Origin of the sequence: Candidatus Rhodobacter oscarellae (genome assembly GCF_001078595.1) — a bacterium.
Lineage (GTDB): Bacteria > Pseudomonadota > Alphaproteobacteria > Rhodobacterales > Rhodobacteraceae > Rhodobacter_B > Rhodobacter_B oscarellae.
The window spans coordinates 1,951,930-2,008,246 of record NZ_LFTY01000002.1 but is presented as its reverse complement, the minus strand read 5'-3'; the positions used below and the strand labels follow the sequence as shown (position 1 = coordinate 2,008,246).

Genomic DNA, 56,317 nt, shown 5'->3' with positions numbered 1-56,317 from the left:
GGAGCCCGGCGAGACCCAGGCGGTCACGACCCGCCTGTTCGCGGGCGCCAAGGAATGGGAGACCATCCGCGACTACCAGGATAATGACGGCATCCACGAGTTCGTGGACAGCATCGACTGGGGCTGGTTCTTTTACCTGACCAAGCCGATCTTCTTCCTGCTGCATTGGGTGAACCAGATCATCGGCAATATGGGCTGGTCGATCATCGCGCTGACGCTGATCATCAAGGCGGTGCTGTTCCCGCTGGCCTATCGCTCTTACGTGTCGATGGCCAAGATGAAGGAGCTGCAGCCAGAGATGGAGAAGCTGCGCGAGAAGGCGGGCGACGACCGCCAGAAGCTGCAGCAAGAGATGATGGCGCTCTACAAGAAGGAAAAGGTGAACCCCGCCGGGGGCTGCCTGCCGATCCTTCTGCAGATCCCGATCTTCTTCAGCCTCTACAAGGTGATCTTTGTCACGATCGAGCTGCGGCACGCGCCCTGGTTCGGCTGGATCACGGACCTCTCGGCGCCGGACCCGTCCTCGATCTTCAACCTGTTTGGCATCTTGCCCTTCGCGATCCCCGAGCTTGGCCTGTTCGAGTTCCTGTCGCTGGGCATCCTGCCGATCCTGCTGGGGATCTCGATGTGGCTGCAGCAAAAGCTGAACCCGGCCCCGGCGGACCCCACGCAGCAGATGATCTTTGCCTGGATGCCTTGGGTGTTCATGTTCATGCTGGGGGTCTTTGCCAGCGGCCTGCTGGTCTACTGGATCGCCAACAACACGATCACCTTCGCGCAGCAGTACCTGATCATGCGCAGCCAGGGCTACAAGCCGGATGTGTTCGGCAATATCCGGTCGAGCTTTAAGCGCAAGGACAAGCCGCCCGAGGAACCCACCAAGAAGGCCAAGAAGTGACCGGCGCCCGCGTCACCGAGCTTTGGCGGCACCCCATCAAGGGCCATGGCCGCGAGCGAATAGAAGCGGTGACGCTGACCGCTGGTCAGACCATGCCCTGGGATCGGGTCTGGGCGGTGGCGAACGAGCGCAGCAAGGCGGATGGCTCAAAATGGGTGCCCTGCGGGCATTTCTCGCGCACCTCCAAGGCGCCGGCGCTTATGGCGATCACGGCAGAGCTGGACGAAGCGACCGAGCGGCTGACATTGCGCCACCCCGATCTGCCGGATCTGGCGTTCTCGCCGGACGCAGAGCCCGAGGCGCTGGTGGAATGGTCGCGCGGCCTGATCCCCGAGGACGCCCTGGCCTCTAGCCGAATCGTGCGGGCGCAGGCGGTGGGGTTCACGGATAGCGATTTCCCCAGCGTGACGCTCTGCAACATGGCCTCGCATCGCGCGGTCGAGCAGCATCTGGGGCAGCCGTTGTCGATCCACCGCTGGCGCGGCAACATCTGGCTGGACGGGCTGGCGCCCTGGCAGGAATGGGAGTGGCTGGACCGCGAGATACGCATCGGTGGGGCGGTGCTGCGCGGGCGCGAGCGCACCGACCGCTGCATTGCGACCACCGCGAACCCCGACACCGGGCGCCGCGACGCCGACACGCTGGGCGCGCTGGAGCATTGGGGCCACCAGGATTTCAGCCTACGCGCTGAGGTGATCGAGGCCGGCGATATCCGTCCGGGCGACGGGGTGGAGCTGCTTTGATCACCTTCCCGCTTGCCCCCGAGCCCGACGACGCGTCCCGCGAACGCGGGCGCATGCTGTTTGCGCAGACGGCGGAGTTCCTCAAAGGCGTGGTGGCGATGGACGGCCTGCCGCCCGCGGACCGGGTCGAGGTCTGCTTTGCCGGGCGCTCGAATGTGGGCAAGTCCAGCCTGATCAACGCGCTGACCGGCCGCAAGGGCCTGGCGCGGGCGTCGAACACGCCGGGGCGCACGCAAGAGATCAACTTTTTCACCCTGACCGAGGCGCTCTATCTGGTCGACCTGCCGGGCTATGGCTACGCCCAGGCGCCGCTTCCGGTCGTCGAGAAGTGGCAGCGCCTGCTCAAGGCCTATCTGGCCGGGCGCGCCACCCTGCGCCGCGCCTTCGTGCTGATCGACGCGCGGCACGGGGTGAAGGCCCCGGACGAAGAGATCATGGCGCTGCTGGATAGCTCCGCGGTGACGTTCCAGGCGGTGCTGACCAAGACCGACAAGGTGAAGGGCAAGGATCTGGACCGAGTGCTGAACCAGGTGCGCGCGGCGCTGTCCAAGCACCCCGCCGCCTTTCCCGAGCTGGTGCTGACGAGCTCTGAGAAGGGCGACGGGATCGCGACCCTGCGGTCGCTGATCTCTGGGATTGGCTAGGCTGGCGCGCCAAAGCCGCCGCCAGCCGGCGATTGTCGCCCACGCAGCGCCATTTTCCGGCCACGATCTTGCCACCTGACCGCCCGCTGGATTACGCAAGAGCGTAACAGCCAGCACCTAGAACGGGGACGTGATGCTGAGGTCAATCTGGAGCCATACGGCGCGCGCGGCGCGCCTGGCAATGTTCATCTTCATCGGGGTCCTGCTGGCCACGTTGGTCCGGGCCGAACCGATGCGCGTGTTGGCGATTGGCGATTCGCTGATGGCGAGCCATGCGATCTCTGGCCGATCCGTTGCGGGCTACCTAGAGCGAGAGCTGGGCGTGCCGGTCAAGGACCGCTCGGTCCTGGGCGCGCATATGGTCTATAGGCTGCCGATAAGCGGTGCTATGGGGCTGTCGATCCCGGCGCAGTTCCGGGGGGAGGACTGGGATTGGGTGGTGATGACCGGCGGCGGCAACGACCTGTGGCTGGGGTGCGGATGCGGGCGCTGCGACCGGCGCATGAACAAGCTGATCAGCAAGGACGGCACCCGCGGGAAGATCCCGCAACTGATGGCCAAGATACTCAAGAGCGGCGCCCGGGTGATCTATGTGGGCTACCTGCGCAGCCCCGGCATCAACACACCGATTGAGCATTGCAAGGACGAGGGCGACGCGCTGGAGGCGCGGGTGGCGGACCTGGCCGCGCGGGTGGACGGGGTGTATTACCTGTCGCTGCAGGACCTGGTGCCCAGCGGCGACCGCAGCTATTTCGCGATCGATCTGATCCACCCGTCCAAGAAGGCCAGCGCCCGGATCGCGGCGCGCGTGGCGGCGCTGATCAAGCCGTCCAGCTAGGCCGGCGCCCGCCTAAAGCCCCAGCCAGTCGCGCAGCACGCCGGTGACGTGGTCGGGCCGCTCCAGCATCGGGTAATGCGCGGTCTCGCCCACGACCTCCAGTTGGGCGTTCGGCATCAGATGGGCCATGAACTCGTGCCGGCGCACCGGGTACACAATGTCATGCTCGCCGCAGATCACCAGGGTCGGCGTCTTGGCGCGCCGCAGGGTGCTTTGCTGGTCGGGGCGCCGCTGCATCATGCGGGACTGCCGGATGAACACCTCGGTCCCCAGGGTGAAGGCCATTTGCTTGGCCAGCGCGACCAGCTCTTGCTGGTCAGGGCCCGGCGCGGCGGCGGCGCAGGTAAGCTCTGGCTCGATGGCCTGCGCGAGCCGCCCGGCGCGCGCCTTGGCGATCAGCGGCTCGCGCGATGCGGCCAGGTTGGGCAGCTCCTGCTGGCAGGTCGTGCTGATCAGCACCAGCTTGGTGATCCGCGCGGGGTCTTGCCGCAGGACCTCCATCGCGACGATGGCCCCCAGCCCGTGACCGGCCAGGGCGAATCGCGCGGGCGCCTGCTCGAGCACCGTTCGGGCGACCGCGTCGACGGTTTCTTGGTGGAAGACCGGCGCGATCTGCACCGAGGTCTCCATCGACAGGGCGATGATCTGCGGCCAAAAGACCCGCGCATCCGCCATCATGCCGGGCAAAAGTACGAGGGGGTCAGGCATTTAGCTACTCATGTGGCGCGACTGTTTACAAGCTTGGACGTTACCCTGTCTTGGGCCAAGGCTTACCTGATTTTCACCGCGCGAACAGCGCAAAATTGCCCGGGCGCCGCCGCGTCACACCGCCCCATAAACAAAGAGAGGCGCCGTTGCCCGGCGCCCCCCAAACTCTTGTTCCGCAGGCGCTTAGGCCAGGCTGCCGTCGATGGCCTTGCAAGCGTCGACGAGCCCCTTCACGGCGCTCACGGAGCTGTCGAACATCTCCTGCTCTTCCTTGGTCAGCTTGATGTCCACGATCTTCTCGATCCCGCCGGCGCCGATCACAGTCGGCACGCCGACATACATGCCCTTCACGCCCAGCTCGCCAGCGCAATAGGCGGCGCAGGGCAGGACGCGCTTTTGGTCCTTCAGATAGCTCTCGGCCATCTCGATCGCCGAGGTGGCGGGCGCGTAATAGGCGGACCCGGTCTTGAGCAGGCCGACGATCTCCGCGCCGCCATCGCGGGTGCGCTGGACGATGCCGTCCAGTTTCTCCTGCGTGGTCCAGCCCATGCTGACCAGATCCGGCAGCGGGATGCCCGCGACGGTCGAATAGCGCACCGACGGCACCATCGTGTCGCCATGCCCGCCCAGCACAAAGGCGGTCACGTCCTTCATCGAGACGCCGAATTCCAGCGACAGGAAGTGGCGGAAGCGCGCGCTGTCCAGCACGCCGGCCATGCCGCAGACCTTGTTGGCGGGCAGGCCCGAGAATTTCTGCAGCGCCCAGACCATGGCGTCCAGCGGGTTGGTGATGCAGATCACGAAGGCGTTCGGCGCGTGGGCCGCGATGCCCTCGCCGACGGATTTCATGACCTTCAGGTTGATGCCCAACAGATCGTCCCGGCTCATCCCCGGCTTGCGCGCAACACCGGCGGTCACGATGCAGACATCGGCGCCCGCGATATCGGCATAGTCGGTGGTACCGGACATCGCCGCGTCAAAGCCCTCCGACGGGCCGCTCTCGGCGATATCAAGCGCCTTGCCCTGGGGGACGCCGTCTGCGATGTCAAACAGCACGACATCGCCGAGCTCCTTCATCGCGGCAAGATGGGCAAGCGTGCCCCCGATCTGTCCCGAGCCAATAAGGGCGATTTTGGGTCTGGCCATGTGAGCTTTCCTCAATCCAGTTTGCAGTTGCGGCATTGCGTAATCCGTCGCGGCGGGGGGCGCAAGAGCACGCCACAGCCGCACCGGCCGCCGGTTGGGTCGGGGCGACTGGTGCGCGCTTCATAAACGACTATGGTTAATGCACTCTTTTGGACAGGCGGGGCCATGGCACTCGATTTCACGTTTTTTGCGGTGGCGATCCCCTGCGTGTTGTTTCTGGGCATCGACAAGGCGGGTTTCGGCTCGGCCTCGGCCATCGCCGTGGTGCCGGTGCTGACACTGATTCTCGAGCCGGCCGAGACCGTGGCGCTGATGCTGCCGCTGCTCCTGGCGATGGATTTCGTGGCGCTGCGCGCCTATTGGGGCAAGTGGGAGCCGGTCACCACCCGCGTGCTGATCGCGGGGAGCGTGCCGGGGGCGTTCCTGGGCGCGGCGGTGATCGCCTATGTCAGCGTCGATGTCTTCCGGCTGCTGATCGGCGCGCTGGCGCTGGGGTTTGTGGCCTTCCGGCTGGCGCAGCAAAGCGGGGCGCTGCGGCTGGGAACCCGCGAGATGTCGGACCCGGCGGGCTTTGCCTTCGCGCTGGGCGCCGGGGCCACGAGTTTTATCGCCCATGCGGGCGGGCCCGTGGCGTCAGTCTATTTGCTCTCGAAGAAACTGACGAAACTGGAGTACCAGGCGACGACGATCATCGCATTCTGGGTCAACAATCTCGTGAAGATCGTGCTGTACCTCTGGCTGGGCTTTCTCAGTTGGCAGACGGCGCTTGCCGATCTGTACCTGCTGCCTTTTGCCGTACTTGGTACGCTACTTGGGGTCCGTGTGCATCGCGTCGTGCCCGAGAAACTGTATTTTACGCTGATCTACTTATTTTTAACGATCGCGGGCACGAAGCTTGTTTTTGATGCGCTCGCCTGAGCGCGGTTTTGCTCCTCCGTCACTGTCTGATGTCTCCCTTAAAGCGCGGTGCCTTTGGCGGGGGTCAGATCGCCGTTTGTGGCTTCGAATGCCTGGCCAGAGGCCACAAGGCAGGTCATGCCAGACGGGTTGGTGACGGTGATGGTCCATGTGCCGGTCTCGAGCGAGGCGAACACCTCTACCACAGAGTTGTTCGGCGCCAGGCCAATCGACTGCCGGCTTTCGCCATAGGTCTCTGACAGGCGCTCGACCACGCGTTCGCGGTCGGCACAATTGTTAGTCTGCTGAGCAAAGGCGTGCTGGGTCGCAAGGATCAAAGCGCCAAAGCCCAGGGAGAGTGCTAGAAACTTTTGTTTCATGGGTCTTTCCCTATTCGAGGGCTGATCCCGTCCGGGCCATCCGGTTTCACCGGCGGTCGGGTTTCGCCCAGTTTCAACTGGCGTCGGATCTGTCGCACCGCTTATTTTCAAGGGCCACTTGAGCGGATTTCCCTCATCCAACGTGCCAAGCAGAGTGCGCCTTGGGAAAGAAGATTCGGTTAATCGCGCGCGCGTCCAGATGATTAAAACTTTACGCAACAGCTAGGGCGCTGAATTCACGCAATTTCTGCGGCGCGGCATATCGAGGCTTGCGCTCGCCAAAGCAGCAATTAGGTTGCCGCGCAATAATCTTGCGAGGGGAATCATGGATCACGCAACAAAACCTTACCGCTCGGTGCTCTACATCCCCGGATCAAAGGAGCGCGCCCTAGAGAAGGCCAAGGGCCTGCCCGTGGACGCGATCATCTTTGACCTCGAAGACGCGGTGGCCCCGGACGAGAAGGCCAACGCGCGCGCGCTGCTGGCCCAGACCCTTGCGGGCGGCGGATATGGCGACCGCGTCAAGCTGGTGCGGGTCAACGGGCTCGACACAGCCTGGGGCGCCGAGGACATCGCCGCCTTTGCGGCCTCCTCTGCGGATGCGCTCTTGATCCCCAAGGTCGCCTCGGCGGCGGATCTGGACACGGTGGCGGCCATCGCGCCGGACAAGGACCTCTGGGCGATGATCGAGAGCCCCGCCGGCATCCTGCACGCCGAGCAGATCGCCGCCCATCCCAAGATGAAGGGCTTCGTGCTGGGCACCAACGACCTGGCCAAGGATCTCGGCGCGCGGTTCCGCGCCGACCGGCTGCCGCTGATGACGGCGCTGCAGGTGGCGCTGCTGGCCGCCCGCGCCCATGGCGTGATCTGCATCGACGGCGTCTATAACGCCTTCAAGGACGAGGACGGGCTGCGCGCGGAATGCGAGCAGGGCCGCGACCTAGGCTATGACGGCAAGTCGCTGATCCACCCGGCTCAGGTTGCGATCACCAACGCCGCTTTCGCGCCCACCCAGGACGAGATCGCGCTGGCCGAGCGGCAGATCGAGGCCTTCAACCAGGCCAAGGCGGCGGGGCAGGGCGTGGCGGTCGTGGACGGCAAGATCGTGGAGAACTTGCATGTTGCCACCGCAGAGGCCACGCTGGCGAAGGCCGCCGCGATCGCGCGGCTCGAGGGGTAGCCATCCGAAAGGAGAGCCAAGATGCTGTTTTTGATGATCCTAGGGGGCGCGCTTTGGGCGGGCGCGCATGCCTTCAAGAGGCTCGCGCCAGAGCAGCGCCTGGCGATGGGCGCGCGCGGCAAGGGGCCCGTGGCCCTTGCGATCCTGGCGTCGATCGTGCTGATGGTCGTGGGCTACTGGAACGCCGACTACACCATCGTCTACGACCTGCCTGGGGCGGGCCACCTGGTGCTGCTCTTGATGCTCCCGGCGATTGCGTTGCTGGGGCTGGGGTCGTCCAAGAGCCGGCTCTGGCCCGAGATGCGCCACCCGATGCTGACTGGGTTCGCGTTGTGGTGCGGGCTGCACCTGCTGGCGAACGGGGACAGCTCGTCCATCCTGCTCTTCGGCGGGCTGGGCGCCTGGGCCGTGGCGCAGATGTGGCTGATCAACCGGGGCACGGGCTGGGCGCTCGCCAGCGGGCGCAAGCCGGGATCGCAGGCCGGGGACATTCGCCTCGCTGTGATCACCTTGGTGGTCTACGCGGTGCTGATCGTGCTGCACATCTTCCTAATCAAGAACCCATTCACGGGGTGACCCTATGAAGGCCTACCGACTGCTGACCGAGGAGGACAATTCCGCCTTCTGCCACAAGGTGACCGAGGCGCTGAGCAAGGGCTGGGCGCTTTACGGCGACCCTGCCTATGCCTTCGACGCCGCCAGCGGCAAGATGCGCTGCGCGCAGGCCGTGGTGAAGGACGCCGAGGGCGACTATGCACAAGGGGTCAAGCTTGGAGAATTGTGACCGGGAGCGCGCAGACCCTTGCAAGGGTCTGGCCATTTCTTTGAAAAGAAAAAGAAATGGTGCCCGGCCGCATCTGGCACGGAACCTAAAACCTTCGCGGCACCAGAGCCTTTCAAGGCTCTGACAAATTCCTTCCAAGGAATTTGCGTCGCTCTGAACACAGGACGAATAGCATGACCAAGACCAATGCGGGTCGCTTCTTTGAGGATTATGCCGTCGGGCAGGTGATCCGGCACGCGGTGCCGCGCACGATCTCTGGTGGCGAGCGCGCTTTGTACCACGCGCTCTACCCGGCGCGCGGGGCGCTCTATTCCTCCGACGCATTCGCCGGCGCCTCAGGGCTGCCAGCAGCACCGATTGATGACCTGGCGGCCTTCCATGTGGTCTTTGGCAAGACCGTGCCGGATGTCTCGCTGAACGCCGTGGCGAATCTGGGCTACGCCGAGGGGCGCTGGCTGCAGCCGGTCTATGCGGGCGACACGCTGCGCTCTGAGAGCGAGGTGATCGGGGTCAAGCAGAACTCCAACGGCAAGTCCGGGGTGGTCTGGGTGCGCACGCGCGGGCTGAACCAGCGCGATGAGACTGTGATGGAATACGTGCGCTGGGTGATGGTGCGCAAGCGCGACCTGGACGCGCCCGCGCCCGCGACGGTGATCCCTGAGCTCGCCCCCGCCGTGCCGGCGGAGATGCTGGTGGTGCCTGAGGGGCTCAACTTCTCCAGCTACGATTTCGATTTGGCCGGGGAGCCCCATCGCTGGGGCGACTACGCGGTGGGCGAGCAGATCGACCACGTGGACGGTGTCACCATCGAGGAGGCCGAGCACATGCTCGCCACCCGGCTCTGGCAGAACACCGCCAAGGTGCATTTCGACGCCACCTTCCGCCCGGATGGGAAGCGCCTGATCTATGGCGGGCATGTGATCTCTATGGCGCGGGCGCTCAGCTTCAACGGGCTGGCTAACGCGCAGGTGATCGCGGGGCTGAACGGGGGCGCGCATGCCAACCCCTGCTTTGCGGGCGACACGGTGCGGGCCTGGTCAGAGGTGCTGGACCGCGCCGAGACCGGCGCGCCGGGGGTGGGCGCGCTGCGGCTGCGGCTGGTGGCCACGACCGGTGAGGCGTTCGCGCTGCGCGGCGAGGACGGGAAGTACCTGCCTGAGGTGCTGTTGGACCTCGACTACTGGGCGCTGGTGCCGATGTAGCTTGCCGGTGGTGAACCTAGCGGAGGCGGCGGTGTTTGGCCTGAAGGGGGTGCTGACCAAAACACACGACACCCTAGCAGCGCTTGCCGACACCAGAAGTTACGGGACCCACACGGAGCGACCGCCTAGCTTGCCTGGGCTGCGGCCATTCGGCCATTCGCTCGAACCGGTGGCGCTGAATGACCTCATTCCCCCAGGAGGCCGCATTTGAAACGTGGCAACTCATTGGAACGCGGGCGTTTTCAGACATCTCTCGCAAGACAGAACCGCTGCGCAAGCGACCTCCAGGTCGGCCGCAGCCCAGGTTGCGTATGCCTCTATTGAGAGGTCCCGGGTCAAGCCCGGGACGCCGGTACGCACGATGTCCGCTCCAGATGAAAATCACCCTGCCCAACTCGGATCACCCGGCATCCGAATGAACGCCGCCCAGGTGCGGGGCTGTCTCAGCGCGCCTCTAGTTGTGCGGCGGCCTCGGGGTCGCTGCGCGCTGCCGCGCGCAGCGCCGCAAGCTCGGCGATGGCGGCCATGCGTTGCGCGTCGGCCTGGGCGGCCACCTTGCGGTCCTGCCCCGAGGGCTCTGCGGGGGCCAGCGCCGCTGCCTTGACGACCTCCATCTTCTGGATCGTCGCCTCGGGGTCCCCGGGCACCGGGGCGGCGTCAATCGCCACCTCACCGCCGATGGCGTATTGCTGGCCATCCGGGCCGGTCTGGTAGCTGTAGGTCGGTTGCCCGGCATATTCGCCGCCCACGGCCGCGTGGGCCTGCTCATGGGCGCGGACCTCGCGGTCGCGGGCCTTGAGCTTTTGCACGACCTGCTGCTCTTGCTCGGTGAGACCGGCGGCGTTGCTGGCGCTTTTTTCGGCCCTTGTGCTGGCATCGGCGCGGGCGAGCAGCAGATTGCGGCTTGCCTTGGAGCTTTCGCCGCGCGGGGCAAGCTCGGTGGTGCCGCCGAGGCGGTCGCTTGCGCTGAGCGCCGCTTGGGACGCGGCCCGGGGCGCGTCCTGGGATGCGGCTGGGGATGCGGCTGGGGATGCGGCGGCCGAACGGGCCGCCCGCTCTGCAAAACGTGCCGACATGATCGAATACACCGAGGCCTGCGGTGCGGCTGCCGCGGCGGTGGGATCAACCTGCTCCATGCCTTTCCCCTCTCCCATAGCGTGTGGATCCTAGCAGTCGCCGGTCACCAAAGGGTTACCCTCGGCGCGATTGCCGCGCGTTTGTGGTTCACACCGCCGCGAGGCCGGACTAAGTTCAACGCCGGAAGGAATGAAGCATGCTTGCAGGCAAACGCGTCCTCTTGATCATCGGCGGCGGGATCGCGGCGTTCAAATCGCTCGACCTCATACGGCGGCTGCGTGAGCGCGGCGCGACCGTGGTGCCGGTGCTGACCCGCGCGGCGGAGCAGTTCGTCACGCCGCTCTCGGCGTCGGCGCTGGCCGCCGAGAAGGTCTATCGCGACCTCTTCGATCTCACCGATGAGGCCGAGATGGGCCATATCGAGCTCTCCCGCGATGCTGACCTTCTGGTGGTGGCACCCGCCACGGCGGATCTGATGGCGAAGATGGCGGGCGGGCATGCCAACGACCTGGCCTCGACGGTCCTGATGGCCACGGATAAGCGCGTGCTGATCGCGCCCGCGATGAATCTGCGCATGTGGCAGAACCCGGCCACGCAGCGCAACCTGTCCGCGCTGCGAGGCGACGGCGTGCTTGTGGTCGGCCCCAACGAGGGCGACATGGCCTGCGGGGAATACGGGCCCGGGCGCATGGCGGAGCCGCTAGAGATCGTCGCCGCGGTCGAGGCCGCCCTGATGGACGGGCCGTTGAAGGGCAAGCATGTGTTGGTCACCTCTGGCCCGACCCATGAGCCGATTGACCCGGTGCGCTATATCGCCAACCGCTCCAGCGGGGCGCAGGGCACGGCGATTGCGCGCGCGCTGGCAGGCCTGGGCGCGCAGGTCACATTCGTCACCGGACCCGCAAGCGTGCCGCCGCCCGAGGGCGTCGCGGTGATCGCGGTGCAGACGGCGCAGCAGATGCTGGAGGCCGTGCAATCGGCGCTTCCGGCCGATGCGGCCATCTTCGCCGCCGCGGTCGCCGACTGGCGCATGGCGGAGGGCGCCGTGCAGAAGATCAAAAAAGAGGTGGGCAAATTGCCCACCCTACGCTTCACCGAGAACCCAGATATCCTCGCCACGGTCAGCCAGATGCAGGCGGGCCGCCCCGGCCTGGTCATTGGCTTCGCCGCCGAGACCGAGAACGTCATCGAGCACGCCACCGCGAAGCGGGCGCGCAAGGGCTGCGACTGGATCGTGGCCAATGACGTCTCGCCCGAGACCGGGATCATGGGCGGGGATGAGAACGCCGTGACCGTGATCGGCGCGGAGGGCGCGGAGGCCTGGCCCCGCATGGGCAAGGACGAGGTGGCGCGCAAGCTGGCCGCGCGGGTGGCCGAGGCCCTGGGTGATGGTTGAACGCGGGCCGCTCCGGGCGGGGGCGGGCTCCGGATTTGCGTATTTGGAACAAGGTGAAGGGGTGGAGCGGTGAGCCAGCCTGTCCTGCGGTTTTGCTATCTAGACGGGGCCGACCGCTCTGTGGCGCTGCCCAGCTACGAGACCGCCGGGGCGGCGGGGGCGGATCTGCGGGCGAATTTCGCAGAGGGCGAGCGCGGCGGGCTGGCCCTGGCGCCGGGCGCCCGCGCGCTGGTGCCCACGGGGCTGCGCATGGAGATCCCGGCGGGGTTTGAGGTTCAGGTCCGCCCGCGCTCGGGGCTGGCGTTAAAGCACGGCATCGCCCTGGTGAACGCGCCCGGCACGATCGACGCCGATTATCGCGGGCCGGTGGGGGTGATCCTGATCAACCACGGCGCCGAGCCCTTTCGCGTCGAGCATGGCGCGCGCATCGCGCAGCTCGTGGTGGCGCCGGTCGTGCAGGCGCGGATCGAGCTGGCCGACGCGGTGTCGCAAACCGCGCGCGGCGAGGGCGGTTTCGGCTCCACGGGGACGGCATGATCTATGTGCTGATCCTGGCGGCGGGGCTGTGGTTCCTGGGCCGCGAGATGAACGTGCCCGCCAAGGCGCGCTGGCTGATGATCGGGCTGCTATACGTCGCGGTCCTGGGGCTGCTGGTGCTGCGCCCGGCGCTGGCCGAGCCGCTGGGCGGCAGCCTTGGGGAGTGGCTGTTGCTGGGCGCGCTGGTGGCGGTTGTCTTGGGCTACCGGCGCGGGCTGGGCGGGCTGCGGGCCCGCGCGCAGGCCAGGGAGGCCGCCGAGGCGCCGCCGCAGACCACCGGCGCCTTCCAAAGCGCCGAGCTGGAGCGCTACGCCCGCCATATCATGCTGCGCGAGATCGGCGGCCCCGGCCAGAAGCGGCTCAAGCAGGCCAAGGTCCTGGTGATCGGGGCAGGGGGGCTGGGCTCGCCGGCCTGCCTCTACCTGGCCGCCGCAGGGGTCGGCACGATCGGCGTGATCGACGACGACGCGGTCGAGAGCACCAACCTGCAGCGCCAGATCGCCCATACCGACGCGCGCATCGGCGTGCCAAAGGTGTTCTCGGCAGAGAGTGCCATGCGGGACGTGAACCCCTTTATCGAGGTGCGGCCCTATCACCGCCGCCTGACAGAAGAGATCGCCGCGGGCCTGGTGGCCGAGTACGATCTTGTGCTGGACGGCACCGACAATTTCGACACGCGATACCTGGCGAACCGGGCCTGCCTAGCGGCGGGCGTGCCGCTGATCTCGGGCGCGCTGACGCAATGGGAGGGGCAGATCAGCGTGTTTGGCGGCGACGGGCCCTGCTATCGCTGCGTCTTCCCTGAAGCGCCCGCGCCGGGGCTGGCGCCGTCCTGCGCCGAGGCGGGGGTGCTGGGGCCGCTGACCGGCGTGGTCGGCTCGATGATGGCGGTCGAGGCCGTGAAGCTCATCGCGGAGGCGGGCGAGCCCTTGCGGGGCCGGATGCTGATCTATGACGCGCTTTACGGCGAGGTTCGGGTGATCAAGCTGTCCAAACGCGCCGATTGCCCGGATTGCGGAGAGGCCTGAGGTGACCGTGCGCCGCGCCGTGGCTGAGGAGACTGACGCCATCGCCGATCTCTGGCACGCAGGATGGCACGACGCCCATGGCGGTCTGGCGCCGCCGGACCAGCTGGCGCAACGGACGCGGGCGTCTTTCCTCCCCCGCATTCCGCCACGGCTTGCCCAAATGCGGGTGACCGGCGCGGTGGGTCGGCCAACGGGTCTGTGCGTTGTCAAAGGCGCCGAGCTGGAGCAGCTTTACGTGGATGCGCGCGCGCGGCGCCAGGGCGTTGCCCGGGAGCTTTGCAAGGATGCTGAGGCACGGATCCGGGAGGCCGGGCACGCCTTGGCCTTTCTCGCTTGCGCGATTGGCAATAGCCGGGCCCGTGCTTTCTACGAGGCGCAAGGCTGGGCGTTGGCAGGCAATAAAGAAGTTCTACTGGAGACTGCGGAGGTGCCGTTTCCGCTCACGGTCTGGCGCTTTGAGAAGCCGCTTTAGGCAGCGCAAAGGATCGCGGATGCGCGCACGCCCTAGGCCCCCAGCGCCAGTTGCACATCCTTAAGGTTCGACCGGCTCACCGGCACATGCGGCAGGTCATCGGCCTCAAAGGTGCAGCGCCCGCTGTCCTTCTTGCGCTCGAACGCGGCCACCTTGGCGGGGTTGATCAGGTAGCTGCGATGCACCTTCAGGAAGCCCTGCGGCAAGAGCCGCTTGGTCGCCTCGGTGATCGGCCAGACGCAGAACAGCCGCTCGCCATCGGTGTAGACCTGCGTGTAATGCCCGTCGGCGCGCACAAAGGCGACATCCGCCGCCGCGATGAACAGCTTGCCGCCGTCGCGCTCGCAGGGGATGCGCATCGGCGGGGTGGCGGGCGCAGCAAGAGGCGGGTCCGCCGCCGCCTCGGCGCCCGCGGCGGGGCCGGTTGCGGGTCGTGGCATCAGATAGGTCACCCCGACCCAGAGGAACGCCCCAAAGAGCACAAAGCTGGACAGGATCACCCCCAGCGCCAGCACCTCGTTGCTCATGATCGGCCCGAACTCGGTAAAGCCCGGCACCTTAACAAAGCGTGTGCCCGCGACGGCGGCGAAATGCACGGCGGCCACGGCCAAGCCGAAGCAGAGCGTGCCCAGCAGGATGTTGCGGTCGCTGCGCTGGCCATAGGCCACGCCGAAGGCCGCCACGCAGAGCCCCATGGCCAGCACGCCAGCCGAGATAAGCCCGCTGGGTGTGTAGACCGCGCGGCACAGCTCCAGCCCGGCCATGCCGATGTAATGCATCGCCAGGATGCCCGCCCCGACCAGCGCCCCCGCCGCCACGATGGTGGCGCGGGTGCGCTCGGTGAAGTGCAGCAGGATAAGCGCCACGCCGACGATCAGAATGCAGACCAGCGCCGAGGCCAGGGTGATCGCGGCGTCATAGTAGAACAGGATCGGCAGCTGCAGCCCCAGCATGGCCACGAAATGCATCGACCAGATGCCGCCGCCAAGGGCGACCGAGGCCAGGGCCACCGCCATCTTGCGCTGGCGCACGGATTTCGACGACAGGTCCTTGGTCAGGTTCAGCCCGGTGAACCCCGCCAGCAGCGCGACGATGACCGACGCGGCTACGAGCCCGGGGTTATGACTAAACTCAAGGAAATCCATGGCGCAAGGATGCGCGACAGGCCCGCGCTTGGCAAGCGCCGTGCAGCGCGCGGCGTGTGGCGCGCGCCCTTGGGTCAAGCGTTGTTGCTTACCCCTGCTGCGGGTCGGCGACCAACGCCTCTGCGAGGTTGCGGATCGCGGTGACCGTGCCCGGCCCTGCGATGCCGTCCGCGCCGCCGCGATAGACGCCCTCCTCGCGCAGCTTTAGCTGGATCAGGCGGATCACGTCGCGGTTCCGGTTGGAGAGCTGCGTGGTCAGGCGATCCGCGGCGGTCTCGTCGCCGCTCTTGAGGGCGGACCAGTAGAGCTCGGCGGCCTTCTCGGGCTCCGGCACCCCGGTGGGGCCGTTCTCGTAGACCTCGGCCAGAAACGACATCGCATGGGTGTAGCCCTGGTTGACCGACTTGGTCAGCCAGGACTCGGCCTGAGCGGAGTTGCTGACCACGCCGGTGCCGGTCAGGTAGTAGTAGCCCACAAAGAACTCGGCCATGGCGTTGCCCTGGTCGGCGATGTTCTGCGCGATCTCAAAGGCCTCCTCTTGGGTGCGCCCAGGCACGAGGCCCTTGGAGTAGAGCACGGTCAGGATCTCTTGGCTCAGCCAGTCGCCCTTGTCGGCGCCGATGGTGGCCAGCTTCTCGGCCTCCAGCAGGTCGATCTCGGTGCCCTCGGGCGGCGCGTAATGGGTGTAGGCGGCCAGGCCGTAGGCGGCGGGCACATCCGCGTTCATGCCGACCTGATAGGCTTGGGTCGCGGCCTCGTAATCGCCCGCGGCCTGCGCGATGCGCCCCAGAACCGTCCGCAGCGCGGGGTCGTCGGGAAAGCTTGCGGCGGCGGTGGTGCAGATCGCCAGGGCCCTTGCCTGGTCGATCTCTTCCAGTTGGCGCGGCCCGCCAAGCTGCGGGACCGCGGCCAGCGCCAGGCAGGGCTGGGCCAGCTCGGCGCGCCTGGTCTCTTCCTCCAGCATGGTCGCGGCGGCGGATTTGCCCTCGCAGATCTCGCAGGTCTCCAGATAGGCGGACAGCAGCTGTATCTCGCGCGCCTCCATGGCGGCGGCGAAGGCGGCGGTCTCGCGCTTATAGGCCTCGTCGGCCTCAATGGAGGCGATCAGCGCGCCCGCCTGGTCGGTATAGGCGCAGTCGACGCAGGTCTCGGTGTAGCTGCGCAGCGCCACCAGGTTGCGGGCCTCGGAGGCCTCGGTAAAGGCCGACGCCTCGGCGTCGCGGGCGCGGGCCTTGGCGTCCAGCACGGCGATGCGCTCCTTGACCTCGGCCTCATAGCTGCACAGCGCGCAGTTCTCCAGATAGATGGCCAGGCGGGCGGGCTCGGCATCGTCCTTGATGCGCTGCCAGATCTCGTCCTCCAGCTTGCTGGAGCGCGCGAACTCCTCCATCTCGCGCAGCCGGTCGGTCAGGGCCTCCTCATTGGGGCAGTAGAGGCAGGAGGCCAGGAATTCCTGCACGCCGTCGCGGTTGTTCGACTTCAGCAGGAACATCGCCTCGAAGGTCTCGTTGTAAAGCTGCGTCTCGACATCGGTGAAGACCGAGCGGCCCTCATAGGCGACGAGCTCCTGCGTGGGGTCGTTGGAGTTCTTCAACAGCACGCTGTAGCGCGGCCCGCAGGCGGCGTCGCGCTGGGTCTGGCGGTTCAGCGCGTTGCTCAGATAGTTCTCGACCTCCTGCGCGGTGGAGATCCCGTTGCCGTCGCCAAAGGGCGCGCGGTCGGCGAGTCCGCTGACCAGGCTGTAATGCAGCGCTTCCTGGGCGCCGCAGGAGGCGCCGCCGTCGCCGCCGATCATCACCACCAGCATGTCAAAGCCAAGGCCGTTCAGCGCCGTTTGCACCTCGCCAATGGCCATGGGAAAGACGTCGTCGGGGTCGGTCACGCGCAGCAGCCCCACGCGGCGATGCTTGGGTTTGAACGCGTCCACAAGCGAGGACACGCGGGTGGCGAAATCGCCAAGCGCGAAGGCCTCTCCGGCCAGCTTCATGGCATAGCCGCCCTCGGCGCTGGCAAGCCCCACATGCGCGACCAGGTAGAACTGCTCGAACTGCGCGTGGGCCTCGCTGGGCTCGGCCACGAAGGTCGAAACCGGGTTGGCGCGCAGGCGCGCGGCGAAGACCGCCTGCTGCGCGGCGTCGGCGGCGGGCAGGCTGTCGACCTCGATCACCGGCAGGTTCTCAGGCAGCGGACCCGGCGCGCCATCCTCGGGGGAGGCGCCGATGAACAGCATCTGCATCTTGGGATCGGCGCGCTCGGCAAGGGCCGGGTGCAGTGTTGAAAATAGGCAGGTGAATACAATCAAAATAAGGCGCGATAGCACGGCAATCTCTCCTGGCGGGCGGGCGCCGCCGTTACTTAAGTTTTCCCCAGGAGCTAGGCTAGCCAAGCGGTCCTGTGGAAATAAACAAAAAAACGCTGCAATTCCGGATTCTTACGGGATTCGTGACCTAACGGTCAAAGATCACGGGGAACCAATCCTCGCGCAGTCGGTCGCCGGACTGCATATTGTGCCCGGGGAAGGGCGGCGACGTAGGGCCGGGCCGCTCGACATAGCGCGCGTCGTCGCCAACGAATCGCACCGAGAAGGCGCGGCGGCGGCTGTCAGAGGTGTTCCCGCGCGCCCCGTGCAGGATGTCATAGCTAAAGGCGACGGCGTCGCCCGGCGCCATCTCCCACTCGCGGATCACCATCCCCTCGGCATCCGGGTCCGGCACCGGCATGTAGGCCTCCGGGTCTGGGTAAAAGTCGTCCTCGTTCAGCCAGCGCGTCGGCAGCACCGGCTTTGGCCAAAGATGCGAGCCCGACACGCAGCGCAGCGTCGCCTGGGTCACCGGGTCCACCGGCGACCAGAAGCTGACCGTCTGCCGCCCGGATACGAAGTAGTATGGCCCGTCCTGGTGCCAGGGCGTGGGCTTGGACGTGCCGGGCTCTTTCACCAGCACATGGTCGTGGAAGATCTGCGACCTGCTGGAGCGCATCAGATCCGCGGCCACCTCTGCGGCGGGCGAACGCCGGATCACGTCCTCGAACTCCGGGATGCGCGTCCAGTTGCAGTAGTCGTCAAAGAAGCGGCCCGCCTGGCCGGGCTTGAGGTTCTCGGCGGCATAGGGCCCGGGCTCGGCCATGTTGCGCTCGATCCCGGCGGCGAGCTGGTCCACATGGGCCGCAAAGAGCCCCTTGATCAGGACCACGCCCTCGGCCTGGAAGGTGTCGATATGGTCTTGGGTGATAAGCGCGTGCGTCATGGCGCGAGTGTTGGGCGATTCTCGCGGTGAGGTCAAAGGGCGGGGCGAAGAAAGGCGGCAATTGGTTTGGAGCGGTCATTAGAAACCCGTCCCGGGCTTGACCCGGGGCCTCCGCCTTGAACCAAGCGCAACCTGGGCAGCGGCCGACCTGGAGGTCGCCTGCGCGGCGGTACTGTGTTGCGAGCGATTTCTGAAAGCGCCTGCGTTCCAATGAGTTGCAACGTTGCAAAAGCGGCCTCCTGGGGGAGGTCGGCCGCTGCCCGAGGCAAGCTCGGGCGGTTGCGCCGCTTGGGTTCCGTGGCATCTGGTGCCGGCATATGTTGCCAGGGCGGTGCGCTTGATGTTCAACGCTCACACCAGCCCAAGACCGAGCTCTCCGATGTACCAAATTCATGTTGCATCCGGGTGCCATCCGGACAGACTGTCCGCCATGATTGACCCCACCAAGAAGGCCCTCTTGGCCGAGCTCTTCGATGCTGCGGTTGCCGCGGCCGATCCCATGGCGATTCTCCCGCAGCACCTGCCGCCGGCCCCAAAGGGGCGGACGGTTGTGATCGGTGCGGGCAAGGGCGCGGCGCAGATGGCGCAGGCGTTCGAGGCGCATTGGCCGGGGGCTTATTCCGGCCTGGTGGTCACCCGCTACGGTTACGGCGCGGCGTGCAAGGAGATCGAGGTGTTGGAGGCCGCGCATCCGGTCCCGGACGCGGCGGGGTTGGCCGCGGCGGAGCGGCTCTTGCAAACGGTCTCAGGCCTTGGCCCGGAGGACCTAGTCGTCGCGCTGATCTGCGGCGGCGGCTCGGCGCTGCTGCCAGCGCCGCCGGACGGGCTGGGGCTGGCGGATGAGGCCGCCTTGAACCAGGCGCTGCTGGCCTCGGGCGCGCCGATCTCGGTGATGAACGCGATCCGCAAGCAGGTGAGCCGGATCAAGGGCGGGCGGCTGGCCGCGGCGGCGTATCCTGCGCAGGTCGTCAGCCTGGTGGTCTCGGACGTGCCGGGCGATGACCCGGCGCAGGTGGCGTCCGGGCCCACGGTGCCGGATGCGGTCACGCCGCAGGAGGCGCTGGCGCTGATCGAGACCTATCGCATCGCGCTGCCCGCGCCGGTCATGACGGCGATCCAGGCCGCCGCGCCGCCGCATCCGCAGGACCCGGTGTTCGCGCGGCTGCAGACGCGGGTGATCGCCTCGGCCAGCCTGTCGCTGGAGGCCGCCTCCACCGCCGCTGAGGCCAAGGGCATCCCGTCGGTGATCCTATCGGACGCGATCGAGGGCGAGGCGCGCGAGATAGGCAAGATGCACGGCGCCATTGCGCGCCAGATCGCCACGCGCGGGCGGCCCTTCAAGGCGCCGATCCTCCTGCTCTCGGGCGGCGAGACAACGGTCAGCCTGGGCCGCGAAGGCGGGCGCGGCGGGCGCAACACCGAGTTCCTTTTGTCCTTCGCGCAGGCCATCGAGGGCGCGGCGGGGATCACCGCGCTGGCGGCGGATAGCGACGGGATCGACGGCTCCGAGGACAATGCGGGCGCGTTTGCCGATGGCGGCAGCGCGGCGCGGCTGCGCAGCACGGGCCGGGATCCGGCGGCGCTCTTGGCGCGGCACGACGCCTGGGGCGCGTTTGACGCCCTGGGGGACCTCTTTGTGCCGGGGCCGACGGGCACGAATGTTAATGACTTCCGAGCGATTTGGATCGAGGGCTAGGGCAGGCAGGCAGGCGTGCGCGCTTGGCGCGCCGATGCTGGTTTGATTGCGGCAAGCGGCTGCGGCGGATTGACCCGGCGGGTAAAATTTTAACGCAAAATTAGAGAGTTGCGAGGAACCTAAAAATGGGTGGGCGCCGGCACGGCGCAACCACGGCGCAACCAGGGCGAAACGCGCAACCCAAATCAGATCCCGCGCGCCCGGGCGCAAAATTACTGGCCAAAGCCGCACGCGGTGATAACCTGGGCGCAGGGATATTATTCTGGATGAAATTGGGAGGCTGGCCAGGCTTCATTGCAGCGCCGCCAGAACTGCGGCGGACCCATGCAAAGAAGCGCACTGGCTTGGAGATAGGGATGGATCTTTTAAGACGTGAATTTCTGTTGGGTTCGGGCGCTGCTGCTCTGCTGCTACCGAACATGGGACGGGCGCTGGATGCCAAGGGCCATGGCATTGGTTACCTTGAGGGCCTGGCCAAGCCCGGCGCGCTCAACCCCAAAGTGGCCTATATCGCGCCCAGCCAGATCGATCCGGCCTATAGCCATGCGGTCTATGTGAATACGTCGACGCGCTCATCGGGCGGGCAGAAGATGTGGGTGCTAGAGCGGCGGGGCGATGGCTGGGGCGTCGCAATCTGGGACGAGAAATACTGGGAGAAGAAGGGCGTGACCGGCGCGCCTGACTATTCCTGGCCGGTGTCAACGGGGCGCCACTATAAGGGCGATAGGCGTTCGGGGCCGACGCCCCTGGGCATCTTCAATGTGGACGAGCGCAAGACGCGGCACCGGCGGGGCTGGGGCAGCCCCGGCATGTATAACTCGATCTATATTGATCTGCATTACGGCAGCGGGCGGATCTCTGGCGTGGCTATGCACGGCACGACCTCCAGCAAGTACCGCCTGCTTGGGCGCGCCGACAGCCATGGCTGCGTGCGGATGCGGCAGGGCAATGCGGATAAGATCTGGGAGATGTTTCACGGCCAGGGGCGCCCGGGCGAGGGCTCGCCTTTGTGGTCCGAGGTGCCGCGCTACTTCACCTCTGAACCCGGTCCGAGCCGCAAGGCGCGCTGGGGCTATGTTCGCGACGGCTCGTTCCTGTACAGCGCCGCAGGTGAGCGGCTGACCAAGCCGGGCTATTCGGCGCTGTTCGTTTTCTTCCGGGATGATACGTGAGGGCACTCGCACAGGGCGTTCTTCTGAGCCTGGCGGCGCTGTTGCCTCTGGGCGCGCTTGCGGGCCCGGTCTGCACGGCGGTGGTGCAGCACAAGGCGCCGCCCTTGAACAGCTGCATCGGTTCGGCGCGGGTGAAGATCGCCGCCGTGGGCGATGTGCTGTTGCATCGCCCGCTGCAGCGGCGCGGCTATTCTGACCCCGACGGGTTTTACGCGATCTGGCGGGCGGTGGCGCCGATCTTTCGGGCCGCCGACATCGCCTATGCCAACCTTGAGGGGCCCGTCGCCCCGGGCGTGACCCGCGGTGGCAATAACACGCGCGATCCGGGGCCGGTGTTTGACGACCGTGTCTATTCGTCCTTCCCGCAGTTCAACTACCATCCGCGGGTGATCACGGACCTGATGCGCGCGGGCGTCAATCTTGTCTCCACGGCGAATAACCACTCGATGGATCGCGGCGTGCTGGGGGCGGACCGCACGATTGACAGCTTGCGGGCGGCCCGGCTGCGGTATTTCGGCACGGTCAAGACCGGCGAGGCCCGCAGCTTTGTCGCCTACACGCCGTCGCGGCTGGGGCGGATCGCGTGGATCGCCTGCAGCTACTCGACCAACGGGCTGCGCGACCCCAACAATCAGGTGCTGATGTGCTTTGAGGACCGCGAGGCGCTTTTGACGCTGGTGGCGCGCAATGCCGGGCGGTCGGATGTGGCGGGCGTGATCGTCACGCCGCATTGGGGGTTTGAGTACCAGCACAGCCCAAACGCGCGGCAGCGCGCCCTGGCGCGCGATCTCGTCGGCGCGGGCGCGACGGCGGTCATCGGCACCCATCCGCATGTGGTGCAGCCCTGGGAATATGTGCGCCGCAGCGACGGTAGCCAGGGCCTGGTGATCTATTCCACCGGTAACTTCGTGTCCGGGCAGGTCTCGCTGTCGCGGCGCACTGGCGGGCTGGCCTGGCTGGAGCTTTGCCGCCCGCGACCGCCTAAAAACCTGGCCTCTGCGCTGCGCTCTAAACTGGTGATTGCCAATTCCGGCTGGGTGCCGGTGATCATGAACCGCACCGCGCTGGGGCCTGAGTTGCAGGCGGTGACCGCGGCGGAGCCCGCCGGCAGCGCGCGCGACGCGCTGCGGCTGGTGACGCGGCATTGGCCGCCCAACGGCATCCGCGTGCGCGTGGCCTGCAATGCCTCAGATGCCACACTTGTGGCGCTTCAATGACTTAGCCCAAGCGAATCGTTTGCAGCCGCGCCCGCGACCCCTAGTCTGGTGGCACTGGGAGAAGGGCGGCAATTTATGCCGAGATGTCTGCAACTAGGCGCGGCGCTGCTTGTCGCGCTGTCAGCCTGTGCTGTGTCCGCGCAGGAAATCGTGCTGACCTTTGGCGGCGACGTGAATTTTGCGCGCTCGCGCGAGACCCCGCTGCCCGACAGGGTGCGCAAATTCGGAACGCACCGCCTGACGGATCTCACCGAGCTTCTGGCGACAGAGTGGGACGGCGATATCAACTTTGTGAATGTCGAAACCGTGGTGGCCGAGCGCGACGGCGCCCGCCAGGGCAAGACCTTTGTTTTCCGCAGCCACCCCGATCAGTTCCGCCACCTCATCCGCCTGGGCGTGAACGCCTTTGGCCTGGCGAATAACCACGCCTTCGATCACGGCCGATCGGGGCTTAGCGCCACGCTTGATTTCTTCGACGGCGAGGACCGCCCCACGCGCCCGCTGCTTTATGCCGGCATCGGTCGCGGCGAGGACGCCTTTGCGCCCAAGATCGCCACCGTGAAGGGGGTGCGGGTGGCGATGTCCTCGCTGAGCTTTGGCAGCGGCAGCTATGCCCCGCGCGAGGATCGCGTCGGCATGGCCTATCTGTTTTCGCGCGGGCATTACGACAAGGTGCTCGCTGGTTTGAAATCTGCGAAGGCTGACCTCAAGATCCTGTCCGTGCATTACGGGACCGAGAACGCCACCTCTTTGAATTCCGGGCAGGCGGCGCTGTTCCGGCGCGCCGTGGACGAGGCCGGGGTGCATCTGGTGCTGGGCCATCACCCGCATGTGGTGCGCGCCGTCGAGGCGATCCCAGAAAAGAGCGCGGCGATCTTCTATTCGCTCGGCAACTTCTTGTTCATCGGCGGCGCGGGCAAGGATGGCGCCGGTCTGGGCAGCGACTATGGCTTGATGGGGAAGGCCTATTTCTCGATCACGGACGGAGCGGCGCATCTGAACGCGTTAGAGGCGGTCCCGCTGAAGGGCGTGCATCTCAAACCGCGGCGCCCCCCCGCATCGCGCGCCGCCGCGACGATACGGCATCTGAACCGGCTGAGCCGAAGCTCGGTGGGGGACCGCGCGGCGGCATTCGCTGTGACGCGCCCCGAGGCGCCGCGCGGCTTGATGTGCTTTGGCGGGCCATACCCGCCGCGCGCCCGCGCACAATACTGCCGGATAGAGCGCAGCCTGGAATGCGATCTGCCAGATCTGATGTAGGACCAGCGCACGGTTGGTTAATTTTGCCCTAACCGAATTGCGTTAAAACCCTTGGCGAAGCGCTTCAACCGCGCGGGATTAGCACCCCGCGCATTCACGACCCTGAGCAGTTTCTTGTTCAACGGCATCGCCTGCCGCCCCGAACGCGATTATGTGTCCAGAGACGCCCATGTGGCGTTCCGGCACTGCAATCGCGGCCTCGTGTCGGCCAAGCGATGCTCTATGACCAGGCGAGCAAGGAACGCTCGTGGCGGCGCCGCCGATCATTCCGCCCTCCAGCGGATCGCAATCAACCTGACCCAGGCCTTCATGCGAAACGTTTTAGTGACAAGGTTTCGACGAGATACGGTGTTCACGCGCCATTGTCGTTTTGAAACACATCGTGATCAGATTAACGAATTCTCAATCTCGGCCCGGGCATGCTGCCTGGGCGGCGGGAGGGTTGCGTTTGAGGATAGGTTAAACCCCCATCCTCCCACCCTTATTATGTGGCGAGTCGCCCTAAGATATTCCTAACGCCTCAAAACCCGCGGGAGCGTCTGCAACATTCACCTTTTTGCGGGTTTGCTGCAATTCCGCGCGCCGAGGAGTGCCCGCAGGCGCGCGAGGAGGCGCTCATTTCACGCGCGCGCCACCCCGCCGGCCCTGCTATGCCGCCAGCCCGCGCCCCTTCAGCAGCGCCTCGACCCCCGGCATTTTGCCACGGAACTTGGTGTAGAGCACATCCGCCTCTTCGGACCCGCCAACGGAGAGAATATGCTGCTCCAGCTTCTTCGCCATCCCGGTGTCAAATGCGCCGCCGGCCTCCTTGAAGGCTTCGAATGCGTCGGCGTCCATCACCTCTGACCACATGTAGCTGTAATAGCCGCTGGAATAGCCATCGCCCGCGAAGACATGTGCGAAATGTGGGCTCGCATGGCGCATGCCGATGGCGTGGGGCAGGCCGATTTCTTGCAAGATCTCCGCTTGGCGCGCCATCGGATCCCCCGGTGCGGCGCCGGTATGGAACCTCAGGTCCACCAGGGCCGAGGCGACATACTCCACCGTCTGAAAGCCCATATCATAGGTCGCCGCGGCCAGCACCTTGTCCAGCATCTCCTTTGGCATCGCCTCGCCGGTCTCCACATGAGTGGCGAACTCTGCCAGCACCTCGGGCACCTCCAGCCAATGCTCGTAGAGCTGGCTCGGCAGTTCCACAAAGTCGCGCGCCACCGAAGTCCCCGAGATCAGCGGATAGGTCACATCGCTCAGCATCTGGTGCAGCGCGTGGCCGAACTCGTGAAACAGCGTGCGCGCATCGCCATAGCCGATCAGCGCGGGCTGCCCCTCGGCGGGCTTGGTGAAGTTGCAGACATTCACCACGATGGGTCGGATGTCGCCCGCCAGTTTTTGTTGGCTGCGCATCGCCGAGCACCAGGCGCCGGAGCGCTTGGAGCCGCGCGCGAAGTAATCCCCCAGAAAGAGCGCGACATGTTCACCGTTGCGCCTGACCTCCCAGGCCCGCACATCCGGGTGATACAACGGCACGTCGGTGGGCGCGAACTCCAACCCAAAGAGCCGGTTGGCGCAGGTAAAAGCCGCCTCGATCATGCGGTCCAGCTGCAGGTAGGGCTTGAGCTCGGCCTCGTCGAAATCATGCTCGGCCTTGCGGCGCTTCTCGGAGTAGTAATGCCAGTCCCAGCGTTCCAGCGCGCCGTTGATGCCATCGGCATGCAGGAGCTTGGTTAGCACCGTGCCGTCGGCCTCTGCGGCGGCACGGGCGGGCGCCCAGACCTGCATCAGCAAGTCCTCCACCGCCTCTGGGGTCTTGGCCATCTCGGTCTCGAGCTTGAAAGCGGCGAAGCTCTCATAGCCCAAGAGCCCGGCACGCTCCTCGCGCAGAGCGAGGATTTCGGCGGCGATGGCGCGGTTGTCGGTCTCGCCGCCATTGGCGCCGCGGGCGGCCCAGGCCTGATAGGCCTTCTCGCGCAGGTCGCGGCGGGGAGAGAATTTGAGGAAGGGTTCCATCAGCGAACGGCTGGTGGTGATCACCGGGCCGTCGGCGCCTTTCTCGGCACCGGTGGCGCGCGCGGCGTCGATCAGGAATTGCGGCAGGCCCTCCAAGTCCGTCTCCGAAAGCACCATGTGCCAGTCCCGCTCATCCGCCAACAGGTTCTGGGTGAACTGCGTGCCCAGCTCGGCCAGGCGGGACTTTATCGCCTTCATGCGCTCTGCCTCTGCGCCGCGCAGCAGCGCACCCTCGCGCACAAAACGCCGCCGGATCAGCATCAGCACCCGCTCTTGCTCGGGCGTCAGCCCAAGCGTCGCGCGCGCCTCCCACAGCGCCTGGATGCGCGCAAAGAGCGCGGCGTTGGAGTAGATCGCCGAGGCATGGGTGGAGAATTTCGGTGCGAACTCCCGCATCAGCGCCTCGCGCGCAGGGTTGCTGTCGGCCCCCGCGACGTTAAAAAACGCCCCGGCGACGCGGTCCAAAAGAGCGCCAGAGCGCTCTATCGCGTCGATCGTGTTGGCGAAACTCGCCGGCTCGGGATACTCGGCAATGGCCTGCGTCTCACGCAGGTCCGCCGCCATTGCCGCATCCAGCGCGGCAGCGAAGTGATCATCCTCGATGGCATCGAACGGGGCGATCTGAAACGGCGTATCCCAATCGGAAAGCAGCGGGTTCATCGGCGGGCTCCTATGTGTTTTGGGTAGCTTAGGCGCGGTCGTGACAGACCGCCAGATGCTTCGCCGTAACTTTAGAATTCGTTAATGCGCAGCGCGCCTAATTATCCCTCTCCCAACCGCCCTTTATTGTTCGGCGATTCGGTTGAGATTTTATGAAGCATCGATCTGGCTGGCCTAGTTTTGACGGAGGGTGCCGGGCGGTGGTTTGTTCATGTGCTTGGGAGGGGGTTTAACCGACTGGCGGTGGTTTTGACCTGGAGCGGGCCTATGACCTTAAGCGCACCGCCCTAACAACGCTCGCCGACACCAGACGCAGCGGGCCTTACATAGAGCGACCGCCCAGCTTGCCTGGGCTGCGGCCGACCTCCCCCAGGAGGCCGCATTTGCAACCGCGCGTCTCGTTGAAACATTTCGGTTTCCAGAGACGTCGACGTTGATTGAACTGATGCGCAAGCGACCTCCAGGTCGGCCGCAGCCCAGGTTGCGCGAGCGTCACCGTAGGGGCCCCGGGTCAAGTCCGGGGCGGGAGGCTAATGCCCGCTCCAGGTCAAAAGCGAAATTCAATCCCATGCGTCCCGAGACCTGTCGCTAGGCCGGATCGTCCTGCCGCAAGCGCCTCTCCAGCCGCCGCAGCGCCAATGACAGCGTCACCGTCATCAGCAGATAGATCAGCGCGACCACGTTATAGGTCTCAAAGTACCGAAAATTCCCCGCTGCCGTCACCTTGCCCAGCTGAGTGATGTCCGTCACCCCCAGCACCGACACCAGAGAGCTGTCCTTCACCATCGCCACGAAGTCATTCCCCAAAGGCGGCAGGATCGTGCGGAAGGCCTGCGGGAACACCACGAGGCGAAACCGTTGCCAGTTCGACAGCCCCAGCGTCTGCGCCGCCTCGATCTGGCCACGGTGGCACGTCTCTTCCCACGACGCTCGGCAAGGCGCAGCGCCCAGGACTTGNTCTCAAAGTACCGAAAATTCCCCGCTGCCGTCACCTTGCCCAGCTGAGTGATGTCCGTCACCCCCAGCACCGACACCAGAGAGCTGTCCTTCACCATCGCCACGAAGTCATTCCCCAAAGGCGGCAGGATCGTGCGGAAGGCCTGCGGGAACACCACGAGGCGAAACCGTTGCCAGTTCGACAGCCCCAGCGTCTGCGCCGCCTCGATCTGGCCTCGGTCTACCGATTGCAGCCCGGCGCGGAAGACCTCTGCGATGAAGGCCGAGTACCCAATCGTCAGCGCCAGGATCGCCCGCCATAAGAGCGGGAAGTCGCGGGTGCGGATCGGCTCGAGCCCCACCCCCGTCGCCGCCCAGTTCCAGGCCGCCACCAGCGCGGGTGCGAACACGAAGGCCACGTAGAGCAAGAGCACGATGATCGGGATGCCGCGGATGATCTCGATGTAGAACCGCGCCACCTGGCGCAGCACCAAGAACCGCGACAGCGAGCCCACCGCCAGCAAGAGCCCGATGCCGCAGGCCGAGGCAAACCCCACCAGTGTCACGAACACCGTGATCCAGACGCCCTTGCCCAGCGTGCGCAGCACCTGGGCATAGATGTCGTCCGAGATCACTCGGTAGAGGAAATACGCCCCCAGCGCACCGGCGAGCACCAGCCACCAGGGAAAGTCCTGGTCGTCGTCGCGCTGTGGGCCCATATCAGAGGCCCCGGGTCAGGCCCGGGGCGCCGCCGTGCTTACTCGCCAAGCTTGTACTCCAGGAACCACTTGGTGTTCAGCGCCTCGATCGTGCCGTCCTCTTTCATCGACGCGATCGCGGCGTTGATCGGCTCTACCAGGTCCGAGCCCTTGGGGTAGATGAACCCGAAATCCTCGGTGCCCAGCTTCTCGCCGACGATCTTCAGCCCGCCGCCGGAGGCGTCGACATAGCCGTTGCCCGCGGTGCCGTCGGTCAGCACCAGGTCCACATCGCCGGTGCGCAGCGCCTGCACGCCCGCGCCGAAGGTCTCGAATAGCTTGATGCGCGGGTTGGCCTCGTTGCCGTCTAGCACGTCATAGACGCCGACATAGAAGGGCGTGGTGCCGGGCTGCGCGGCCATCAAGAGGTCGTCGCCCGCCGCAAAGCTCGCCGCGTCAGAGAACCGGTCCTCGTCGCCGCGCACCATCATCACCATCTCAGAGCGCATATAGGCGTCCGAGAAGTCCACGATCTCGGCGCGGTCGTCGCGGATGGTGATCCCGGTCATGCCCAGGTCGAACTGCCCCTCGCTGACGGCGGGGATCATCGCGTCCCAAGAGATGTTTTCGTACTCCACGGTGATGTTGATGCGCGTGGCGATCTCGGCCATGGCGTCGTATTCCCAGCCGACGGCGTTGCCCGCGCTGTCCACGAATTGCAGCGGCGGGTAGGCGTTCTCGGTGACCACGACCACCGTGCGGCCCTCAAGATCGGGAAGGTGCCCGTCGGCCATGGCCACGCTGGCGGCGAAGCCGGCCAGCAGGCCGGTCAAAGCGGAAATCAGTTTCATCGCATGGCTCCCATTTTTGTTCGCGCCCAGATTACGCCCGCGATGGGGGAAGTCCAAGACCCCCAGTTCATTCCCTTCGCGGAAATCCAAACGATCCCCGCGCTGCGCGCATTTCGTGCGCGTTAGGGCGCAACTCGTGCAAATCGCGCGCAAGCGCTGCATTTTGATTGGATCGACCCGCCCGCGCATTCCAACCCTTCAGCAGCCAGAACTTTGCTCAGGGAGGAGAAGCAATGATTCCAGCCGCGTTTGAATATCATCGCCCGGCGGACCTTGCGGGGGCGATTGCCCTCTTAACCGAACATGGGGACGACGCGCGCGTCATGGCGGGGGGGCACAGCCTGATCCCGATGATGAAGCTGCGCATGGCCGAGGTGCCGCATCTGATCGACCTGCAGGACGTGACCAGCCTCGGCGGGATCAGCGTCCAGGGCGGGCAGGTGCGCATCGGCGCGATGGCGACCCAGGCCGAGCTTATCGACCATGCCGGGCTGTCTAATGCGGCGCCGATCCTGCGCGAGGCCGCGCTGCAGATCGCCGACCCGCAGGTGCGCTATATGGGCACCATCGGCGGCAACGTCGCCAATGGCGACCCGGGCAATGACATGCCGGGGCTGATGCAGTGCCTGGACGCCAGTTTCGAGCTGGAGGGCCCCGGCGGCGCGCGCGCCGTGAAGGCCCGCGACTTCTATGAGGCGGCCTATATGACCGAACGCGAGGATGACGAGGTGCTGACCGCGGTCAGCTTTGCGGCGACCTCGGGCGGCTACGCCTATGAGAAGCAAAAGCGCAAGATTGGCGATTATGCCACCGCCGCCGCGGCGGTTCTGCTGACCAAGGAGGGCGGCGCCTGCGCCAGCGCCTCTGTCGCCATGACCAACCTTTCGGATGTGCCGGTCTGGTCCGAGGCCGCAGGCGCGGCCCTGGTGGGCACCGCCGTGGACGCGGCCGCCATCAAGGCCAGCGTCGCCGCCATGCTGGGCGATATCGACCCCACCGAGGACAATCGCGGCCCCGTCGCCTTTAAGCGCCACGTCGCGGGCGTCATCCTGGGCCGCGCCATCGCGCGCGCCTGGTCGCGGGCGTAAGGAGAGAACACCATGAGCAACAAGATGCACATCAAGCTGACCGTGAACGGCGCGGAGGAGGAATTCCTGGCCGAGCCGCGCGAGCTGCTGATCTACACCCTGCGCGAGCGCCTCGGGATCACCGGGCCGCATATCGGCTGCGAGACCTCCCATTGCGGCGCCTGCACGGTGAACCTCAACGGCAAGACCATCAAGTCCTGCACCATGTTCGTGGCCCAGGCCAACGGCGCCGAGGTCACCACCATCGAGGGCATGGGCGGCCCGGACGCGCTGCACCCGCTGCAGGAGGCCTTCAAAGAGCATCACGGGCTGCAATGCGGCTACTGCACGCCGGGGATGATCACCCGCGCGGCCAAGCTGCTTGAGGAGAACCCCAGCCCGACCGAGGAGGAGGTGCGCTTTGGCATGGCCGGCAATCTCTGCCGCTGCACCGGGTATCAGAACATCGTCAAGGCGATCATGGCCGCGGCCGCGGATATGAGCTCCAGCAAGGAGGCAGCACAATGAAGGACGAAGTGACACGCGAGGAACGCGTCGACGCCCTCGGCGGCATGGGCTGCAAGCGCAAGCGCGTCGAGGACGCGCGCTTTACCCAGGGCAAGGGCAACTATGTCGATGACCTCAAGCTGGACGGGATGCTCTTTGGCGACTTCGTGCGCTCGCCCTATGCCCATGCGCGGGTGAAGAGCGTCGACAGCTCGGCGGCGATGGAGGTGCCCGGCGTGCTGGCGGTGCTGACCGCTGCGGATCTAGAGCCCCTGGGCTTGCATTGGATGCCCACCCTGGCGGGTGACAAGATGATGGTGCTGGCGGATGGCAAGGTGCTCTATCAGGGCCAGGAGGTCGCCTTTGTGGTGGCCACCGACCGCTATGCCGCCGCCGATGGCATCGAGTCCGTTGAGGTGGAATACGAGGAGCTGCCCGTGCTGGTGGACCCGTTCGAGGCGCTGCAATCAGATGTGGTGCTGCGCGAGGACCTGTTGGGCGCGGATGGCGGGACGCCCGACGGCGCACATGGCCCCAGAAATCACCCCAACCACATCTTCACCTGGGAGGCGGGCGACAAGGACGCCACCGAGCAGGTGATCGGCGCGGCGGATGTCGTGGCCGAGGAGATGGTCTATTATCACCGCACCCATCCTTGCCCGCTAGAGACCTGCGGCTGCGTGGCCTCCATGGACAAGGTGAATGGTAAGCTGACGCTCTGGGGCACGTTCCAGGCGCCGCATGCGATCCGCACGGTGGTCTCGCTGATCTCGGGGATTGAGGAGCACAACATCCGTGTGATCTCGCCCGATATCGGCGGCGGCTTTGGCAACAAGGTGGGCGCCTATCCGGGCTATGTGTGCTCGGTGGTGGCCTCGATCGTGACCGGCAAGCCGGTGAAGTGGATCGAGGACCGGATGGACAACTTGATGACCACGGCCTTCGCTCGCGACTACTGGATGCAGGGCAAGATCGCCGCCACCAAGGAGGGCAAGATCACCGGGCTCTGGTGCCACACGACCGCCGATCACGGCGGGTTCGACGCCTGCGCGGACCCCACCAAGTTCCCGGCGGGGTTCATGAACATCTGCACCGGCTCCTACGACATCCCCACGGCCTACCTGGCCGTCGACGGGGTCTATACCAACAAGGCGCCGGGCGGGGTGGCCTATCGCTGCTCGTTCCGGGTGACCGAGGCCGCCTATTTCATCGAGCGCATGATCGAGGTGCTGGCGATTGAACTGGGCATGGACGCCGCAGAGCTGCGCCGGATCAACTTCATCAAGGCCGAGCAGTTTCCCTATCAGTCGGCGCTGGGCTGGGAATATGACAGCGGCGACTATCACACAGCCTGGGGCAAGGCGATGGCGGCGGTGGGCTATGATGACCTGCGCGCCGAGCAGGCGCAGCGGGTCGCGGACTTCAAGGCCGGCAAGACGCGCAAGCTCTTGGGGATTGGCCTCTGCCACTTCACCGAGATCGTGGGCGCCGGGCCGGTGAAGAACTGCGACATCCTCGGGCTGGGCATGTTCGACAGCTGCGAGATCCGCATCCACCCCACGGGGTCGGCGATTGCGCGGCTGGGCACGATCAGCCAGGGGCAGGGGCACGCGACGACCTTTGCGCAGATCCTGGCCACCGAGATCGGCCTGCCCGCCGACAGCATCACCATCGAGGAGGGCGACACCGATACGGCGCCCTACGGGCTGGGGACCTATGGCTCCCGCTCCACCCCCGTGGCCGGGGCGGCCACCGCGATGGCGGGGCGCAAGATCCGCGCCAAGGCGCAGATGATCGCGGCCTATCTGCTAGAGGTGCATGACGGCGACGTCGAGTTCGACGTGGACCGGTTCGTGGTCAAGGGCGCGCCCGAGCGCTTCAAGACAATGAAAGAGATCGCCTTTGCCAGCTACAACCAGGCGATCCCGGGGCTGGAGCCGGGGCTCGAGGCGGTCAGCTATTACGACCCGCCCAATATGACCTATCCCTTCGGCGCCTATGTCTGCGTGATGGAGATCGACGTGGACACCGGCGAGCATGAGATCCGGCAGTTCTATGCGCTGGACGATTGCGGCACCCGGATCAACCCGATGATCATCGAGGGCCAGGTGCATGGCGGGCTCACCGAGGCGCTGGCCATCGCGATGGGGCAAGAGATCGCCTATGACGAGATGGGCAACGTCAAGACGGCCACGCTGATGGACTTCTTCCTGCCCACGGCGGTGGAGACCCCGCATTATACGACGGACCACACGGTCACGCCGTCGCCGCACCACCCGATCGGGGCCAAGGGCGTGGGCGAGAGCCCGAATGTGGGCGGGGTGCCCGCGTTCTCGAACGCGGTGCATGATGCGTTCCGCGCGTTCGGGCTGCGCCAGAGCCACATGCCCCACGATCATTGGCGGATCTGGAAGATCGCCAACGAGCTTGGGCTGCACGGCTAGAGGTTTCGCCGCGGCCTGCGCCGCGTCGATCCGCCGGGGGGACGCTGTCCCCCCGGACCCCCCTGGGATATTTTCAGCAAGAGGAAGGGTAACGACCATGTCTTTCCAGCAGCTTCAACACGATATGGCCGGCGAGGGATATGTCGCCACCGACGATCTTGCCATGGCGCTGCATCTTATGGATGTCCTTGAGCGGCCAATATTGCTTGAGGGCCCGGCGGGGGTGGGCAAGACTGAGGTCGCCCGCGCGCTGGCCGGGGCGCGGGGCGCCAAGCTGATCCGGCTGCAATGCTATGAGGGGCTGGACGCCTCGCAGGCGATCTACGAATGGAACTACCAGCGCCAGCTTCTGACGATCCGGGCCGCCTCCGAGGCCGGTGAGACGGGCCGCGCCGTCGAGGATCGCATCTTCTCCGAGGAGTTCCTGCTGGAACGCCCCCTGCTGGCCGCGATCCGCCAGCCCAAGCCGCCGGTGCTGTTGATCGACGAGATCGACCGCGCCGATGAGGAATTCGAGGCCTTCCTCTTGGAGGTCCTCTCGGAGTTTCAGATCACGGTACCGGAGCTGGGCACGATCCATGCCACAACGCAGCCTCTGGTCGTCCTGACAGCGAACGGCACCCGCGACCTTAGCGACGCCTTGCGCCGCCGCTGCTTATACACTTACCTGGACTACCCCGACCGCGAGACAGAGCTCGCGATCCTACGCGCGCGCTGCCCGGGCGTGGAGGCGCGGCTGGCGGGGCAGGTCGTGGGCTTCGTGCAGGCTCTGCGCCGCGAGGAGCTGGAGAAGGTGCCCGGCATCGCCGAGATGCTGGACTTCGCCGCGGCGCTGATGGGGCTGGGGATCGCGGACCTGACCAGCGATCCGGCGGTGCTGCAGTCCACGCTGAAGACCCTGCTGAAGACGCAGGTCGACCAGGCGAATGTGACCACCGAGGTGACGCAGCGCCTGGCGGGCAGGGCCGCATGAGCCGGGTAACGCGCTTTGCCGCCCGCGACCCGGGCCCCGCCGCGCGGATGAGCGGCTTTGTGGCGCATCTGCGCGAGAACGGCCTGCGGCTGGGGGTCGCCGAGACCGCCCTGGCCCTGGACGCGCTCACCCATGTGAGCGCCGCCCGCCCCGAGGAGGCCCGCCGCGCCCTGCGGCCGATCTGCACGGGCTGCAAGGAGGAGGCCGAGCGCTTTGACGCGCTGTTTGACGGCTTCTGGATGGATGCCGGCCGGGTGAGAACGCGGGTGATGCCGGCGTCTAAGGCCAAGGGCCATGACGCGGTGCATTCCTCGCGTGACGCAAAGGGCGAGGCCGCCGGCGGCGCGGGCCAGGCCACCGCGCCGGATGGCGGTGACGGCGCGGCCGAGAGCGACGGCGAGGGCAGGCTGATCGCCACCGAGACCCGGAACCTGATGCGCAAGGACCTGCGCGATCTGGTGCGGCAAGAGGAGATCGCCGCCGCGGAGGCGGTCGCCGCCCGCCTCGGGCAAGCGCTGCGCGACCGCCGCGCGCGGCGGCGCAGGGCGGCGCGCAAGGGCGACCGGCTGCATTTCCGCAAGATCATCCGTCAGAGCCTGGCAACGGGGGGCGAGCCGGTCCGGCTCTTTCACCGCAAGCGCCCCGACCGTGCCGTGAGGATCACGGCGCTCTGCGACGTCTCCGGCTCGATGACGGTCTACGCGCAGGTCTTCCTGGCCTTCCTGGCGGGGCTGATGCGGTCGGACCCCACGGCGGACGCCTATCTGTTCCACACCCGCCTGGTGCGGATCACCGAGGCGCTGCGCGACCGCGACGCGATGCGCGCCATCGGGCGGATGTCGCTGATGGCGGATGGCTTCGGCGGGGGCTCAAAAATCGGCGCCAGCCTGGAGCGCTTCGCCGCGACCTATGCGCGGCGGCTGGTGGACGGGCGCAGCGTGGTGCTGATCCTCTCGGATGGCTACGATACGGACCCGCCGGAGGCGCTGGCCGCGGCGCTGGCCAAGCTCAAGAAGCGCGGCTGCCGGGTGATCTGGCTGAACCCGCTGAAGGGATGGCGCGACTACGCGCCCATCGCGGGCGGCATGGCCGCGGCGCTGCCGCATCTCGACCTTTTCGCGGCGGCGGGCACCCTGGCGGACCTCGCAGCCCTTGAACCGGAGCTCGCGCGCCTATGATGCCCAAAGAGCTGATGCCCCAGGATCTGGCCGACACCGCCGAGGCGCTGACCGCGCGCCAGGAGCCCTTTGCCTTTGCCACCATCGTGCGCACCGCCGGGGCCACGGCGGCCAAGCCCGGCGCCAAGGCGCTGCTGGCGGCGGATGGGACCGTGCTGCAGGGCTGGCTGGGCGGCGGCTGCACCACCGGTGCGGTGCGCCGGGCCGCGCAAGAGGCGCTGGCCAGCGGCACGCCGCAGCTTGTCTCCGTCGCACCGCAGGAGCTTTTGGCCGAGCGCGGCGTTTCGGCTGGCGAGATGGTCGCGGGCACGCGCTTTGTGCGCAACGGCTGCCCCTCCGAGGGCTCGGTCGACATCTTTATCGAGCCCTGCCTGCCGTCGCCGGAATTGCTCGTCTTTGGTGCCTCGCCTGTGGCCGAGGCGCTGGCCGCGCTGGCGCCGCAGTTCCACTGGGAGATGACGCAGCGCGCCGCAGAGGACGCGCTGGCCCCCGCCGCCGGGCCGCGCCGCCGGGTGATCGTTGTGGCCACGCAGGGGCAGGGCGATCTGGTGGCGCTGAAGACGGCGCTGGGCGCGGGCGCCGAGCATGTCGCCTTCGTGGGCAGCCGCAAGAAATACGCCGCCCTGGCGCAGAAGCTGATCGCGCAGGGCCATCCCGAAGACGCCGTGCGTGCGGTCAGCGCCCCCGCCGGGCTCGACATCGGCGCGGTCACCCCCGAGGAGATCGCGCTGTCGATCCTGGCGGAGCTGACCCGCATTCGCCGCGCGCCACCCTGCGAGGCCGCCGATGCGTAGCCTCATTCGGCGCCTCTTGCGCCGCTTCACCCTTTCACCGACCCAGGCAGACCTGCTATCGCGGGTGAGATTTCCCTGTTGCTGACCGAGGACCCACCGAGATGGAACTGAACGACGAGATTGTTATCGACGCCCCGCAGGACGCCGTCTACGCCGCGCTCAACGACCCGGAGATCCTGCAGCAATGCATCCCCGGCTGCGAGGAGCTGATCAAGCATTCCGACACCGAGCTGGAGGCCAAGGTCGTGCTGAAGGTCGGCCCAGTGAAGGCGCGGTTCAGCGGCAACGTGACGCTCGATACCGGCGGCGCGCCGGACCAGTTCTCGCTGACCGGGCAGGGCAATGGCGGCGCGGCGGGTCACGCCAAGGGCGGCGCGGATGTCAAGCTTGCGGCGGATGGCGCGCAGACCACGCTGCGCTATACCGCCAAGGCCGAGATCGGCGGCAAGCTGGCGCAGCTTGGCAGCCGCCTGATCCAGGGCACGGCCAAGAAACTGGCGGCGAAGTTCTTTGCCTCCTTCGCCGAGGTCATGGCGGCGCAGAAGGCGGGCTAGGGCGGGCTCAGGCTCAGGTGCGGGCTCAGGCTTGGGCGCGGTTTGACCAGGGGCGCCTGCGGCCCGTCACGCCAGCATCTGCGTGTCGCCGCAGACCGAGATCGCCTGACCAGAGATCGTGCGCCCGCGCTCGGAGGCCAAGAACAAGATCTGGTCGGCGATCTGCTGCGGCGTGACGTAATCCCTGATCGAAGTATAGCCGAAGGCGCGCGCCTCGGTCTCGGCAAAGGACAGCCCCAGCCGTTGCGCCTTGGCCTCTAGCACCCGGCGCTGCCGATCCCCGGCCACCAGACCCGGTAGGATCGCATTCGCCCGAATGCCATCCCCGCCGAGCTCAATCGCCAGCGACTTGGTGAAGCCGATGACGCCCCATTTGGCGGCGGCGTAGGGGCTGCGCAGGGCAAACCCCACGCGCCCCGCCAACGACGAGAGGTTCACGATCGAGCCGTTCGCCGAGGCCCTCAGATGCGGCACCGCCGCGCGGGTCATGTTGAACTGCCCCGTCAGGCAGACCTCGATGCAGCGGTCCCAGTCGGCGCCGTCGATCTCCTGCACCGGGCCGGTGGGCCCCGCGATGCCGGCATTGTTGACCAGCGTGTCGAGCCCGCCCATTTGCTCCGCCATCGCCTGTACGAAGGCCGCCACACCGGCGCGGTCCGCCACGTCGCAGGGCGCGCCTTTGAAGCCGCTCGCCGCCACCGCCTCGGCGGAGACGTCGCAGATCCGCACCGTGGCGCCCTCCGCCGCGAAGCCCTTGGCGATCTCTAACCCGATCCCAGAGCCCGCGCCCGTCACAATCACCCGATGCCCCGCCAGTGCCAAATCCATTGCTTGCTCCCTGCCTGCTCCTGCGCCAGTCTGACCAAAAGGAGAGCCAAATGCCCAGCCCTTGCATCATTTCCGCCGCCATTACGGGCGCGATCCACACGCCCTCGATGTCGGATCACCTGCCGGTGACCGCCGCCGAGATCGTCGCCCAGGCCGTGGACGCCGCCCGCGCGGGCGCGGCCATCGTGCATCTGCACGCGCGCGACGAAATGGACGGGCGGCCCGATCAATCGGCCGAGGCCTTCGCCGAGATCCTGCCCGCCATCAAGGCCCAGGTCGACGTGGTCATCAACATCACCACCGGCGGCGCCCCCACAATGACCGTGCAAGAGCGCGTCCGCCCGGCGGAGCATTGGCGGCCCGAGCTGGCCAGCCTCAACATGGGGTCGATGAATTTCGGGCTCTTCCCGATGCTGGGCCGCTTCACCGAATTCAAGCATAACTGGGAGCCCGACTACCTGGGTAACAAGGGCATCCTGTTCCGCAACACGTTCGAGGATATCGAGTTCATCCTGACCACCCTGCGCGACAGCGGCACGCGGTTCGAGTTCGAATGCTATGACACGGCGCATCTCTACAACCTGGCCCATTTCGCCGACCAGGGCGTGGTGGAGGCGCCGTTCTTTGTGCAGACCGTGTTCGGGCTGATGGGCGGGATCGGCGGGCATCCCGACGATGTGGCGCATATGAAGCGCACCGCGGACCGGCTGTTCGGTGCCGATTACCAGTGGTCGGTGCTGGGCGCGGGGCGCAACCAGATGAACATTGCGGCGACCTCGGCGGCGCAAGGCGGGAACGTGCGCGTGGGGCTGGAGGACTCGCTCTGGCTCGGGCCGGGCGTGCTAGCCGAAAGCAGCGCCCAGCAGGTCGCCAAGGTGAAGGGCATCATCGAGGGGCTGGGCCGCGTCGCGGCCACACCGGATGAGGCGCGGCAGATGCTCGGGTTGAAGGGGGCCGCGGCGACCGGGTTCTGAACTCCCTTCGGGATGGCATGAACCAGAGGGTTAAGGTCTGGGTCGATGGCCGTAGGGGCGCGGGCCGCGATGGGCCACCGAACTTGCCCGATGCGCGACGTTGCCACGCAGCTTGTTCGTAGGGATCTTCACGAAATATCAACCTCGCACCGCGCAGAATCTGCGGGTGGTGGTTGGGGGCCAACTTCGGGCCAGTCCCCGAGCCAACCACCCGTGGAGGGTGGCGCGATTCGGGTTGAGATTAGGTTAATTCAGGCCTTCGATAGCGAAGACCTGCGCGCCGCCGCCTACTGCGCGGGGCCGCGCCCGCGGTGAATTCGCCATTCCGGCGCCGCAGAGCGCACCGATGCAATTATGGGCTGCCCCGGCGTGTTCTGCCTGGGGCCGCGACGACAGCGCCCCCTAAACTGCGCCAGTTTAAAGAAAAAACGACAAGAGCACCCCATGGCCCTTCCGGACATCCGGGCCGCCCAGCTGATCCAAGCGGTCAAAATGAACGACATCTCCGGTAGCGCGATTATGCCGGGGCGGCAGAAATAGGTGGGCGTGCGCAGGGTGGTCGACAGCCGCGGCCCGGGACCGGCTCGATGCTGACAGCGGTCTTGGCGCCAAGATGCGATCAGGCCTGAAGCAAGGCCTCCGCCTCGATCTCCATCGCAAACCCCATCGGAAGGCCATGCGTCCCGATGGCAGAGCGCGCATGGGCGCCGACCTCTGGCCCGAACACCTCGATGATGAGGTCGCTGAACCCGTTGATGGCAAGGTGCTGCTCTGTGTAGCCCGGCGCCGAGTTGACCATGCCGAAGGCCCGGACCCAACCGGCGACCCGGGAGAGCTCGCCGATCTCGGCCTTGAGATTGGCCAGGATCGACAGGCCGATCTGGCGCGCTTCGTCATAGGCTTGCTCTGTGGTCAGGTCCGTGCCCACCTGCCCATAGGGCCCGGCGATCTTCCCGTCTGGGGCGCTTTTGGGGTGGCCGGATATCAGCGCGCGGCTGCCGCGGATGTTAATGAAACTAAAGGGAAGTTTGAGCCCCGGCGGCAGCTGCGTCGGCGCGGGCAGTGACAATCCGAGCGCGGCGATGCGGTCCTCTGGCGTGTTCATTCTCTGTCCCTTCCTTTGCTATCCACCTTTGATGCGCTGCAGCAAATAGATCTCCTTGGTCTCGTCTACGGCCTCGGTGAGGCCATAGGCGTAGATCTTGCCGTCGATGGAAACCGAAACGCCCGCGTCGATAGCGTCGCACAGGGCGGGGTGTTCCTTCTCCAGCGCGTTCAGCATCTGCGCTACGTTTGTGGCGCGCATCTCTATAACCCTGACGCATTTTGCCTACCAGGACGTTTTTGAGCCACCGTCGATGTGCAGACCGAGTTGGGGTTGATCGGTGGGGTCGGCGGGCGACCCGAGGTTGTGGCGCATATGAAGGGCATAGCCGACCGGATGCTCGGTGCCAATTACTAGTGATCGGTGCTGGGCGCGGGGCGCAACCAGATGAATGCCGCGGCAACGCCGGACGAGGCACGGTAGATGCACGGATTGAAGGAGCAGCGAAAGTAGGTTGTTTGATGTTTAGGAGAGAATTTGATAATTTATTGAGAACTGACTTTTTGATAAAATAGCGCGCCGAACTTTAACGGATTCTCCAAATCTGCGAAGAATTTCTTCAATTTTTGAATCTGAAGCGCGCAAACCAAGAGTGATGGCTGCCAATTTCAGGCAAGGGAGTTTTTTGTATCGTGCGCCGACACCAGGATACTCAAAGAAACGCCACTCCCGCTCATAACTCCAATCTATTGATTTCGCTAAGAATAATTTCTCCAGAACTCTGGATTTACTCTCATTCCGATCAGAACCTGTTTTATGTCTCTGGGTTTCGTGCCGATCTGAAAAAATCATCATGTCCAACGTTGATAATGTTGGCCTGTCGTCCGTGTAGAGGACTCTCCAAGGAACTTCAGTCGCGTCGTGTCTTTTATCAACTTCAACATCGAATTCGAGACACGCGCCTGAATGCTGGTCTGCATAGTGCGACCACATCGGTATGTTGTCGCCAATCTCCGAAAAGCATGTTACCAGGCTTTCTGATTTCAATCGCTTCAGGGTTTCGCGAGAGGCATAGTCCTCTAATTTGGCCAGCAGAAGCGGGGCCTTCTTCGTTGGTTTCGTAAGCTCCCGATATTCGCTTCGGCTCAATTTCCGGCCCCCAAGCTCGGACATACGTTGTCTAGAGATACCTTTACGGTTCGGGGTATTGGCTTTTATTCGTTGATTGATTTTGCGAAGTGAGGATTTCTCATAAACCGGTTTAAAGTCGAATGGATCGTTTACCCAATCCGAAGACGCCATAAAGATCTGCTGCCGTTCTAGAACTTTCTCTATTTCTTGAATCGAGTAAGAATTTCTTAAGCTTCTATAGCGAAAGAGTTTTTTGGGAACGCTTAAGGAGTTTCTCACGTGCCTTGGCTCTCAGTTATCCACCCTTGATGCGCTGCAGCAAATAGATCTCTTTGGTCTCGTCTACGGCCTCGGTGAGGCCATAGGCGTAGATCTTGCCGTCGATGGAAACCGAAACGCCCGCGTCAATGGCGTCGGACAGGGCGGGGTGTTCCTTCTCTAGCGCGTTCAGCATCTGCGCCACGTTTGTGGCGCGCACCTCGACAACCTCTTGCCCGACCAGCGAGCGCAGGCCGGACCAGAGATGAACTTTCACAAGGGGCTTGTACATCGCGTGCGGCAGGCGGGGGTGAAATCCTTAAAGGATTTCGGACCAGAATTTTTCCAAAATTCTGCCCCCGCCCAGATCAACCCTAGCCGTCCAGAGCGTCGAGAATGCGCGAGGGCCGCATTGGCAGGTCCTTCATCCGCACGCCCGCGGCATTCGACACCGCATTGGCAATCGCCGCCAGGGGCGGGCAGATCGAGGTTTCGCCCACGCCGCGCACTCCGTAGGGGTGGCCCGGGTTGGGCACCTCGACGATCACCGTGTCGATCATCGGCAGATCGGAGGCCACCGGGATGCGGTAATCCAGGAAGCCTGCGTTCTGCAGCCGCCCGTCCTCGCCATAGATGTATTCCTCGTTCAGCGCCCAGCCGATGCCCTGCGCGGCGCCGCCCTGGTACTGGCCCTCGACATAGTCGGGGTGGATCGCCTTGCCCGCGTCCTGGATCACCGTGTAGCGGTCCACCGAGGTCGCACCTGTCTCGCGGTCCACGGTCGCGTCCACGATATGCACTGCGAAGGAGACGCCCGCGCCCTCTGGCGTGGCCTCGTAATGGCCCACGATGGGGCCGCCGGTGGCGCCCATCTTGCGGCAGATCTGCCCGATGGGCAGGGGGTCGAAATCGCCAGCATTCGGCCCCGAGGGCACCGCGCAGCCGTCGCGCCAGACCACGGCGTCCTCGTCGATACCCCATTTGGCCGCCGCCCGGGCGCAGAGCTTCTTGACGGTGTCCCGCGCGGCCTCGATCGTGGCCAGGCCGGACGCGTAGGTCACGCGGCTGCCATGGGAGACCTCGTTATAGCCCAGCGTGGCGGTGTCCGCGACCGTGGCGCGCACATGCTCGTAGGGGATGCCCAGCTCCTCGGCGGCCATCATCGCCATCGAGGCGCGGCTGCCGCCGATATCGGGCGTGCCCAGCATCAGCTGCGCGGTGCCGTCCTCGGACATCGCCAGGGTCACCGACGTCTCGCCGCCATGGTTGAACCAGAACCCGCAGGAGATCCCGCGGCCCGCGCCCTCGGGCACCGGGGCGGCGTAATGCGAGTGCTCCTTGGCGGCCTCCAGGCACTCCACCAGGCCGATGCGGTCCCAGGTCGGGCCGAACGAGGCCTTGGTGCCCTGCTTGGAGGCATTCTTGAGCCGCACCTCCAGCGGGTCCAGCCCCATCTGGTTGCACATCTCATCCAAGAGGCTCTCGACCGCGAAGGCCGCCATCGGCGAGCCCGGCGCGCGATAGGCCGCCTGCTTGGGGCGGTTGGTCATCACGTCATAGCCGATCTGCTTGACGTTCTCCAAAGCGTAGGGCGCGAAGGCGCACATCGCGGTGAACGAGAACGGCGAGCCCGGGAAGGCGCCGCCCTGGCTGCGGAACTCGCCCCAGGCCGCGGTCATCGTGCCGTCCTTCTTGAGGCCGATCTTGACGTCCATCGAGGTCGACGCGGTCGGCCCCGTGGCCTTGAACACATCCGCGCGCGGCATGGCGATCTTGACCGGGCGGTTGGTCTTGCGGCTGAGCGCCAGCGCCACCGGCTCGATGAACACCGCAGTCTTGCCGCCGAAGCCGCCGCCGATCTCGGAGGCGGTCACGCGCAGGGCGGATTGCTCTATGCCCACAAGTGCGGCGCAGATCTTTTGCACGTTCCAGTGGCCCTGGGTGCAGCACCACAGCTCGCCGCGCCCGTCACCGCCCAGCGTGGCCAGGCAGGCATGCGGCTCGATGTAGCCCTGGTGGGTGGCCTCGGTGGTGAAGGTCCTCTCCATCACCAGGTCGGCCTCGGCAAAGCCCGCCTCGACGTCCCCGTGCCCGCTCTCGTGGTAGTCGACCACGTTGGGGTGCATGCCCGCGGGCACCGCCTTGGAGGCCTGGCCCTCGCGGATCACCGGGGCGTCCGGCTGCATCGCCTTGTCCACGTCGGTCACATGCGGGATCGGCTCGTAGTCGACCTCGATCAGCTTCAGCGCGTCGCGCGCGATCAACTGCGAGGTCGCGGCCACGGCGGCCACGGCATGCCCGTCATAAAGCGCCTTCTCGCCGGCCATGACGTTTTCCAGCACGTTCCAGTTCTCGCCGGTCAGCCCCTCGGCGAAGTCCGCCCGGGTGACCACGCCCTTGACGCCCTTCAGCGCCAGCGCCTTGTCTAGATTGATAGATTTGATCACCGCATGCGCATGCGGCGAGCGCAGGATCGCGCCGTGCAGCATGCCGGCCTTGCTGGCATCGGCGCCGTAACTCGCGCGCCCGGTGACCTTGTCGATGCCGTCGGGGCGGTCTGGCCGCGTGCCGACAACGTTGAAGCCTTCGGTCTTCTCGTCAAATGCCATTATGCGTTCTCCCGCATCTCTGCGGCGGTCTCCATGACCGCGCGAATAATCTTGTCGTAGCCGGTGCAGCGGCACAGGTTGCCCGCCAGCCAATAGCGCACCTCGGTCTCGGTCGGGTTCGGGTTCTCCTCCAGCAGGGCCTTGGTGGCCACCAGGATGCCCGGCGTGCAGATGCCGCATTGCAGGGCGGCGTGCTTGATGAAGTTGACCTGCAGCGGGTGCAGGTCCTCGCCATCGGCGATGCCCTCGACGGTGGTGATCTCTTTGCCCTCGGCCTCGGCGCCCAGCATCAGGCACGAGCAGACCGGCCGGCCGCCGATCTCGACGGTGCAGGCGCCGCAATCGCCGGTGCCGCAGCCCTCCTTGGCGCCGGTCAGCCCCAGCCGGTCGCGCAGCACGTCCAGCAGGGTCTCGCGCGGGTCGCAGACGAACTGATGCTCGTCGCCGTTAATGGTGGTGGAAACTTGGATCATCGGATTACGCTCCTGCCCGGTCATAGGCGATCTTGGCCGCGCGCTGCGCCAGCACGCCCGCCACATGGGTGCGGAACTTGATGGTGCCGCGCTTGTCGTCGATCGGGTTGCAGGCGGCACTTGCCGCCGCGGCGAGCTGCGCCAGCGGCGCCTCTTCCAGGCGCGATCCGATCAGGGCGGTCGCGGCGTCTGCGACCAGCAGCACCGTCGGGGCCACCGCGCCCAGGGACACCCGTGCCGAGGTGATCACGTCACCATCGCGCGCCAGCGACACGCCGCAGCCGACCACCGCGATGTCCATCTCGGTGCGCGGGATGAAGCGCAGATAGGCGTCGCCGCCATGGCCCGCAGGCAGGTTGAGCGCGCTGACCACCTCGCCCTTCGCCAGCGAGAGCCGACCGGGCCCGGTCGGGATGTCCTCCACCGCCGCCTCGCGGGTGCCGTTCGGGCCCACGATCGTTGCGGTCGCACCCGCGGCCACCAGCGCGGGCACGCTATCCGCCGCGGGCGAGCCGTTGCAGAGGTTGCCCACCATGGTGCAGCGCGTCTGGATCTGCGTCGAGCCGATCAGGTCCGTGGCCTCGACCACGCCCGGCCAGGCCGCGCGCAGCCCCGCATGGGCCATCATCTCGGCGCCGGACACCGCCGCGCCGATGCGCCAGCCGCCATCGGCTGTCTGGGCGATGTCCTTAACGCCGGGGATATGCTTGACGTCGATCAGGTCGTCCGGCTCCACCAGGTCAGAGCGCAGCTGCACCAACACGTCGGTGCCGCCCGCCAAGAACCGCGTGGTTCCGCTTGCCGCCGCGGCGATGGCCGAGGCGTCTTCAAAGCTGTCTGGGGTGTGATAGCGCATCGTACCTCCCGTGGCTGTGGCCGGCGAAACCGGCCTAGCTATCCTTTCGTAGAGGTTTGCAAAATCGCCGGTCCTTCACAAGCCCGAAACCGACCTGCGGGGGCGGTATTTGAGACCGCCAGGCCGCGCGTTGCAGTGAGGGCGCCCGGGGCATTGCTGCGGGCGCGAAATGCGATCTCGGCTGGTTGGGCGCTGTCTCTTTGTGGGTTGGAGTGGACGTTGAGCATCAGGCGCACCGCCTTGGCGCCGCTTGCCGACACCAGACGCAACGTAATCCAAGCAATGCAACCGCCCGAGCTTGCCTCGGGCAGCGGCCGACCTCCCCCAGGAGGCCGCTTTTACAACCGCGCATCTAGTTGAAACGTCTTGGTTTCCAGAGATGTTGTTGTTGCTAGACCTGATGCGCAAGCGACCTCCAGGTCGGCCGCTGCCCGGGTTGCGAATTCCTCAACGGAGGGGCCCCGGGTCAAGCCCGGGGCGGTAGCCCCCCAACGCCCATTCCTGGCCACCTCCACTAATTGAACGCGCGTTCAGCGCCCTCAAGCCGCCCAATCAACGCGCAGCCCAGCGTTTGGTTCAGCGCATCCACCAGCGCGTCGACGGTTTCGGTGCTCACGAACAAGCCACCGTTCAGATCCGCCAAACAGCGCGCCACGGTCGCGTTCGTTGTCGGGTCCTGCTCGGGGTTGTTCCAGCTGAAGAAATCCACCACGGCGCGGAAGCCGATCACATGCACGGTCAGGTCCTGCGCGGTCTCTGCCAGCCGCTGCCCAAGCGCGCAGGGGCGTCCGCCGCAGGTCTCGTTGCCGTCGGTGACCAGCACCACCACCGCGGGCTGGGTTTGGTAGTCCAGGACCTGGGCGGCGCGCTCCACCGCGGCGCTGAGCGGCGTCAGCCCGCTGGGGCGCAGCGCCCCGATCTCTTGGATGATCTCCGCGGCGGTGTCCGGCGCTGGAGGAAAGCGCACCTCGATGCCAGAGCAGCTATCCGCACCGCCGGGCCCATAGATCACCAGCCCGACCTCGCGATGCGGCGTGATCTCGGGCATGGCGCGCCGGATCGCCTGGCGCGCCTCAACGATGCGGGTGTTCGGCCCGGTCTCAAAGCTGATCTCATCCATCGAGGCGGACCCGTCAAAGACCAGCATCGCCGGGGCGGCGCAGGGCAGGGCGGGGCTGGCGGCGAGGGCGGTTGCGGTGAGCGCGGCTATGGCGTTTCGGATCATGGCGCCACCCTGCCAGGGCCGGGCGTCCGCGTCTATGCCATGGCCAGCAGAGCGGAGGCGTTAAGCGTGAGGAGAAAAAGCGGGTAGGCCAGCAGCTCACAATCGGCTCCGCCCGCCGCCAGGATCGCCAGGCTGAAAGCGATCAGTGCCAGGGTCCAGGTCTCCAGGGCCGCGCTGCTCGGGTCGCGATCGACCTGTACCCGCCTGAGGGCGCGACAAATCTCTTGCAAGAGATTTGCACTTTCCTTCGAAGGAAAGTTGGGTCCGCGGCTGGCGAGAGGTTGCGCATGGAGGATCCATTCGGGGCGCGGGAAAGAAACTCTTTCAAGAGTTTCGCAATTTTCTTGCAAGAAAATTGCGCCTTGTACAAACTTGGTGCAAGCCACACGCGGCCGTTGCGCGGCGCGCAGTCCGCCTCTTGCTTTCAAGCGTGCTCAGGGCCCTTGATCCCGCCTCGGGCCTCGTCTATACGCCCACGATCTGGGCCTCGCGCCCGACTCAACCAAGCAAGAAATGCCGTGTGCCGCCCTCGGATCGCTTCGGGGCGGATGTCCGGCAAAGGAGAAGCGATATGAGACTGACCGATCTTCGGGACAATCCCGGTGCAACCAAGAAGCGCAAGCGCGTCGGCCGTGGGCCGGGCTCGGGCACCGGCAAGACCGCAGGGCGCGGCATCAAGGGCCAGAAATCCCGCTCGGGTGTGGCCATCAACGGCTACGAGGGCGGCCAGATGCCGCTCTACCAGCGCCTGCCCAAGCGCGGATTCAACAAGCCCAACCGCAAGAAGTTCGCCGTGGTGAACCTCGGTATCCTCGCCAAGTTCATCGAGGCCGGCAAGATCGACGCCAAGGCCACGATCACCGAGGACGTGATGGTCGAAAGCGGCCTGGTGCGGCGCAAGCTGGACGGCGTGCGCATCCTCGCCAAGGGCGAATTCGACGCCAAGGTGACCCTTGAGGTGACCGGCGCCAGCGCCTCGGCCAAGGAAGCGGTCGAGAAGGCCGGCGGCACGCTGACGGTCACAAGCCAGGCATCGGCGGCGCCAGCGGCGGAATAAGTGGTTGTAGGGCGGCCACCCCGCCCTTACATCTACCCCAAGTTTTCCTAGCGCCGCCCCGGGAGACCGATCGGGCGGCGCACGCATAAGAGAGACCACCTATGGCATCAGCCGTCGAACAAATGGCCGCAAACATGAGCTGGTCGGCCTTTGGTAAGGCCACCGAGCTGCGCCAGCGCATCCTGTTCACCATCGGGATCCTGATCGTCTACCGCATCGGCACCTACATCCCAGTCCCTGGGATCGACGCCAACGCTCTGCGGGAGTTCTTTGACGACGCGGCGGCGGGCCTGGGCGGCATCCTCAACATGTTCACCGGCGGCGCGATCAGCCGCATGGGCATCTTCGCGCTGGGCATCATGCCCTATATCTCGGCCTCGATCATCGTGCAGCTCCTGACGGCCATGGTGCCGCAGCTGGAGCAGCTGAAGAAGGAAGGCGAGCAGGGGCGCAAGAAGATCAACCAGTACACGCGCTACGGCACGGTGTTGCTGGCGACGTTCCAGGCCTATGGGCTGGCGGTCTCGCTGCAGGCCGGCGGGCTGGTGACCACGCCGGGCTGGTATTTCATCGCCGCCACCGTGATCACCCTGGTGGGCGGCACGATGTTCCTGATGTGGCTGGGCGAGCAGATCACCGCCCGCGGCATCGGCAACGGCATCTCGCTGATCATCTTCGTGGGCATCATCGCCGAGATCCCCGCCGCGCTGGCGCAGTTCTTCAGCCAGGGGCGTTCGGGCGCGATCAGTCCCCCGATCATCGTGGGCGTGATCCTGATGGTGGTCCTGGTGATCATGTTCGTGGTCTTCATGGAGCGCTCCTTGCGCAAGATACATATCCAGTATCCGCGCCGTCAGGCCGGCATGAAGATGTATGAGGGCGGCTCGAGCCACCTGCCGATCAAGGTGAACCCCGCGGGCGTGATCCCGGCGATCTTCGCCTCGTCGCTGCTGCTTCTGCCGACGACGATCTCGACCTTCAGCCAGCAGAATTCCGGCCCGGTTATGGCGACGATCCTGGCCTATTTCGGGCCCGGTCAGCCGCTTTATCTGGCGTTCTTCACCGCGATGATCGTGTTCTTCACCTTCTTTTACACCTTCAACGTCTCCTTCAAGACCGAGGACGTGGCCGAGAACCTCAAGAACCAGAACGGGTTTGTGCCCGGCATCCGTCCCGGTAAGAAGACCGAGGAATACCTGGATTACGTGGTCACCCGCATCCTGGTGCTCGGCGCGGCCTATCTTGCGGCAGTTTGTCTCCTTCCTGAGATTCTGCGTTCACAGTTGGCCATTCCGTTTTATTTCGGAGGCACTTCCGTGCTGATCGTTGTATCGGTAAGCATGGACACGGTGCAGCAGGTGCAGTCGCATCTTCTTGCGCACCAGTACGAGGGATTGATCGAGCGCTCGCAGCTGCGTGGTAAGCGGCGGGGCGGCAAGAAGGGCCCGGCCCGGCGGTAACGCGCAACGCGCGCTCCGCCCTAACGGCTGGGGCGGAGGAGACGGACTAGATGAACATAATTCTGCTTGGCCCCCCGGGCGCCGGTAAAGGCACGCAAGCGCAGATCCTGGTCGACGAGCGCGCCATGATGCAGCTCTCGACCGGCGACATGCTGCGCGAGGCGCGCAGCTCGGGCACCGAGATGGGCAAGATCGTGGCCGATGTGATGGACCGCGGCAACCTGGTGACCGACGAGATCGTGATCGGGCTGATCCGCGAGAAGCTGGAGGCCGGTGGCGCCGCTGGCGGGTTCATCTTTGACGGCTTCCCGCGCACGCTGGCGCAAGCCGACGCGCTGGGCGCGCTGCTGGCCGAGATGGGCATGAAGCTGGACGCGGTGATCGAGCTGCAGGTCGATGACGAGGTCCTGGTGGGCCGGATCGTGGGCCGCGCCAAAGAGGCCGCCGCCGCGGGGCAGCCCGTGCGCGCCGACGACAACGAGGAAAGCCTCAAGGTGCGCCTGATGGCCTACTACAAGCAGACCTCGCCGCTGATCGGCTACTACCATGCCAAGGGGAATCTGCAGTCAGTGGATGGCCTGGGCGAGATCGCCGAGGTGTCCAGCGCCATTAAGGGCGCATTGGGCTAGGCGGCTTTCTGGGCGGTTTTCGCCTGGATCGGATCTTGGCACGCGACAATTTTCTTGCAAGAAAATTGCGAAACTCTTGCAAGAGTTTCTTTGGCGCGACACGAGATGATCCGCCTAGGGCGATCTCTTGGCCGCTTGCGGGCCCAACTTTCCTTGGAAGGAAAGTGCAAATCTCTTGCAAGAGATTTGGCCCGTCCAAACGCCTGCTCCGGGCCAAACACAGCCTTCGCAGATCGTTGCGCGCTTGGGTCGCGCTGGCTTTCCAGGCTCCGGCGCCGGAATGTCTCTGCGTTTTCGCGGTGTCCAGGCGCGCTGATTGCGTCTAACTCTGCTGAGCATGATGGCAGACCTAACCAACGTGATCCTGATCGCATGCGCTTTCGCGGCGGGCGGGGTCCTGAAGGGCGCGGCGGGCGCGGGTGCGCCGATCCTGGCGGTGCCTCTCTTGGCGCTGCTCTACGACGTGCCGCTGGCGGTGGCGCTGTTTGTGATGCCCAACGTGATCTCCAACCTCATCCAGGCCGTGCAGTATCGCGGCGCATTGGCGGAGCGGCGGTTTGTGATCGCCTTCGCCGGGGCCGGTGTCGCGGGCGCGGTGCTGGGCACCTTGGCGCTGGCGGCGGCGGATCCGGAGGTGCTGATGCTTGGCGTGGCGGTGGTCGTGCTGGTCTATGTGGTCTTCCGGCTGTCGCGGCCAGACTGGCAGCTGCCGATGCGATTGGCGCGGGGACTGGTGGTGCCGGCCGGGCTGGTCGCGGGCGTGATGCAGGGGGCGGCGGGGATATCGGCGCCGGTCTCGGTGACCTTTCTGAGCGCCATGCAGATGCCGCGGGCGACCTTCATCGCCACGGTATCGGTGTTCTTTCTTGCCATGGGGCTGGTGCAGCTGCCCACCCAGGTCCTCTTGGGGATCATGACATGGGAGCGTTTCTGGCTGGGCTGCCTGGCGCTGATCCCGCTGACGGCCTGCATGCCGCTGGGCGCCTGGATCGGGCGGCGGCTGTCGCGGGAGGTGTTCGACCGGGTGATCCTGGGGCTGCTGGCGCTGCTGGCCGTGAAGATGCTGTGGGACGCCCTCGCCTAGGGCGTCACTCCGCCGCGAGGCTGCCCTCACGCGCCGCCGGGGCCAAGAGCTCGGTATCCAGGATCTGCATCAGGGCCGTCCGGAGCGCGGCGTATTCAGCCTCGCCCAGGGAGGCGCGGATATGGGCGTCGAGGGACTGCGCCTCGGGCCAGATCTCGGCGACCAAGGCCTCGCCCGCCTGGGTGATCGCGATGCGCTTGCGGCGCACGTCCTTGGGGTCGGCGTAGCGGCGCACCAGGCCCTTGGTCTCAAGGCTGGCCGTGGCGCGGCTGACATGGGTGGCGTCCAGCACGCCCCAGCGGGCGATGGCGCGCAGGTGGTCGTCCTTGAGCCGCGTGCAGACCAAGAGGGTGCGCCATTCCTGGATCGACAGGCCCCGCGGCGCCAGCGCCGCCCGATAGAACGCGTTCTGCATCTTTCGACTGGCGCGGATCAGCGGGATGTTGATGAACTCCCGAAAATAGGGGTCGTTCTTATGGTCGGGCAAACTCATTGGCCCCTCCGGCTGCGCCTGGCGTGGCGCGAGGGTACCGAACGGGTCGCGCGCTTGGCAATCGCGATTGTGGCATGTGCCACAAAAGCCTTGATTTTGAACACGCGCTCTGGGAACGTTGCCAAGTAAAACAGCAAGAATAATGGCTGAATTGGCGCTCTGGGAGGAGAAAAACTTGAAACTATCGAAATACTTTGTCGCGTTTGCCGTGGCGGGCGCGTTGAGCAGTGCAGCGGCGCTCGCCCAACAAAACCTCACCGCCGAGACCGCGAACGCGGCGGGCGTGCCGGGCAACACCGTGCTGGCCCTGGGCGAGTTCGCCGGCGCCGCAGGCGTGGCCGACGTGCAGGTCGCCACCGGCCAGACGCTGACAAACTCGCTGCAGAACACCGCCGAGGGCAAGACCGACATCACCGCGGCGCCGTTCATACTGCCGTTCCTTATGTCCAAGGGCGTGGGGCCCTACGCCAAGCTTGGGCCCGAGCAGGGCGCCGAGCTGGCCGGAGAGCTTTCGGTGCTCTACACCTACCGCTTTGGCGTCTTCACGCTGTCGGCCTACGAGACCTCGAAGGTGAAGGGCTGGGACGACATCGCCGGGGCCACGATCTATAACGGCCCGCCGCGCGGTGCCGCGCTGACCAACGCGCGCGGGGTGGTCAAAATCGTCACCGGGCTGAGCGACGGCGAGGACTACACCGGCTTGCAGGTGAACTGGGACCAGGGCCCCAAGACGATGACCGACGGCTCGGCGGACGCCTTCGTGCTGCCCTCGAGCTTCCCCGATGGGCGCCACACCCGCGCGGTCTCGGCCGGGGCCATGACCATGTGGTCGATGCCCAAGGGGGCCTTTGAAAGCGAGGCGGCGGAGAAATACATGAAGGCGCCGGGCTCTGGTCGCCTGATCATGCCGCTGAGCAATGCGATTCAGCCCGAGGGCGTGACCGTGGTCTCCGAGGACGACATGTTCCGGGGCGTGGCCACCGTGGGCGGCGAGATCGTGCACAAGGACATGGACGAGGAGCTGGCCTATCAACTGACCAAGGTCGTGCTGGACAATCTGGACGCCATCAAGATCAAGACCCCGTTCCTGCCGGGCGTGGGATTGGGCGAGATTGCGGACCCCTCCTCGACGGGTATGTGCGGGGCGATGCCGCTGAAATACCACCCCGGTGCGGTGCGCGCCTGGGAAGAGGCGGGCCATACCGTGCCGGACTGCGCCAAGCCGTAACGCGGCCTCGAAACAAAGAGCACACCGCCCCGGGTCAAGCCCGGGGCGCGAGCACATAAGATTGTAGCGAAAGCGCGCATGTCCAACACGAGCTCTGAACCGGCCGCCTCTACGCCAGAGGCCGACACCAAGGCCACCAACCGGCTCTTGTATTGGCTGGCGGTGCTGCTGGTGGTCGTGGGGCTGATGAACGCCACGCCGGGCATCCCGGGCTATGACGCGCTGGTCAAGCAGGTCACGGGCTGGGACTGGATCCTCTTGCGCAAGTTCCCGCGCGAGTGGTTCTTTCCCTTCGTCTTCGCGGGCATGATGCTGATCGTGGCGCTGAAGCATTCGATGTGGCGCGCCTGGGCGGGCAAGACCGCCGCAAGGCGGCGCTTTGGCCTGCTGATGGACGTCGCCCTGGTGGTGGCGGGCGTCGGCATTGCGCTGACATACTTGGTGGAGTTCGAGGCGATCTGCCTGATCGACCAGCTCACCGGCGAGCGCGCGCGGCTGATCGCCGAGAGCCTGAAGGCCGAGAAGGAATGGGCCTCGCTTTACGGGCTGCCCGAGCCCACCACCGTTGACGACCCGCAATGCGTGGGCACCACCGGCGGCTGGCTGGTGGCGATCATGGGCGCGGCGGTGGTGATCTTTTTGGGCTATAACACCAAGGTCTGGGGCCTGCCTTTGGTGATCGTCGCCATCCTGGTCGCGGCCTATACCATCGGCACCGTGCTGGTGTGGTACTTCCATGGGCCGGACGACATTAACAAATACCTGATGACCAAGCTCGCGGGCGAGCCGCGGATGCTGTCGGACGGGCGCCCCAAGGTGCATGACATCCTGGTCAATGACGCCTCGGGGCTCTTGGGGCGGTTCATGGACATCATCATGAACACCATCTTCCCCTATTTGATCCTGGGGTCCTTGTTTGGCGCCAGCGCGGGCGGGCAGTCGCTGATCAAGCTGGCCTTCCGCTGGACGCGCAAGCTGAACGGCGGCCCGGCGCATGCGGCGATTGTCTCCAGCGCGATGTTCGGCACAATCAGCGGCGGGCCGATCGTGAACGTGCTGTCCACGGGCGTGCTGACGATCCCGATGATGGTCAAGCGCGGCTTCTCCAAGGTCTTCGCGGGCGGGATGGAGGCGGCGGCCTCCTCGGGAGGCTCGGTGATGCCGCCGGTGATGGGGGTCGCGGCCTTCGTGCTGGCGGCGCTGACGGGCGTGCCCTACGCCGATATCATCATCGCGGCGGCGATCCCGGCCTTGTGCTACTTCTTCTGCCTGTTCCTGGCGGCGGTCTACCAGGCGCGCAAGCAGAACATCACCGCCATTGGCGCGCTGACGCCCGAGATGCATCTGGGCCGCCAGGACTATCTTAACCTCGGGATGATCTTTGGGCCTATCTTGGTGATCCTGTGCCTGCTTTTGACCAGCAAAGAGGCCGTGGGCTGCGGCCCGCTGGGATGGATCCTGGGCGCGACGGTCGAGATCTCGGGCGGCGTGTGCCGGGCCAGCGATCTGCCCTGGGTGCTGGGGATCGTGCAGAACGCCGCCGGAGACGCGGGCAGCGCGGGCTGGTTCGCGGTGATCTTCCTAGTGCTGCTGCTGTTTTTGGACCCCGAGATGCGCGCCAAGCCGCGCAAGCTGATCGACGCGATGTCGAACGCGGGCATCCTGATCTCGACGCTCTACCTGATGTTCCTGGCGGTCTCGATCATCGACTTCTGCCTGAAGTTCACCGGGCTGCCGGTGTTCATCTCGCTGGACGTGCTGGGCTGGTTGAAGTCGCTGGGATTGGGCGATGGCGGCTCGGTTGTGTTCCAGTTCATCGCACTGGGGGCGACGATGGCGCTGGCGGTGCTGCTTGGCATGGGCATGCCCGCGGTGCCGGCATATGTGAACGTGGCGCTCTTGATGGGGCCGGTGCTGGCGGGGCTGGGGCTGTCGATCTTCGCCGCGCATATGTTCATCTTCTACTTCGCGGTGGCGAGCGCCATCACCCCTCCGGTGGCGCTGGCGGCGTTTGCGGCGGCGAGCCTGACCAAGCAGGACCCGATGGCCACGGGGTTCGCGGCGGTGAAGATCGGCATCGTGATGTTCGTGATCCCGTTCGTGTTCGCGATGTATCCAGAGCTGCTGCTGATCGAGCAGGCGTTCCTGGACCCGACCTCGACCTCGGGCGGCTATCTGCCGGGCTATGATGGAACGGTGGACATCGTGGCGCTGGCGCTGCTGCTGGTTCGGCTCTTGCTGGCGCTGGTGCTGCTGGCCAGCGCGCTGGCGAGGTTCGACACGCGGCCCCTGGCGGCCTGGGAGTGGATCGCGCGGCTAGTGCTGGCCGCGCTGGTGATGGCCGGTGATCCGCTGGTCTACGGGCCTGCCTTCGCGGCTGGGATCGCGATGCTGGTCTGGCATCGCGTCTCGGCGAGGCAGGCGGCACCTGCTGCCTGAGGGGCGGGCCTGTGTCGGCGGTTGGCCAAAGGCAACAGATCTCCTCGCCGCCGAGAGGCTATTCTCCGTAGGGCACCCAGACGGTCTTGACCTCTGTCGCCGCCGCCAGCCAGTCGCGATCCGTGTGGTCGCGCTGCTGGCCGTGGTTCACCCAGCTTCGTTTGAGGTTCGTGGCGGCCTCGGTCTCGATCACCTTTGACAGATCCGCACCCGAGAAGCTCCAGACCGCGTCGACATCCATATGCCCGGCCAGATGCGGCGCAAGCTCGGCATGCGCGCCGGTGAGGATGTTGACCACGCCGCCGGGCAGGTCCGAGGTTTCCAGCACCTGATAGAAATCCGTGGCCGCCAGCGGGAAGGGCTCGCAGGCCACCGCGACCACCCGGTTGCCCATGGCGATGGCGGGGGCGATGGCCTCGATGAGGCCCAGCAGGGGCGCGTCGTCGCGGCAGAAAATCCCAATCGTGCCAACGGGTTCGTTGATCGCCAGCGCCATGCCGCGCAGGGGTACGGGCTTGGCCGCGCTGTCGTATTTGTCGGCCCAGGCGGCAAAACTGAATAGGCGTTCAATTGCGGCCTCGACCTCGGCCTTCGCCTTGGCCGCGCTTGCGCCGGTGAGGTCGCGGATACGGCCCGCGAACTCGCCCGCGCGGGCCGAGAGGTTCTCGGCGATGTAGTAGATCACCTGCGCGCGGTTATGCGCCGTGGCCTTGGACCAGCCGGTCGCCTTGCCCGCGGCCTCTACCGCGTTGCGGATGTCCTTGCGGTTAGCCAGGCCCACTTCGCCCAAAGCCTTGCCGCGCGGCGAGTAGACCATGCGGCTATAACCGCCATCGGGGCGGGCCTGCTTGCCGCCGATATAGAGCTTGGCGGTGCGGTCGATGCCCTCGGTCGCGCCGGACCCCGTATGTGCCTGAATTGCTGCGATCTTTTTCCCGCGTCCCTTCGGCTTGGTATAGGCGCGCAGGCCCTCCCAGCCGCCCTCGCGCCCGAACCCGCTCTCGCGCACGCCGCCAAAGCCCGCGGCGGCGTCGAACATGTTTGTGCCGTTCACCCAGACCACGCCCGCGGCGAGCTTGGGCGCCACGTCCAGCGCCAGGTTTATGTTTTCAGACCAGACACTTGCGGCCAGCCCGTAGCGGGTATTATTGGCCAGCTGCACCGCCTCTGCGGGCGTGCGGAAGGTGCAGCCCACCAGCACGGGGCCAAAGATCTCCTCTTGCATCAGCTTGTCGGCGGGGGCGAGCCCGGTGATCAGCGTCGGCGGGTAGTAGCAGCCCTCGGGCGCCTGCACCGGCTGATGCACCTCACCAGCGCTGCCAGCGACCATCTCGGCGATGCGCGCGCGCTGCACCGGGTCCACCATAGCGCCAATGTCGATGCACTTGTCCAGCGGGTCGCCAATGCGCAAATTCTCCATGCGTTTCTTGAGCTTAGCATAGAAACGCTGGGCCACGCCTTCCTGCACCAGAAGGCGGCTGCCGGCGCAGCAGACCTGGCCCTGGTTGAACCAGATCGCGTCCACGAGCCCCTCTATGGCGCTGTCCAGATCGGCGTCGTCGAAGACGATGTAGGGCGACTTGCCGCCCAGCTCGAGCGTCAGTGCCTTGCCGCTGCCCGCGGTGGCGCGCCGGATGGCGCGGCCGACCTGGGTGGAGCCGGTGAAGGCCACCTTATCGACATCCGCGTTCACAATCAGTTCGCCCACTGCCCCGTCGCCGGTGACGATGTTCACCACACCCTTGGGCAGCCCCGCGTCCTGGCAGAGTTCGGCGAATTTCAGGGCGGTCAGCGAGGTCCACTCGGCGGGCTTCAGCACCACCGTGTTGCCCATCGCGAGGGCAGGCGCGATCTTCCAGGCCAGCATGAGCAGCGGGAAGTTCCAGGGGAAGACCTGGCCGCAGACGCCCAGAGGCTGGCGGTCGGGCAGCTCGGTCTCCATCAGCTGCGCCATCCCGGCGTGGTAGTAAAAATGCCTTGAGACCAATGGGATATCGATGTCGCGGCTCTCGCGGATCGGCTTGCCATTGTCCAGCGTCTCCAGCACGGCGAGCAGGCGGCTATGCTTTTGCACCAGCCGCGCCAGGGCGTAGAGATACCGCGCGCGCCTGTGGCCAGAGAGGCGCGCCCATTTGGGCTGCGCCTTGCGGGCGGCGGCCACGGCGGCGTCCACATCCGCCTGGGTGGCCTGGGT

The 56,317-nt window shown here is 66.1% G+C and carries 53 protein-coding genes and 1 pseudogene (2 of these 54 running past the window's edge); 31 read left to right on the top strand and 23 right to left on the bottom strand.

All coding sequences use genetic code 11. From position 1 onward, the window contains the following. The 4 genes from yidC to AIOL_RS14445 all read left to right on the top strand — a co-directional run. Positions 1-898 carry the 3' portion of a membrane protein insertase YidC gene (yidC, locus tag AIOL_RS14460; RefSeq protein WP_049643629.1) on the top strand. Its footprint begins 935 nt before the window's first position, so only the last 898 of its 1,833 coding nucleotides appear in the window; its start codon lies beyond the left edge, outside the window; the stop codon is at positions 896-898. Next, positions 895-1,641, top strand: coding sequence for an MOSC domain-containing protein (locus AIOL_RS14455; protein WP_049643628.1), 747 nt, complete (start codon positions 895-897; stop codon positions 1,639-1,641). Before yidC ends, AIOL_RS14455 begins: the two co-directional genes overlap by 4 nt. Positions 1,642-1,694: 53 nt before the next feature. After that, on the top strand, positions 1,695-2,285 hold the full coding sequence (yihA, locus tag AIOL_RS14450; RefSeq protein WP_049645466.1) for a ribosome biogenesis GTP-binding protein YihA/YsxC: 591 nt from the start codon (positions 1,695-1,697) through the stop codon (positions 2,283-2,285). A 133-nt stretch (positions 2,286-2,418) separates the two neighbouring features. After that, positions 2,419-3,123: an SGNH/GDSL hydrolase family protein gene (locus AIOL_RS14445; RefSeq protein WP_082152806.1), complete on the top strand. Its 705-nt coding sequence runs from the start codon at positions 2,419-2,421 to the stop codon at positions 3,121-3,123. 12 nt (positions 3,124-3,135) lie between these two features. Here AIOL_RS14445 and AIOL_RS14440 read toward each other — a convergent pair whose 3' ends face one another. Together AIOL_RS14440 and mdh are read right to left on the bottom strand one after the other, a co-directional pair. Further along, complete coding sequence (locus AIOL_RS14440; protein WP_049643626.1) at positions 3,136-3,831, bottom strand: alpha/beta fold hydrolase; 696 nt, start codon at positions 3,829-3,831, stop codon at positions 3,136-3,138. Positions 3,832-4,014: 183 nt separating this feature from the next. Continuing rightward, positions 4,015-4,977, bottom strand: a complete 963-nt coding sequence (gene mdh / locus AIOL_RS14435) for a malate dehydrogenase (RefSeq protein ID WP_049643625.1) — start codon at positions 4,975-4,977, stop codon at positions 4,015-4,017. A 165-nt stretch (positions 4,978-5,142) separates the two neighbouring features. Here mdh and AIOL_RS14430 point away from each other — a divergent pair, with 165 nt between their 5' ends. Continuing rightward, entirely contained in the window at positions 5,143-5,895 is a 753-nt protein-coding gene (locus tag AIOL_RS14430) for a sulfite exporter TauE/SafE family protein (protein WP_049643624.1), read from the top strand. Between the two features lie 38 nt (positions 5,896-5,933). Here the strand turns inward: AIOL_RS14430 and AIOL_RS14425 are convergent, their stop codons facing one another. Further along, complete coding sequence (locus AIOL_RS14425; protein ID WP_049643623.1) at positions 5,934-6,254, bottom strand: hypothetical protein; 321 nt, start codon at positions 6,252-6,254, stop codon at positions 5,934-5,936. 325 nt (positions 6,255-6,579) lie between these two features. Here AIOL_RS14425 and AIOL_RS14420 point away from each other — a divergent pair, with 325 nt between their 5' ends. From AIOL_RS14420 to AIOL_RS14405, 4 genes are all read left to right on the top strand, one after another. Continuing rightward, positions 6,580-7,434, top strand: a complete 855-nt coding sequence (locus AIOL_RS14420; RefSeq protein ID WP_049643622.1) for an HpcH/HpaI aldolase/citrate lyase family protein — start codon at positions 6,580-6,582, stop codon at positions 7,432-7,434. A 21-nt stretch (positions 7,435-7,455) separates the two neighbouring features. Continuing rightward, complete coding sequence (locus AIOL_RS14415) at positions 7,456-8,010, top strand: NnrU family protein (RefSeq protein ID WP_049643621.1); 555 nt, start codon at positions 7,456-7,458, stop codon at positions 8,008-8,010. A gap of 4 nt (positions 8,011-8,014) precedes the next feature. Further along, on the top strand, positions 8,015-8,218 hold the full coding sequence (locus AIOL_RS14410; RefSeq protein ID WP_049643620.1) for a DUF1737 domain-containing protein: 204 nt from the start codon (positions 8,015-8,017) through the stop codon (positions 8,216-8,218). A 173-nt stretch (positions 8,219-8,391) separates the two neighbouring features. Then, positions 8,392-9,420, top strand: a complete 1,029-nt coding sequence (locus AIOL_RS14405; protein ID WP_049643619.1) for a MaoC family dehydratase — start codon at positions 8,392-8,394, stop codon at positions 9,418-9,420. Between the two features lie 443 nt (positions 9,421-9,863). Here the strand turns inward: AIOL_RS14405 and AIOL_RS14400 are convergent, their stop codons facing one another. Continuing rightward, a complete protein-coding gene (locus AIOL_RS14400) occupies positions 9,864-10,556 on the bottom strand; it encodes a putative metalloprotease CJM1_0395 family protein (protein WP_053101287.1) in 693 nt (230 codons plus the stop codon). A gap of 137 nt (positions 10,557-10,693) precedes the next feature. Between AIOL_RS14400 and coaBC the strand changes: the two genes are divergently transcribed. The 4 genes from coaBC (at position 10,694) to AIOL_RS14380 (ending at position 13,930) form a co-directional block, all read left to right on the top strand. Then, positions 10,694-11,893, top strand: a complete 1,200-nt coding sequence (gene coaBC / locus AIOL_RS14395) for a bifunctional phosphopantothenoylcysteine decarboxylase/phosphopantothenate--cysteine ligase CoaBC (protein WP_049643618.1) — start codon at positions 10,694-10,696, stop codon at positions 11,891-11,893. Between the two features lie 69 nt (positions 11,894-11,962). Next, positions 11,963-12,430, top strand: a complete 468-nt coding sequence (gene dut / locus AIOL_RS14390) for a dUTP diphosphatase (protein ID WP_049643617.1) — start codon at positions 11,963-11,965, stop codon at positions 12,428-12,430. Further along, positions 12,427-13,458 carry a HesA/MoeB/ThiF family protein gene (locus AIOL_RS14385; RefSeq protein ID WP_049643616.1) on the top strand — a complete coding sequence of 344 codons (1,032 nt, stop codon included), beginning with the start codon at positions 12,427-12,429 and terminating at the stop codon, positions 13,456-13,458. The genes dut and AIOL_RS14385 overlap by 4 nt, the downstream gene beginning before the upstream one ends. 1 nt (position 13,459) lies before the next feature. Then, on the top strand, positions 13,460-13,930 hold the full coding sequence (locus tag AIOL_RS14380; RefSeq protein ID WP_049643615.1) for a GNAT family N-acetyltransferase: 471 nt from the start codon (positions 13,460-13,462) through the stop codon (positions 13,928-13,930). A 32-nt stretch (positions 13,931-13,962) separates the two neighbouring features. Here the strand turns inward: AIOL_RS14380 and AIOL_RS14375 are convergent, their stop codons facing one another. The 3 genes from AIOL_RS14375 to AIOL_RS14365 form a co-directional block, all read right to left on the bottom strand. Then, entirely contained in the window at positions 13,963-15,075 is a 1,113-nt protein-coding gene (locus AIOL_RS14375) for an MHYT domain-containing protein (RefSeq protein WP_049643614.1), read from the bottom strand. Positions 15,076-15,163: 88 nt separating this feature from the next. Then, a complete protein-coding gene (locus AIOL_RS14370) occupies positions 15,164-17,395 on the bottom strand; it encodes an SEL1-like repeat protein (RefSeq protein ID WP_152912537.1) in 2,232 nt (743 codons plus the stop codon). Positions 17,396-17,522: 127 nt separating this feature from the next. After that, positions 17,523-18,320, bottom strand: coding sequence for a phytanoyl-CoA dioxygenase family protein (locus AIOL_RS14365; RefSeq protein ID WP_049643612.1), 798 nt, complete (start codon positions 18,318-18,320; stop codon positions 17,523-17,525). A 430-nt stretch (positions 18,321-18,750) separates the two neighbouring features. On the opposite strand from AIOL_RS14365, the gene AIOL_RS14360 reads away from it, so the two are divergent. The 4 genes from AIOL_RS14360 (at position 18,751) to AIOL_RS14345 (ending at position 23,665) form a co-directional block, all read left to right on the top strand. Next, positions 18,751-20,016, top strand: a complete 1,266-nt coding sequence (locus AIOL_RS14360) for a glycerate kinase type-2 family protein (protein ID WP_049643611.1) — start codon at positions 18,751-18,753, stop codon at positions 20,014-20,016. A 356-nt stretch (positions 20,017-20,372) separates the two neighbouring features. Continuing rightward, a complete protein-coding gene (locus AIOL_RS14355) occupies positions 20,373-21,188 on the top strand; it encodes a L,D-transpeptidase (RefSeq protein ID WP_160314490.1) in 816 nt (271 codons plus the stop codon). After that, positions 21,185-22,405 carry a CapA family protein gene (locus AIOL_RS14350; protein ID WP_049643609.1) on the top strand — a complete coding sequence of 407 codons (1,221 nt, stop codon included), beginning with the start codon at positions 21,185-21,187 and terminating at the stop codon, positions 22,403-22,405. The genes AIOL_RS14355 and AIOL_RS14350 overlap by 4 nt, the downstream gene beginning before the upstream one ends. Before the next feature lie 75 nt (positions 22,406-22,480). Beyond that, positions 22,481-23,665, top strand: a complete 1,185-nt coding sequence (locus AIOL_RS14345; protein ID WP_082152600.1) for a CapA family protein — start codon at positions 22,481-22,483, stop codon at positions 23,663-23,665. Between the two features lie 648 nt (positions 23,666-24,313). Here AIOL_RS14345 and AIOL_RS14340 read toward each other — a convergent pair. The 4 genes and pseudogenes from AIOL_RS14340 to AIOL_RS14325 form a co-directional block, all read right to left on the bottom strand. Then, positions 24,314-26,332 (bottom strand): M3 family metallopeptidase, encoded by a 2,019-nt coding sequence (locus AIOL_RS14340; protein WP_049643607.1) that lies wholly within the window; start codon positions 26,330-26,332, stop codon positions 24,314-24,316. A 588-nt stretch (positions 26,333-26,920) separates the two neighbouring features. Further along, a pseudogene (locus AIOL_RS14335) lies at positions 26,921-27,289 on the bottom strand (ABC transporter permease subunit); the annotation flags it as partial. Position 27,290: 1 nt separating this feature from the next. Beyond that, the coding region (locus tag AIOL_RS14330; RefSeq protein ID WP_049645463.1) for an amino acid ABC transporter permease at positions 27,291-27,987 on the bottom strand (697 nt) is incomplete at its 3' end. A gap of 38 nt (positions 27,988-28,025) precedes the next feature. Further along, positions 28,026-28,817 (bottom strand): transporter substrate-binding domain-containing protein, encoded by a 792-nt coding sequence (locus tag AIOL_RS14325; RefSeq protein ID WP_049643606.1) that lies wholly within the window; start codon positions 28,815-28,817, stop codon positions 28,026-28,028. 233 nt (positions 28,818-29,050) lie between these two features. On the opposite strand from AIOL_RS14325, the gene AIOL_RS14320 reads away from it, so the two are divergent. The 7 genes from AIOL_RS14320 to AIOL_RS14290 all read left to right on the top strand — a co-directional run bounded on the left by AIOL_RS14320 (position 29,051) and on the right by AIOL_RS14290 (position 36,334). Then, the gene (locus AIOL_RS14320) at positions 29,051-29,905 is read left to right on the top strand and encodes an FAD binding domain-containing protein (RefSeq protein ID WP_049643605.1); all 855 of its coding nucleotides are present in this window, start codon (positions 29,051-29,053) and stop codon (positions 29,903-29,905) included. A 12-nt stretch (positions 29,906-29,917) separates the two neighbouring features. Further along, positions 29,918-30,412: a (2Fe-2S)-binding protein gene (locus AIOL_RS14315; RefSeq protein WP_049643604.1), complete on the top strand. Its 495-nt coding sequence runs from the start codon at positions 29,918-29,920 to the stop codon at positions 30,410-30,412. Continuing rightward, on the top strand, positions 30,409-32,835 hold the full coding sequence (locus tag AIOL_RS14310; RefSeq protein WP_049643603.1) for an aerobic carbon-monoxide dehydrogenase large subunit: 2,427 nt from the start codon (positions 30,409-30,411) through the stop codon (positions 32,833-32,835). Before AIOL_RS14315 ends, AIOL_RS14310 begins: the two co-directional genes overlap by 4 nt. A 97-nt stretch (positions 32,836-32,932) precedes the next feature. After that, entirely contained in the window at positions 32,933-33,808 is an 876-nt protein-coding gene (locus AIOL_RS14305; protein WP_049643602.1) for an AAA family ATPase, read from the top strand. Further along, entirely contained in the window at positions 33,805-34,986 is a 1,182-nt protein-coding gene (locus tag AIOL_RS14300) for a vWA domain-containing protein (protein WP_049643601.1), read from the top strand. Before AIOL_RS14305 ends, AIOL_RS14300 begins: the two co-directional genes overlap by 4 nt. Beyond that, positions 34,983-35,780 carry an XdhC family protein gene (locus tag AIOL_RS14295; protein WP_049643600.1) on the top strand — a complete coding sequence of 266 codons (798 nt, stop codon included), beginning with the start codon at positions 34,983-34,985 and terminating at the stop codon, positions 35,778-35,780. Before AIOL_RS14300 ends, AIOL_RS14295 begins: the two co-directional genes overlap by 4 nt. Before the next feature lie 101 nt (positions 35,781-35,881). Beyond that, positions 35,882-36,334, top strand: coding sequence for a CoxG family protein (locus tag AIOL_RS14290; RefSeq protein WP_049643599.1), 453 nt, complete (start codon positions 35,882-35,884; stop codon positions 36,332-36,334). Between the two features lie 66 nt (positions 36,335-36,400). Here AIOL_RS14290 and AIOL_RS14285 read toward each other — a convergent pair whose 3' ends face one another. Next, positions 36,401-37,162, bottom strand: coding sequence for an SDR family oxidoreductase (locus AIOL_RS14285; RefSeq protein ID WP_049643598.1), 762 nt, complete (start codon positions 37,160-37,162; stop codon positions 36,401-36,403). Between the two features lie 50 nt (positions 37,163-37,212). Between AIOL_RS14285 and AIOL_RS14280 the strand changes: the two genes are divergently transcribed. Further along, positions 37,213-38,136, top strand: coding sequence for a BKACE family enzyme (locus AIOL_RS14280; RefSeq protein WP_049645462.1), 924 nt, complete (start codon positions 37,213-37,215; stop codon positions 38,134-38,136). Positions 38,137-38,755: 619 nt separating this feature from the next. Here the strand turns inward: AIOL_RS14280 and AIOL_RS14275 are convergent. The 9 genes from AIOL_RS14275 to AIOL_RS25095 all read right to left on the bottom strand — a co-directional run bounded on the left by AIOL_RS14275 (position 38,756) and on the right by AIOL_RS25095 (position 46,083). Beyond that, on the bottom strand, positions 38,756-39,241 hold the full coding sequence (locus AIOL_RS14275) for a RidA family protein (RefSeq protein WP_049643597.1): 486 nt from the start codon (positions 39,239-39,241) through the stop codon (positions 38,756-38,758). A gap of 18 nt (positions 39,242-39,259) precedes the next feature. Beyond that, a complete protein-coding gene (locus AIOL_RS14270; RefSeq protein WP_049643596.1) occupies positions 39,260-39,442 on the bottom strand; it encodes a hypothetical protein in 183 nt (60 codons plus the stop codon). Positions 39,443-39,706: 264 nt separating this feature from the next. Then, on the bottom strand, positions 39,707-40,591 hold the full coding sequence (locus tag AIOL_RS24470; RefSeq protein WP_152912534.1) for a DUF2971 domain-containing protein: 885 nt from the start codon (positions 40,589-40,591) through the stop codon (positions 39,707-39,709). A gap of 16 nt (positions 40,592-40,607) precedes the next feature. Further along, positions 40,608-40,862 (bottom strand): MoaD/ThiS family protein, encoded by a 255-nt coding sequence (locus AIOL_RS14265; protein WP_049643595.1) that lies wholly within the window; start codon positions 40,860-40,862, stop codon positions 40,608-40,610. Between the two features lie 82 nt (positions 40,863-40,944). Then, positions 40,945-43,179, bottom strand: coding sequence for a xanthine dehydrogenase family protein molybdopterin-binding subunit (locus AIOL_RS14260; protein ID WP_049643594.1), 2,235 nt, complete (start codon positions 43,177-43,179; stop codon positions 40,945-40,947). Next, entirely contained in the window at positions 43,179-43,652 is a 474-nt protein-coding gene (locus AIOL_RS14255) for a (2Fe-2S)-binding protein (protein ID WP_049643593.1), read from the bottom strand. Before AIOL_RS14255 ends, AIOL_RS14260 begins: the two co-directional genes overlap by 1 nt. Before the next feature lie 4 nt (positions 43,653-43,656). After that, the gene (locus AIOL_RS14250) at positions 43,657-44,508 is read right to left on the bottom strand and encodes an FAD binding domain-containing protein (RefSeq protein ID WP_049643592.1); all 852 of its coding nucleotides are present in this window, start codon (positions 44,506-44,508) and stop codon (positions 43,657-43,659) included. 514 nt (positions 44,509-45,022) lie between these two features. After that, positions 45,023-45,733, bottom strand: coding sequence for a vWA domain-containing protein (locus AIOL_RS14245; protein ID WP_235439035.1), 711 nt, complete (start codon positions 45,731-45,733; stop codon positions 45,023-45,025). A 32-nt stretch (positions 45,734-45,765) separates the two neighbouring features. Beyond that, positions 45,766-46,083, bottom strand: a complete 318-nt coding sequence (locus AIOL_RS25095; RefSeq protein ID WP_152912533.1) for a hypothetical protein — start codon at positions 46,081-46,083, stop codon at positions 45,766-45,768. 221 nt (positions 46,084-46,304) lie between these two features. Here AIOL_RS25095 and rplO point away from each other — a divergent pair, with 221 nt between their 5' ends. The 4 genes from rplO to AIOL_RS14220 all read left to right on the top strand — a co-directional run bounded on the left by rplO (position 46,305) and on the right by AIOL_RS14220 (position 49,963). Then, the gene (rplO, locus tag AIOL_RS14235; RefSeq protein ID WP_049643590.1) at positions 46,305-46,790 is read left to right on the top strand and encodes a 50S ribosomal protein L15; all 486 of its coding nucleotides are present in this window, start codon (positions 46,305-46,307) and stop codon (positions 46,788-46,790) included. Between the two features lie 101 nt (positions 46,791-46,891). Next, a complete protein-coding gene (secY, locus tag AIOL_RS14230; RefSeq protein WP_049643589.1) occupies positions 46,892-48,250 on the top strand; it encodes a preprotein translocase subunit SecY in 1,359 nt (452 codons plus the stop codon). 50 nt (positions 48,251-48,300) lie between these two features. Next, positions 48,301-48,879 carry an adenylate kinase gene (locus AIOL_RS14225; protein ID WP_049643588.1) on the top strand — a complete coding sequence of 193 codons (579 nt, stop codon included), beginning with the start codon at positions 48,301-48,303 and terminating at the stop codon, positions 48,877-48,879. Between the two features lie 337 nt (positions 48,880-49,216). Then, entirely contained in the window at positions 49,217-49,963 is a 747-nt protein-coding gene (locus AIOL_RS14220) for a sulfite exporter TauE/SafE family protein (protein WP_235439034.1), read from the top strand. Between the two features lie 4 nt (positions 49,964-49,967). On the opposite strand, the gene AIOL_RS14215 is transcribed toward AIOL_RS14220, so the two are convergent. Further along, on the bottom strand, positions 49,968-50,456 hold the full coding sequence (locus AIOL_RS14215; RefSeq protein ID WP_082152597.1) for a MarR family winged helix-turn-helix transcriptional regulator: 489 nt from the start codon (positions 50,454-50,456) through the stop codon (positions 49,968-49,970). Between the two features lie 175 nt (positions 50,457-50,631). Here AIOL_RS14215 and AIOL_RS14210 point away from each other — a divergent pair, with 175 nt between their 5' ends. Next, the gene (locus AIOL_RS14210; RefSeq protein WP_235439032.1) at positions 50,632-51,684 is read left to right on the top strand and encodes a TAXI family TRAP transporter solute-binding subunit; all 1,053 of its coding nucleotides are present in this window, start codon (positions 50,632-50,634) and stop codon (positions 51,682-51,684) included. Between the two features lie 78 nt (positions 51,685-51,762). Then, positions 51,763-54,123: a TRAP transporter large permease subunit gene (locus tag AIOL_RS14205; protein ID WP_082152595.1), complete on the top strand. Its 2,361-nt coding sequence runs from the start codon at positions 51,763-51,765 to the stop codon at positions 54,121-54,123. Positions 54,124-54,181: 58 nt separating this feature from the next. Here the strand turns inward: AIOL_RS14205 and AIOL_RS14200 are convergent, their stop codons facing one another. Beyond that, positions 54,182-56,317 carry the 3' portion of an aldehyde dehydrogenase family protein gene (locus AIOL_RS14200; protein ID WP_049643586.1) on the bottom strand. Its footprint extends 186 nt past the window's final position, so 2,136 of the gene's 2,322 nt are visible here — the last part of the coding sequence; its start codon lies off the right edge, out of view; the stop codon is at positions 54,182-54,184.

Coding starts and splice junctions, on each gene's coding strand:
- AIOL_RS14290 (WP_049643599.1), top strand. CDS start 35,882: ATGGAACTGAACGACGAGATTGTTATCGACGCCCCGCAGGACGCCGTC.
- AIOL_RS14310 (WP_049643603.1), top strand. CDS start 30,409: ATGAAGGACGAAGTGACACGCGAGGAACGCGTCGACGCCCTCGGCGGC.
- AIOL_RS14295 (WP_049643600.1), top strand. CDS start 34,983: ATGATGCCCAAAGAGCTGATGCCCCAGGATCTGGCCGACACCGCCGAG.
- AIOL_RS14445 (WP_082152806.1), top strand. CDS start 2,419: ATGCTGAGGTCAATCTGGAGCCATACGGCGCGCGCGGCGCGCCTGGCA.
- AIOL_RS14320 (WP_049643605.1), top strand. CDS start 29,051: ATGATTCCAGCCGCGTTTGAATATCATCGCCCGGCGGACCTTGCGGGG.
- AIOL_RS14400 (WP_053101287.1), bottom strand. CDS start 10,556: ATGGAGCAGGTTGATCCCACCGCCGCGGCAGCCGCACCGCAGGCCTCG.
- mdh (WP_049643625.1), bottom strand. CDS start 4,977: ATGGCCAGACCCAAAATCGCCCTTATTGGCTCGGGACAGATCGGGGGC.
- AIOL_RS14340 (WP_049643607.1), bottom strand. CDS start 26,332: ATGAACCCGCTGCTTTCCGATTGGGATACGCCGTTTCAGATCGCCCCG.
- AIOL_RS14440 (WP_049643626.1), bottom strand. CDS start 3,831: ATGCCTGACCCCCTCGTACTTTTGCCCGGCATGATGGCGGATGCGCGG.
- AIOL_RS14285 (WP_049643598.1), bottom strand. CDS start 37,162: ATGGATTTGGCACTGGCGGGGCATCGGGTGATTGTGACGGGCGCGGGC.
- AIOL_RS14375 (WP_049643614.1), bottom strand. CDS start 15,075: ATGGATTTCCTTGAGTTTAGTCATAACCCCGGGCTCGTAGCCGCGTCG.
- AIOL_RS14360 (WP_049643611.1), top strand. CDS start 18,751: ATGATTGACCCCACCAAGAAGGCCCTCTTGGCCGAGCTCTTCGATGCT.
- secY (WP_049643589.1), top strand. CDS start 46,892: ATGGCATCAGCCGTCGAACAAATGGCCGCAAACATGAGCTGGTCGGCC.
- rplO (WP_049643590.1), top strand. CDS start 46,305: ATGAGACTGACCGATCTTCGGGACAATCCCGGTGCAACCAAGAAGCGC.
- AIOL_RS14420 (WP_049643622.1), top strand. CDS start 6,580: ATGGATCACGCAACAAAACCTTACCGCTCGGTGCTCTACATCCCCGGA.
- AIOL_RS14270 (WP_049643596.1), bottom strand. CDS start 39,442: ATGCGCGCCACAAACGTAGCGCAGATGCTGAACGCGCTGGAGAAGGAA.
- AIOL_RS14430 (WP_049643624.1), top strand. CDS start 5,143: ATGGCACTCGATTTCACGTTTTTTGCGGTGGCGATCCCCTGCGTGTTG.
- AIOL_RS14250 (WP_049643592.1), bottom strand. CDS start 44,508: ATGCGCTATCACACCCCAGACAGCTTTGAAGACGCCTCGGCCATCGCC.
- AIOL_RS14315 (WP_049643604.1), top strand. CDS start 29,918: ATGAGCAACAAGATGCACATCAAGCTGACCGTGAACGGCGCGGAGGAG.
- AIOL_RS14355 (WP_160314490.1), top strand. CDS start 20,373: ATGGATCTTTTAAGACGTGAATTTCTGTTGGGTTCGGGCGCTGCTGCT.
- AIOL_RS14205 (WP_082152595.1), top strand. CDS start 51,763: ATGTCCAACACGAGCTCTGAACCGGCCGCCTCTACGCCAGAGGCCGAC.
- AIOL_RS14220 (WP_235439034.1), top strand. CDS start 49,217: ATGATGGCAGACCTAACCAACGTGATCCTGATCGCATGCGCTTTCGCG.
- AIOL_RS14275 (WP_049643597.1), bottom strand. CDS start 39,241: ATGAACACGCCAGAGGACCGCATCGCCGCGCTCGGATTGTCACTGCCC.
- AIOL_RS14255 (WP_049643593.1), bottom strand. CDS start 43,652: ATGATCCAAGTTTCCACCACCATTAACGGCGACGAGCATCAGTTCGTC.
- AIOL_RS14425 (WP_049643623.1), bottom strand. CDS start 6,254: ATGAAACAAAAGTTTCTAGCACTCTCCCTGGGCTTTGGCGCTTTGATC.
- AIOL_RS14215 (WP_082152597.1), bottom strand. CDS start 50,456: ATGAGTTTGCCCGACCATAAGAACGACCCCTATTTTCGGGAGTTCATC.
- AIOL_RS14415 (WP_049643621.1), top strand. CDS start 7,456: ATGCTGTTTTTGATGATCCTAGGGGGCGCGCTTTGGGCGGGCGCGCAT.
- yihA (WP_049645466.1), top strand. CDS start 1,695: ATGCTGTTTGCGCAGACGGCGGAGTTCCTCAAAGGCGTGGTGGCGATG.
- AIOL_RS14280 (WP_049645462.1), top strand. CDS start 37,213: ATGCCCAGCCCTTGCATCATTTCCGCCGCCATTACGGGCGCGATCCAC.
- AIOL_RS14225 (WP_049643588.1), top strand. CDS start 48,301: ATGAACATAATTCTGCTTGGCCCCCCGGGCGCCGGTAAAGGCACGCAA.
- AIOL_RS14405 (WP_049643619.1), top strand. CDS start 8,392: ATGACCAAGACCAATGCGGGTCGCTTCTTTGAGGATTATGCCGTCGGG.
- AIOL_RS14385 (WP_049643616.1), top strand. CDS start 12,427: ATGATCTATGTGCTGATCCTGGCGGCGGGGCTGTGGTTCCTGGGCCGC.
- AIOL_RS14300 (WP_049643601.1), top strand. CDS start 33,805: ATGAGCCGGGTAACGCGCTTTGCCGCCCGCGACCCGGGCCCCGCCGCG.
- AIOL_RS14325 (WP_049643606.1), bottom strand. CDS start 28,817: ATGAAACTGATTTCCGCTTTGACCGGCCTGCTGGCCGGCTTCGCCGCC.
- AIOL_RS14265 (WP_049643595.1), bottom strand. CDS start 40,862: ATGTACAAGCCCCTTGTGAAAGTTCATCTCTGGTCCGGCCTGCGCTCG.
- AIOL_RS14305 (WP_049643602.1), top strand. CDS start 32,933: ATGTCTTTCCAGCAGCTTCAACACGATATGGCCGGCGAGGGATATGTC.
- AIOL_RS14410 (WP_049643620.1), top strand. CDS start 8,015: ATGAAGGCCTACCGACTGCTGACCGAGGAGGACAATTCCGCCTTCTGC.
- AIOL_RS14345 (WP_082152600.1), top strand. CDS start 22,481: ATGCCGAGATGTCTGCAACTAGGCGCGGCGCTGCTTGTCGCGCTGTCA.
- AIOL_RS14365 (WP_049643612.1), bottom strand. CDS start 18,320: ATGACGCACGCGCTTATCACCCAAGACCATATCGACACCTTCCAGGCC.
- AIOL_RS14245 (WP_235439035.1), bottom strand. CDS start 45,733: ATGATCCGAAACGCCATAGCCGCGCTCACCGCAACCGCCCTCGCCGCC.
- coaBC (WP_049643618.1), top strand. CDS start 10,694: ATGCTTGCAGGCAAACGCGTCCTCTTGATCATCGGCGGCGGGATCGCG.
- AIOL_RS14260 (WP_049643594.1), bottom strand. CDS start 43,179: ATGGCATTTGACGAGAAGACCGAAGGCTTCAACGTTGTCGGCACGCGG.